The organism is Bradyrhizobium sp. UFLA05-108, from assembly GCF_059803455.1.
Map to the genome: position 1 here is coordinate 57,672 of NZ_JBANAZ010000032.1, position 42,998 is coordinate 100,669.

General features: G+C 63.3%; 40 protein-coding genes and 1 pseudogene (1 of these 41 only partly in view). 13 read left to right on the forward strand and 28 right to left on the reverse strand.

Annotation, left to right across the window (positions count from 1 at the left end):
* A pseudogene (locus SO140_RS23325) lies at positions 1-423 on the forward strand (MFS transporter) (it extends 742 nt beyond the left edge of the window).
* A gap of 94 nt (positions 424-517) precedes the next feature.
* On the opposite strand, the gene SO140_RS23330 reads toward SO140_RS23325, so the two are convergent.
* The 4 genes from SO140_RS23330 to SO140_RS23345 all read right to left on the reverse strand — a co-directional run bounded on the left by SO140_RS23330 (position 518) and on the right by SO140_RS23345 (position 6,124).
* Positions 518-2,557 (reverse strand): molybdopterin-containing oxidoreductase family protein, encoded by a 2,040-nt coding sequence (locus SO140_RS23330; protein ID WP_449382280.1) that lies wholly within the window; start codon positions 2,555-2,557, stop codon positions 518-520.
* A 234-nt stretch (positions 2,558-2,791) separates the two neighbouring features.
* Entirely contained in the window at positions 2,792-4,186 is a 1,395-nt protein-coding gene (locus tag SO140_RS23335; RefSeq protein WP_449382281.1) for a carbohydrate porin, read from the reverse strand.
* Between the two features lie 35 nt (positions 4,187-4,221).
* Positions 4,222-5,238, reverse strand: coding sequence for a transporter (locus tag SO140_RS23340; protein WP_449382282.1), 1,017 nt, complete (start codon positions 5,236-5,238; stop codon positions 4,222-4,224).
* A 109-nt stretch (positions 5,239-5,347) separates the two neighbouring features.
* On the reverse strand, positions 5,348-6,124 hold the full coding sequence (locus SO140_RS23345; RefSeq protein WP_449382283.1) for an acetoacetate decarboxylase: 777 nt from the start codon (positions 6,122-6,124) through the stop codon (positions 5,348-5,350).
* Positions 6,125-6,404: 280 nt separating this feature from the next.
* Between SO140_RS23345 and SO140_RS23350 the strand changes: the two genes are divergently transcribed.
* A complete protein-coding gene (locus tag SO140_RS23350; protein WP_474797062.1) occupies positions 6,405-7,580 on the forward strand; it encodes a patatin-like phospholipase family protein in 1,176 nt (391 codons plus the stop codon).
* A 213-nt stretch (positions 7,581-7,793) separates the two neighbouring features.
* Here the strand turns inward: SO140_RS23350 and SO140_RS23355 are convergent, their stop codons facing one another.
* Both SO140_RS23355 and SO140_RS23360 read right to left on the reverse strand, forming a co-directional pair.
* Positions 7,794-9,749 carry a M48 family metalloprotease gene (locus SO140_RS23355; RefSeq protein WP_449382284.1) on the reverse strand — a complete coding sequence of 652 codons (1,956 nt, stop codon included), beginning with the start codon at positions 9,747-9,749 and terminating at the stop codon, positions 7,794-7,796.
* 20 nt (positions 9,750-9,769) lie between these two features.
* Positions 9,770-10,306, reverse strand: a complete 537-nt coding sequence (locus SO140_RS23360) for a LemA family protein (RefSeq protein WP_449382285.1) — start codon at positions 10,304-10,306, stop codon at positions 9,770-9,772.
* A gap of 193 nt (positions 10,307-10,499) precedes the next feature.
* Between SO140_RS23360 and SO140_RS23365 the strand changes: the two genes are divergently transcribed.
* Complete coding sequence (locus SO140_RS23365) at positions 10,500-11,171, forward strand: PspA/IM30 family protein (RefSeq protein ID WP_449382286.1); 672 nt, start codon at positions 10,500-10,502, stop codon at positions 11,169-11,171.
* Positions 11,171-11,455 (forward strand): hypothetical protein, encoded by a 285-nt coding sequence (locus SO140_RS23370; RefSeq protein WP_449382287.1) that lies wholly within the window; start codon positions 11,171-11,173, stop codon positions 11,453-11,455. Before SO140_RS23365 ends, SO140_RS23370 begins: the two co-directional genes overlap by 1 nt.
* Before the next feature lie 51 nt (positions 11,456-11,506).
* Here the strand turns inward: SO140_RS23370 and SO140_RS23375 are convergent, their stop codons facing one another.
* Together SO140_RS23375 and SO140_RS23380 are read right to left on the reverse strand one after the other, a co-directional pair.
* Complete coding sequence (locus SO140_RS23375) at positions 11,507-13,066, reverse strand: acyl-CoA carboxylase subunit beta (RefSeq protein WP_449382288.1); 1,560 nt, start codon at positions 13,064-13,066, stop codon at positions 11,507-11,509.
* Entirely contained in the window at positions 12,996-13,970 is a 975-nt protein-coding gene (locus tag SO140_RS23380) for an IclR family transcriptional regulator (protein ID WP_449382289.1), read from the reverse strand. Before SO140_RS23380 ends, SO140_RS23375 begins: the two co-directional genes overlap by 71 nt.
* 90 nt (positions 13,971-14,060) lie before the next feature.
* Here SO140_RS23380 and SO140_RS23385 point away from each other — a divergent pair, with 90 nt between their 5' ends.
* Both SO140_RS23385 and glsA read left to right on the forward strand, forming a co-directional pair.
* Positions 14,061-14,288, forward strand: coding sequence for an acyl-CoA carboxylase biotin carboxyl carrier protein subunit (locus tag SO140_RS23385; RefSeq protein ID WP_449382297.1), 228 nt, complete (start codon positions 14,061-14,063; stop codon positions 14,286-14,288).
* 145 nt (positions 14,289-14,433) lie between these two features.
* The gene (gene glsA / locus SO140_RS23390) at positions 14,434-16,281 is read left to right on the forward strand and encodes a glutaminase A (RefSeq protein ID WP_449382290.1); all 1,848 of its coding nucleotides are present in this window, start codon (positions 14,434-14,436) and stop codon (positions 16,279-16,281) included.
* A gap of 115 nt (positions 16,282-16,396) precedes the next feature.
* Here the strand turns inward: glsA and SO140_RS23395 are convergent, their stop codons facing one another.
* The 14 genes from SO140_RS23395 to SO140_RS23460 form a co-directional block, all read right to left on the reverse strand.
* On the reverse strand, positions 16,397-16,699 hold the full coding sequence (locus SO140_RS23395) for a nucleoside triphosphate pyrophosphohydrolase family protein (RefSeq protein WP_449382291.1): 303 nt from the start codon (positions 16,697-16,699) through the stop codon (positions 16,397-16,399).
* Positions 16,700-16,725: 26 nt separating this feature from the next.
* Positions 16,726-17,253, reverse strand: a complete 528-nt coding sequence (locus SO140_RS23400) for a carboxymuconolactone decarboxylase family protein (RefSeq protein WP_449382292.1) — start codon at positions 17,251-17,253, stop codon at positions 16,726-16,728.
* Positions 17,254-17,737: 484 nt separating this feature from the next.
* A complete protein-coding gene (locus SO140_RS23405) occupies positions 17,738-18,094 on the reverse strand; it encodes a Zn-ribbon domain-containing OB-fold protein (RefSeq protein ID WP_449382293.1) in 357 nt (118 codons plus the stop codon).
* Positions 18,091-19,227, reverse strand: coding sequence for a thiolase family protein (locus SO140_RS23410; protein WP_474797061.1), 1,137 nt, complete (start codon positions 19,225-19,227; stop codon positions 18,091-18,093). The genes SO140_RS23405 and SO140_RS23410 overlap by 4 nt, the downstream gene beginning before the upstream one ends.
* 12 nt (positions 19,228-19,239) lie before the next feature.
* A complete protein-coding gene (locus tag SO140_RS23415; RefSeq protein ID WP_449383520.1) occupies positions 19,240-20,439 on the reverse strand; it encodes a CaiB/BaiF CoA transferase family protein in 1,200 nt (399 codons plus the stop codon).
* Between the two features lie 130 nt (positions 20,440-20,569).
* Entirely contained in the window at positions 20,570-20,770 is a 201-nt protein-coding gene (locus tag SO140_RS23420; RefSeq protein ID WP_027523764.1) for a hypothetical protein, read from the reverse strand.
* 120 nt (positions 20,771-20,890) lie between these two features.
* Positions 20,891-22,060, reverse strand: a complete 1,170-nt coding sequence (locus SO140_RS23425) for an acetyl-CoA acetyltransferase (RefSeq protein ID WP_449383521.1) — start codon at positions 22,058-22,060, stop codon at positions 20,891-20,893.
* 77 nt (positions 22,061-22,137) lie between these two features.
* A complete protein-coding gene (eda, locus tag SO140_RS23430; protein WP_449383522.1) occupies positions 22,138-22,788 on the reverse strand; it encodes a bifunctional 4-hydroxy-2-oxoglutarate aldolase/2-dehydro-3-deoxy-phosphogluconate aldolase in 651 nt (216 codons plus the stop codon).
* Positions 22,789-22,801: 13 nt separating this feature from the next.
* Complete coding sequence (locus SO140_RS23435; RefSeq protein WP_449383523.1) at positions 22,802-23,779, reverse strand: sugar kinase; 978 nt, start codon at positions 23,777-23,779, stop codon at positions 22,802-22,804.
* Positions 23,780-23,808: 29 nt separating this feature from the next.
* Positions 23,809-24,795, reverse strand: coding sequence for a D-erythronate dehydrogenase (gene denD / locus SO140_RS23440; protein ID WP_449383524.1), 987 nt, complete (start codon positions 24,793-24,795; stop codon positions 23,809-23,811).
* A 66-nt stretch (positions 24,796-24,861) separates the two neighbouring features.
* Positions 24,862-25,785, reverse strand: coding sequence for a carbohydrate ABC transporter permease (locus tag SO140_RS23445; protein WP_449383525.1), 924 nt, complete (start codon positions 25,783-25,785; stop codon positions 24,862-24,864).
* Positions 25,778-26,734 (reverse strand): carbohydrate ABC transporter permease, encoded by a 957-nt coding sequence (locus SO140_RS23450; RefSeq protein ID WP_449383526.1) that lies wholly within the window; start codon positions 26,732-26,734, stop codon positions 25,778-25,780. The genes SO140_RS23445 and SO140_RS23450 overlap by 8 nt, the downstream gene beginning before the upstream one ends.
* Before the next feature lie 63 nt (positions 26,735-26,797).
* Positions 26,798-28,117 (reverse strand): ABC transporter substrate-binding protein, encoded by a 1,320-nt coding sequence (locus tag SO140_RS23455; protein ID WP_498543172.1) that lies wholly within the window; start codon positions 28,115-28,117, stop codon positions 26,798-26,800.
* Positions 28,118-28,161: 44 nt separating this feature from the next.
* Entirely contained in the window at positions 28,162-29,229 is a 1,068-nt protein-coding gene (locus tag SO140_RS23460; RefSeq protein WP_027523756.1) for an ABC transporter ATP-binding protein, read from the reverse strand.
* A 203-nt stretch (positions 29,230-29,432) separates the two neighbouring features.
* On the opposite strand from SO140_RS23460, the gene gntR reads away from it, so the two are divergent.
* From gntR to SO140_RS23495, 7 genes are all read left to right on the forward strand, one after another.
* Positions 29,433-30,509 carry an HTH-type transcriptional regulator GntR gene (gene gntR, locus SO140_RS23465; RefSeq protein WP_498543173.1) on the forward strand — a complete coding sequence of 359 codons (1,077 nt, stop codon included), beginning with the start codon at positions 29,433-29,435 and terminating at the stop codon, positions 30,507-30,509.
* 147 nt (positions 30,510-30,656) lie between these two features.
* The gene (locus SO140_RS23470; RefSeq protein WP_449383529.1) at positions 30,657-32,486 is read left to right on the forward strand and encodes an IlvD/Edd family dehydratase; all 1,830 of its coding nucleotides are present in this window, start codon (positions 30,657-30,659) and stop codon (positions 32,484-32,486) included.
* A 157-nt stretch (positions 32,487-32,643) separates the two neighbouring features.
* The gene (locus SO140_RS23475) at positions 32,644-33,375 is read left to right on the forward strand and encodes an SDR family oxidoreductase (protein WP_449383530.1); all 732 of its coding nucleotides are present in this window, start codon (positions 32,644-32,646) and stop codon (positions 33,373-33,375) included.
* 33 nt (positions 33,376-33,408) lie between these two features.
* The gene (locus tag SO140_RS23480) at positions 33,409-34,155 is read left to right on the forward strand and encodes an SDR family NAD(P)-dependent oxidoreductase (RefSeq protein WP_449383531.1); all 747 of its coding nucleotides are present in this window, start codon (positions 33,409-33,411) and stop codon (positions 34,153-34,155) included.
* Positions 34,156-34,162: 7 nt separating this feature from the next.
* Entirely contained in the window at positions 34,163-34,555 is a 393-nt protein-coding gene (locus SO140_RS23485; RefSeq protein ID WP_449383532.1) for a GFA family protein, read from the forward strand.
* Between the two features lie 81 nt (positions 34,556-34,636).
* Positions 34,637-35,317, forward strand: a complete 681-nt coding sequence (locus SO140_RS23490) for a site-2 protease family protein (protein ID WP_449383533.1) — start codon at positions 34,637-34,639, stop codon at positions 35,315-35,317.
* Between the two features lie 63 nt (positions 35,318-35,380).
* Positions 35,381-35,803: a hypothetical protein gene (locus SO140_RS23495; protein WP_449383543.1), complete on the forward strand. Its 423-nt coding sequence runs from the start codon at positions 35,381-35,383 to the stop codon at positions 35,801-35,803.
* Here SO140_RS23495 and SO140_RS23500 read toward each other — a convergent pair.
* The 6 genes from SO140_RS23500 to SO140_RS23525 form a co-directional block, all read right to left on the reverse strand.
* Positions 35,791-36,609 (reverse strand): TonB family protein, encoded by an 819-nt coding sequence (locus tag SO140_RS23500; protein WP_449383534.1) that lies wholly within the window; start codon positions 36,607-36,609, stop codon positions 35,791-35,793. The genes SO140_RS23495 and SO140_RS23500 overlap by 13 nt on opposite strands.
* Positions 36,610-36,620: 11 nt before the next feature.
* Positions 36,621-37,091, reverse strand: coding sequence for a TonB system transport protein ExbD (exbD, locus tag SO140_RS23505; protein ID WP_449383535.1), 471 nt, complete (start codon positions 37,089-37,091; stop codon positions 36,621-36,623).
* Between the two features lie 3 nt (positions 37,092-37,094).
* A complete protein-coding gene (gene exbB / locus SO140_RS23510; protein ID WP_449383536.1) occupies positions 37,095-38,027 on the reverse strand; it encodes a tonB-system energizer ExbB in 933 nt (310 codons plus the stop codon).
* Positions 38,024-38,713, reverse strand: a complete 690-nt coding sequence (locus SO140_RS23515; protein WP_449383537.1) for a Fe2+-dependent dioxygenase — start codon at positions 38,711-38,713, stop codon at positions 38,024-38,026. Before SO140_RS23515 ends, exbB begins: the two co-directional genes overlap by 4 nt.
* Before the next feature lie 19 nt (positions 38,714-38,732).
* Entirely contained in the window at positions 38,733-41,282 is a 2,550-nt protein-coding gene (locus SO140_RS23520; protein WP_449383538.1) for a TonB-dependent receptor, read from the reverse strand.
* A 332-nt stretch (positions 41,283-41,614) separates the two neighbouring features.
* The coding region (locus SO140_RS23525) for a TonB-dependent receptor (RefSeq protein ID WP_498543174.1) at positions 41,615-42,998 on the reverse strand (1,384 nt) is incomplete at its 5' end.

Sequence of the window (42,998 nt, forward strand, 5' to 3'; positions counted from 1 at the left end):
CGACCTTCTTCGTCTGCGGCGCCTCGACCAACGGCCTCGTCCAGGTCCACCTGATCCCGATGTGCCTGGATTTCGGCATCCCGCAGGTGCAGGCGGCGGGCCTGTTAGCTGCGATGGGCATCTTCGACTTCTTCGGCACCATCATGTCCGGCTGGCTGTCCGACCGCTACGACAATCGCTGGCTGCTGTTCTGGTATTACGGCCTGCGCGGGCTCTCACTGGTGTTCCTGCCGTTCAGCGACTTCTCCTTCTACGGCCTGTCGCTGTTTGCGATGTTCTACGGCCTCGACTGGATCGCCACCGTGCCGCCGACGGTGCGTTTGACTGTGTATAAGAGACAGCTTCATCGCCGGCGCACTCTGCGTGTTCGCCGCGCTGATCGTGCTGGCGCTCGCGCGGCATCCAAAGCCCGTGGTGGCGTAAAGGGCCGCCATGCCGCGCTGTCGAAAGTGGCCCATGCAGGGATGACAGCGCGAAAGAGGGCATCGCTCATGGTCGCGGGAGAGAGACGCGAGACCTAGGATCCAACAGCCCGATTTGGCGCTACCTCCACTCTGGCGCTGTAATCCGCCTGCCCAACGGAAAATGGAAAAAGACTGAGGGCGTCTCCGGCGAGAACCGCTTCTCCGGATGTCAGATGATTCAGGCCCACCCATCCATCGCGCATCCAGACCACACCCGGCTGTACGTCGCTGGTGATGCAGGCCTTTGCCGCAAACTCACCCCGGTCGTTGAAGATCCTGATCGCATCGCCGTTGGCGAGCTGGCGCGCCTCTGCATCCGCCGGAGATATCCACAGCTGCGGAGCGACGTTGTGCTTTGCCAGGGACGAAAGCGCTTTGCCCTCGTCGTAGAACGAATGGAAATGTGTAAGCGTTCTTCCGAAGCTCAACGCCAGCGGATAGCGTGAACTTTGGCTAACCTCGTGCACCGGAAGTGCCGGCAGTCCGAGCATTGCTGCTTGTGATGAGTAGAGTTCGATCTTGCCGGACGGCGAATCAAACTTTCGCTCAGCATAGGCGATTGCGGGTACTTGCAGAGGCACAATGCCACCCGCAGCGCGCAGGGAAGCGACCGTCGCGTGGCCGGTCGTCGGATCATTCAGGAGCAGATCGATCACCTCTTCTATCGACGCCCACGGAAAGAAGTCGACGACCCCCAGAGACGTCGCCAGAGATCTCAGGATTTCGTGGATCGGACGGGCCTCTCCCTCGCGATCAAGCGCACGCTCCATCAAATAGAGATGCGTGTTCGTCACCTTGAATCCCAATTCCTCAAGCCAGGCGGTTCCCGGCAACACGACATCCGCGTAGCGCCGCGCGGTCTCGTTCATGAACAGATCGACGCAGACGATCATCTCTGTGTTGTCGAGGCCGCGTGAGATTTCTCCGGCATCGGCGAAAGATGACAGCATGTTCGTGCCCAGGAGCAGCAGAACCTTGAGCTGCCCATTGGACAAGGCCTTTGCAATGTCGGGCATCTGGTTGGGAATGTAGTTGCCCGGCGGGCGCGTCAGACCCGCGCTCAGATGGCGCAGGCTCGCGCTCTGGGCGCCGTGACGTGGCCCAAGACCGCCGCCCGGGACCCCAAATTGGCCGGTCAAAGCCGGCAGGCAGCTGATCGCACGCGCTGCGTGCCAACCGTTGGTACTCTTGTGCATGGAACTGCCGCCGAGCAGGATCATGGCGGGACGCGTGGAAGCGTATGCTCTGGCGAACGCAACTATTTGGCCTTCCTCAAGACCCGTTTCTCCTGCTGCCCATGCGGGGGTGAAGGGCAGCACGTGTGACGAGAGCTCCTCAAATCCAACGGTGTGGGCTCCGACAAACGCGGGGTCATGGAGCTTTTCCGTCACGATGACGTGCATGACGGCCAGTGCGAGGGCGGCGTCCGACCCGGGTCGGATCAGGAGAACCTCATCCGATTGCGCCGCGGCTTCCGTTCTTCTCACATCGATGGTGACAACTTTGGCACCGCGACGCCGCGCCGCGACGATATGGCGGGCCGTATTGGGCTGGCTCGAAATGTTTGAGCCCCAAAGGACGATCATGTTCGAGTTCTCGGCCATGTCCTCCTTGGTATTGACCTTGAGTGCGCCGGACAGGCCAACGCCAAACCCGCCAAGGCCCCAGCAGATCATTGCGGGATGCCAATTCTGACATCCGTACATATTCGCGAACCGCTGCATCAACTGGACTGTTATGGCGCCGCCCGCAGTGAAGCCGCCATGGCCTGCCCACAGGCCGACCGCCTCGGGTCCGACTGACCGCATCCGCTTCGCCATGAAATCCAGCGCCTCGTCCCAACTGACGCGGCGCCAAGTGTCTGTACCGCGGTCATCGCGAATCTGCGGATAAAGAAGACGTTTCGAATTGCCGAATATCTCACTCGTGGCGCGGCCGCGCACGCAGAGAAACCCGGAACTGTCGGGATTATCCTTGTCTCCGCTCAGCGTCTTGAGCCGGCCGCTCTCGACCTCGACCAGCATTCCGCAGAAAGTCGGATGACAATTCATCGGACACATGGTGCGGACAGTCTTCGAATCGACAGCCGACATCACCGGATCCTCCTGGTCCTGCTCTAAAGCGCGATGAGGTAGGCATGAATCGTCATCGCGCTTTAGGTTATTGTTTGAGCATGATCTTTTCGGAAAACCGCTTCACATCATGCTGTAGACTCATCCTATCAGAAGCGGCATGGGCCGGCAGCCCCCAAGCCGGCTTCCCGCGGCAGCCGAAGCCATAGCCGGCCACCCGCGTGAGAGCATGCAGGAACGTCGGCGCTGCCAGGCCTAGTACTTGATCGTCGTGGTCAGCCCGAACACCGCGGCATCGCCGATACGCGAGAGACCGCTCGGATCGTTCGGATTCGGGATGCCACCGGACGGCCGCCACACGTATTGGAAATAGGGCGCGAGCAGCCAGCCCGGCTTGATGTGCGCCTCGTAGATCACCTCGAGCAGGGTCTCATTGCTGCGAACGGGGCTCTGGATGCCGTTGAAAAACTGGGTGTCGACATCGAGGCTACGGGCAGAGCCCGAAATCCGCATATAGGCCATCCCGATTCCGAACCGGTCGAGGGGACGGCCGGGGGTAAAGCCGACGAAGCCGACGCCGCCGTCGAGATAGAGGTCGATCAGGTTGCGGTCCGGCGGGCTGTAGGCGATCCGGCCGAACGCGGTGACACCCGGCAGCGACGCCGAAACCGTCTTCTCGGTCACGCCTGGCGGCCGCCAGAGCGCCTGCTCTACGACCGCGTAGATTCCATAATTGCCGCGCAGCTTTGCCGGAATGCCGCTTCCGGTAGGATCGGCGATAGAAAGGCCCTCGGCTGTTAAGCGCTGACTGTCGAAATCGCCGAAATGATACCAGCCTCCGGGCGTGAAATTGCCGGCGAGCGAGTTTCCACCGACATCGAGACGATAGTCGAAGTGAACCTGCCCGATGACCCATGACGGATCATTGACGCGAAACGCCAGGCCGTGATTGTCACGCAACTGCGGATCGCCGTCGCCGGGCCGCGCCGGATTGCCATTGAACACGGCACCGAAGACGGTGACGTTGTCCGAAACCGCGGCCTTGACGCGAATCCCGGGCACCGCGATCGGCGGCGCCGGCCCGCCGGCCGGCAGGTTGGTGGCCTTGATAGCCGGCCAGCCGAAGGTGCCGTTGATGAAGAGGTCGTCGGTCTCGCTGTCAAAGAATTCGACGTCCGCGGCCTGCTGGCCGGCCCTGATGTTCAACCTGCCATCGAAAAGGCTCTGCTCGAAATAGGCGTTGTAAAGCCTGGTGTCGGGCAGCGCCTCGATCTCGCTGATGGTGGCGAGATTGTAGATGTAGTTGCGCGTCAGCCCGCGCCCGTAGATCTCGAAGGCGTTGGCGTAGAAGCGGCCACCCGTCCAGCCGACGAGCTTGTCGAGGTCGGCGTCAACAGAGAAATCGAAGCGACCGAAATGGATGGCGCCCCGCGCGACGCCTCCGGACACATTGCCGATGTTGTCGCCGATATAAGTGAGGCCGAAATTCAGGCCCTTGTTGGCGAGCCCATCGTGCCAGTCGTTGAACCATTTTGGCGTCAACCATTCGGCCACGGTCTCATCCTTGGCACCGGCGAGCGCGCCCGTGCTTGCCAGCGCGCTGGCAAGACACGCCACCACGATTGCGACCCGACTTCGCAGCGGAGGCATGACTCTGCACATATGGCTGATACCGGCTGGGCGCCCTATTTGAAAATGCCCATGCGCCGCATGAAGACGTAGGCAAGACCGACCGACGCAGCCATCAGGCCCATGGCGTAAAGAAACCCCGTCTCGACGTCGGTGAGCGGCAACCCCTTCGTGTTCATGCCGAACACGCCGGTGATCAGCGTCGGCGGCAGCAGCAGCGTCGTCACGATGGACAGGGTGTGGAGATGGCGGTTGCTCTCCTCCTCGGTCTTGAAGTGCAGCTCTTCCTCGAGGAGACGGCTGCGCTCACGCAGCTCGACGATGTCGTGGTCAAGGCCATCGAGGCGCTGAGCGAGCTTGGCGGCGTGAAGCCGTAGACCCGGCGGGATATTCTCCGGGCTCTTCAGGTCGAGGCGGTGAAACAGGATGCGCAGGCCCGTGAGCTGCCGATGCAGCCGGACGCAGGTGCGACGAAGCCGGCTCAGGCTGCGGCGCATCTCCGGCTTGGCCTCATCGGCGGCGATACGCTCCTCGATGCCGTCGATGTCCTGGCCGATCTTGTCGGCCATGCGGTCCATGGTGTCGGCGACCTCGTCGACGATCTTCTCCAGAAGCGCCGCGACATTCTCGACGCGGTAGCCGCCCTCCAGCACCCGCCGCGCCGCGTCCGCCGAACACAGCGCCTGATGGCGGCCGCTGACAAGAAGCCGCTCCGTCATCGCAAAGCGCAGGAACGCAGTTTCCTCGGTCGGGCTCTCGATGTCGCGCACGAGGTCGGAAAACACGCCGTAGACGCAGTCATCGATGACATGGAGCTGCTGAAACGTGTCCTTGGACAGGAGCAGATCGCGCGCAAGCTGCGGCAGGCTGGACTCGGCGACCCAGGGCCGCGACCGCGCATCAGTCAGATTGAAATGCAGCCAGAGGCGGCCGTCATGCGTGAACTCGATCGGTTTGTCGATCGGCAGAGCCTCCGCGCTGCCGTCGCCGTGGAGGCGAAAGGCCCATACCAATCCCGGAATAGCGGATGCGGCATCCGAGAACGCGCTGACGATCTTTGCCGGCTCAGCCATGGCCAACCCCACGGTCAAACGATGTGATTTCTCCCGGCTGGCCAATGCCGCCCGCCGGGACCCGCGGGTACTCAAATACGTGTGTGTTACAGCTTGATGATGGGCCGCCCTACTCCGCCGCGAGACCCGTCGCGGCCGCGGCTTCCTTGACATAATCATGCACGACGCGGCCGAACGGCAGGGTCAGGTCGGCGATGTAGTGATGCGCGCCGACCACGCGTCGGACCGGGAAGTCCGCAACCGGCGCATTGACGTGGGGCACGAGGTGCAGCCGACCGGGCCCCATCCAGGAGCCCTTCGGAACGATGTCGGTGAGGTTGATCGCGACGAGCTGGCAGACCTCAAGATGGCCATCGACGCCCGGGATCATCTTCAGATTGATTTGCGTCTTCGACAGTGTCGCACGGGTGAGATCGCCGTTGCCGGCCATGCTCTCGTGCTTGTAACCCATCGTGCCCATGGCGACGAGCTGACCGGCATATTCCAGCGTGCCGGTCAGCGTGTCCTTGACGATCTCGAGCTTGGGATGGGCGTACTTCTTGGGAAAGCCCCAGATTTCGCGGCCCGCGGCGATCGGCGGATCGTCGTCGAGATACATCTGCGAGACGAAGTTGACCTCTTCGCCATGCAGGCGCGCCGGGATCACCAGGCCGGACTCGGTGTAGCTGCCGAAGCCGGAGGAATCCGGCATCCTGATCCACTCATAATGCACGATCGGCTGGTCGATCGGCTCCAGCGGCTCAGGCAGGCCACCGCGGATCAGATCCGGATCGGTCTCGTAGGTGATGACGAGAAATTCGCGGTTGATGAAGCTATACGGACCGGCGGGATAGCTGGGTCCGGCGGCCGGCATGGACGGGAGTCTCAGAACGTCTTCCCTGCGCATCGCTGATCTCCTGTGTGACGCTAATGTGATGTCCGCCTGGCAGCTACAAGCCTAACGCGAATTGCTAGCCGTCGTCATTGACTGCGGTGTGATGGATTTCCGTCAGGCGCGTGACCCTCCTGTCATGTCAGGCGCGACTGACCTGCATGCCCACGACGCATCGGCACCGCAACTGTCATCACGCCGTCACTGCCGGGCGCAATTGCTTGTTGTTCAAGCATGATCTTGTCGGAAGACCGCTGCGCACTTTTCCGGATCATGCTTGCCAGGAGACAGCGCCATGGACGCCCGCACGTCGCAACCGACTTATCAGACACATCAGCCTGCCTCGCGGGGCTGGCGGCCCGAGCGCTGCGATCGCGTCGCGCTGGTGCTGCAAGGCGGCGGCGCGCTCGGCGCCTATCAGGCTGGCGTCTATCAGGCGCTGCACGAGGCCGGCATCGAGCCGGACTGGGTCTGTGGCGTCTCGATCGGCGCGATCAACTCCGCCATCATCGCGGGCAACAAGCCGGAGAAGCGGCTCGATCAGCTCCGCATTTTCTGGGAGCGCATCACCAACCGCAAGATCTGGCACTACACACCGGATGGCGACGTCTTCCGCCAGTGGCGCAACCTCACCAGCGCGTGGATGACCTCGGCGATGGGGCAGCCCGGCTTCTTCACTCCGCACCAGGTCAATCCCTGGTTCAGCCCGGTCGGCGCCAGGACGGCGACCAGCTATTACGACACGACGCCTTTGCGCGACAGCCTGCGCGAGCTCGTCGACTTCGACCTGATCAACGAAAAAAGGATCCGCTTCGCGGTCGGCGCCGTGAACGTGCTGTCCGGCAACTTCATCTATTTCGACAATGCCCACGACGAGATCGAGCCCGAGCACATCATGGCCTCCGGCGCGCTGCCGCCGGCGCTGCCCATGGTCAGGATCGGCACCGATCATTTCTGGGACGGCGGCATCGTCTCCAACACGCCGCTCCAGCACCTGCTCGACCAGGAAGACGATCTCAACTCGCTGGTGTTCCAGGTCGACCTGTTCAGCGCGCGCGGCGTGCTGCCGCGCTCGATCCAGGACGTGATGGCCCGCCACAAGGACATCATGTATTCCTCGCGCACGCGCCACAACACCGACGTCTATCGCCGGACGCACAATCTGAAGGCCATGCTCTACAAGGCGCTGGCGAAGCTTCCCGACGAGCAATTGTCCGAGGATGAGCGCAAGCTCAAGGCGAACCTGCGTAACATGCCCGAGATCGCGATCCTGCATTTGATCTATCAGCAGAAGGCCTATGAGGGCGACGCCAAGGACCACGAATTCTCAGGTACCTCGATGCGCGAGCACTGGACGAGCGGCTACGAGGACACCAAGCGCACGCTGAAGCGCCGCGACTGGATCAAGATGCCCGAGGAAGGCATGGGTCTCGTCGTCCACGACGTGCACCGGGAGACGGAGAGCGCGTAAGGCCTGAAACTGCCTTCGCGCGTGCAGGAGCGCGCCCCCTTCGGGGACGCTCCGACCAAAAGTGTGAAAACAACCCCATGCACAGTAGCCGACGGCCGGCGGGGACGACTTTCGTATTTTACGAAATCAAGTGACACGTCGGGCAAATCAGGGGTATTATGGCATCATAGGGCATTGCGCATGACGCTCTTGCCCTAGGGCCCCACTTCCACATCAAGCGTCCTTGCCTGGGCGTCCGCGACGGGCGGTGCACGACACGAAGTCCAGCGGGTCGCTGGCGAGCACCTCGATTTCCGCCCGCTCCAAAGGCGTCAGCGCGGATCCGAAGCCGGGATCGGCCAGGCGCTGGCGCAAGACGGCGATGGCGGCCTGGTGGTCCGAGTTGGCATACGCCGTTGTTGCAACCATCAGACCAGGTTCGCCGAAGAAGCGATGAATGACCTCGCCCATACTTTTTCGATTCTTGAAATATTGCAGGATCATGGCATCCCGGCCGGCAGGAGACGACGCTCCGTTCACGAGTCGGGCGGTCGAGACGCTCACATCCAGATAGCGCGGCAGCGAGATCGTTTCGCCGGCCTTTGGCACCTCCGTGACGTAATGGAGGCCACGATCGCCAACCGTATAGCTGTCGGTCTGAAAGCACCGTGCCCGCCGGACTTCGGCGATCTGCTCATCCGCGGTCGGAACATTGCTGAACGTGCCGTTCGGCCGTCTCTTGACCCCGCTCTCCTGGGGGCCAAAGGGGATATCCGGCTGCAATTTCTTCATCAGCGTTACGAGAATGCCGGCATCGGAACTGCGGGCCGCGAGCATGTTCTCGATCGCTTCCTGGTCGCATCCAGCCGGCGGCGCACTCCTGAGCCCCAAGGCCCCGCCGATTCCCTGTCTCTGGCAACGCGCCCCCTCGCCTACCGCCGCGAAAAAGGTTCGCAGCGACCCGGGGTCGAGGGCCCGCACGAGCGCGGAGGGCCTGGTGAGGTCGGCGCTGTGGGCCCACAGAAACAGGCAGATCGCGGCGACTGCGCCAACCGTCATCTCGCGCGTCAGCCCGAGCCGATTGAAATTGGCATCGAATGATGCCGGCGAGGTCGCGAGACTGGCCTCGCGCAGTGAACCGCGCAGACCCGTGACGTCGAAAGCGGATGCCGACCTGCGACCGAAGCTGGCCGCGGCACGAATTTCCTGCGGCCTTGTGTCGCGCCGCGCAGGCGCGATCAGGGCCATCGAACCTGTGACGGAGACGATCGCCGCGATCCGCTCGGCGATCGTGGGATGCGTGGCGAAAGCTCCCTTGTGCGCGCCATCGATCATCATGGCGTCCTGGCCGGCCGCGAGGCCCGGTATTGCACTGCGCCCCTCGATGCGTTGCAGCGCCGAGACGAGCGCGGCAGGATTCTGGGTCAGCCGGACGGCTTCTGCATCGGCGATGAATTCGCGTGCCGACGCTATCAGCAGCCGCACGAGGTGACTTCCGTCATGCGCCAGACGGTGCAGGAACCAGAAGATGAGAATGAGCACAACCATTATCGGAAATACCAGAGCCAAAACCGGCAGTGCGAGAGCCTGCGAGATCCGGTTGGCCTGCATCCAATTGCTGCGAGGCTGCAACAGGCTCAGCGTATCGAGGCAGACGTTCGTAGCCGCGATCAGCCGGATGTCTCCGTTGACCACGTGCATGATTTCATGCGCAGCGACCGCCGCGAGCTCATCGTCGTCAAGTGCGTCGATCAGGCCCTTGGTGAAGACCAGCACGGCATCCTTCTGCCGGATGCCGCAGGCAAACGCGTTCAGCGCCGGACTGTCGATGACGGCGACATAGGGGGTCGGCAGGCCGGCCGCGATCGTCAGCGGTTCGACGATACGGCAGAGCCGCGGCTCGTCCTGATCGTCCACGAAGCGAAATTCCGTTCTTCGCCTGATGGTGCGGACGTGCCATGCCATCTGCACCGCAAACAGCAAGGCGCCGACGATCGTGACGACCGGCACCCAGCGGATGAAATAGCCGGTCCATCCATAGAGCGGCGCATGCTCCGGATCGTGCATGGCCAACGGCAACAGCAGCGCCAGCATGGCAAGCAGGTGAAACGCCAGCACAAAGCCCGCGAAGAGCAACAGCGAGCGCGCGTCATTGCGACTGACGTGGCCGTAGAGCCCGTTCACCGGCATGGCGAATCCCCGTATTTCGATCAGAATTTGACCGCGAGAGGTTCGTCGATCAGAACGCGTTCGATACCGAGATCGTAGGGCGTGCGCGCGTCCATCTTGAACAGACGGCCGATATAGCTGCCGGGAAACTGGCGCAGCGTGGTGGCGTATTCTTCGACGGCGAGGTTGTAGAAGCGGCGCGAGGCGGTGATGCGGTTTTCGGCGTCGACGAACTCGCGCCGCAGCTCGGCGAAGTGGGTGGACGCCTTGAGCTCTGGAAAGTGCTCGGCCATGCCGATCAGGGCGTTGATGTTTTGCGTCAGATTGTTCTCGGCGCTGAGCCGCACGTCCGGGCCGGCTGCAGAGAGCGCTTCGGCGCGGGCCTTCGTAACGCCGAGCAGAATGTCGCTTTCATGTTTGACGAAACCGCGCACCGTCTCGACCAATGGCGGGATCAGATTGTGGCGATGCTTGAGATGAACGTCGATGTCGCCGAACGCAGTTTCGCAGCGCTGATCGAGCGCGACCAGACGATTATGCGTCGCATAGGCGACGTAGGCAGGTATCGCAATCGTCATCAATAATGTCGCCAGGCAAATAAAAATGACCGTCAATAGCATGACCCGCTCTCCCTTGGGGTGCATCCCAAGGTAGCGTCAGGCGGTTGCGGAAACGTTGCAAAGAACAGCTAAAATTTGCTGAAAAGCATAAGGCCACCTTAAATGGATCGGGTGTCTACTCGACGCGGATTTTCACACAGGGGTTTTGTCCATGGCTGAATCGATTTTCGCGCGTGTGTCCCGTCTGCTCTCGGCGACCGTCGAGGACACTGTCGACCGTATGGAGCAGGCCGGCAGCGATGCCGTGATGCGCGAGGCGATCCGCGAGGCGGATCGTGCGATCGATCAGGTGAAAGCGGAGCTCGAATCCACGATGGCGCGCCGGCTGCAGGCCGCCCGTCAGCAGAAGATGCTCGGCGAGCGTGTCGAGGAGCTCACCGCCAAGGCCCAGTTCGCCGTGAACCAGCAGAGGGATGATCTGGCCGAAGCCGCGTTGTCCCGCCAGATCGATTTCGAAGCACAGGCCAAGAAGCTGGACGCCGTGCAGGAACAGGCGCGTGAGCTGGAGAAGCGTCTGGAAGACAGTCTCGCCGCGCTGCACGCCCGCAAGCGTCAGATGGAGGACACCCTGCAGGCCTTCCTGATTTCGCGGCAGCAGGCTGCGCTTGGCGGCGATGGCCCGGCTCAGCCCAACCGCTCCGCAGAGAAGAAGCTCGATGCGGCCGAACAGGCCTTTGATCGCGCCATGGTCGGGGCCGGCGGCGTAGGTTTCACTCGCACCGACGCCAGCACGATCAACCGCGTCGCCGAGATTGATGGCATGCAGAAGAGCGCGACGGTGGCCGAGCGGCTGGCCGCGCTGAAAGCCGGTCAGGCCGCCTGATGATCCGCAAACCGCCAGCATCATGGGATCGGATCGACGAAGGCGCAGCCGTCAGAACGATCCGCACAGCTTCCGCCGTCGCGACCACGGGCGTCGGCGTCGCGCGTCGCAGCGGACAGGCCGTCATTGGCCTGATCTGTTTCTTCTTTGCAATCATGTGGGGCTTTGCCGCGATTGGCTCCGGCCTCGGGGGCAGTTTTCCAAGCCTGATCGGCATTGGAGCGATGGCTGCCTTCATGTTCTGGCGGGGCCGTCGCGCTTTCGCGAAAGCGCGGGGCGAGTAAAGTTCAATCGCCGTCAGAACGAAGTTTTCCGTGGCGCAACAGCCTTTTGCGTCACGGCCTGATCGTCATGTTCGCCGGCGGGCCCGGCGTCCTCAGCGGCTCCGCCAGCCGCGCGAACTCGCACAGCAGGGACCGCGTCTTGCGGGGGTCGATGATCTCCTCGACCCAGAACTTTTCGGCGGAGCGGAACGGCGAGCGCAGCTTGTTGAGGCGGTCCTCGATCTCCTTCAGCTTCGCCACTTTGTCCTCGGCCGCGTCGATGTCGGCGCGATAGGCCGCCTCGATGCCGCCTTCGAGCGGCAGCGAGCCCCAATAGGCCGACGGCCATGCATAGCGGATCGAGAAGCGATCGGCCGGCTGATGCACGACGCCGGCTACGCCAAAGGCGTTGCGCAGGATCACCGTGCACCAGGGAACCGTGGTCTGATTGACCGCGGCCATGGCGCGCACGCCGTGGCGGATCGTGGCCGCTTTCTCGGCGTCCAGCCCGATCATGAAGCCCGGGCAATCCATGAGATAGACGATCGGCAGATGGAAGGTTTCCGCAAAATCGACCCAGCGCACCACCTTCTGGCAGGCATCCGCGGTCCACGAGCCGCCATAGTGGAAGGGATCGCTGGCGAGCAGCATCACCGCCCTGCCCTCGAGCCGCGCGAGGCCAACGATGACCGGCTTGCCGAAATTGCTGGCGACCTCGAAGAACGAGCCCTTGTCGACGACGGACTCGATGATGGGACGCATCTTGTAGACCTGCCGCCGACTCCGCGGCACGGCCTTCGTCAAGCCTTCGTCAGTACGTTCCGGGTCATCATGGCAAGGCAGCGTCGGCGGCAATTCGTAGACCGACGCCGGCAGATAGGACAGGAAGCGCCGCGCGCAGGCGAACGCCTCAGCCGCAGTCTCGACGGCATGATCGACCGCGCCAGCGCGGGTCTGGATTTCGGCGCCGCCGAGATCCTGCTTGGACAAATCCTGCCCGAGCCGCTTCACCACCGGCGGGCCCGCGACGAACATCGCGGACGCTTTGGTCATGATGGAGTAGTGGCTGGCGGCAAGCCGCGCGGCGCCGAGGCCTGCGACCGAACCGAGCCCCAGCGCCACGACCGGCACGCGCGCAAGGTTCTCCGTCGTGAAGCGGTACCAGCGCGTGCCGCCGATACCGCCCGGCAGGTTTGCCGCGCCCTTGGTCTCGATCGTCTTGACCGAGCCGCCGCCGCCGGAGCCTTCGATGATGCGGATGATGGGCAGACGGAAGTCGTGCGCCATCTCCTCCGCCATCAGTGGCTTGGCGGAGATCGACGCATCCGCCGAGCCGCCGCGCACGGTGAAATCGTCGCCGACCACCACAACGGTGCGGCCGTCGACCCTGGCGCGGCCGAACACGCAGTTGGCCGGCGTCACATGCTTGAGCTCGCCATGCGCATCGTATTCACCGATGCCGGAGACGGCACCGATTTCGTGAAAGCTGCCTTTGTCGATCAGCCCGTCGATACGCTCCCGAACAGTCAGCCGGCCCTGGTCATGCTGTCGCTTGACCTTGTCAACGCCGCCCATCTCCCGCGCGAAGGCTTCGCGCCGGGCGAGCTCGTCGAGTTCCGGCTTCCAGTTCATTCAGTCCCTCCGGCGCGATCGGCTTGTTATTGTTTCGCACGGCCATCGCGATCGGCTTGCGCTCGAGACGGTTGTTGAGGAAGTCGCCCTCGGCGCCTTCGAGCAGGTCGCCGACCGCCTTGCCGAGCTTGACCATCAGCGGCGCGACCTCGCTGTGCAGCCGCTCCTCGTCATACATCGCCGCCAGGAGGCCGATCGTGACCACCACGACGGTCTGATATTGCGGCGACCACATCGGTACCGCGACGCCATTGATGTGCGGGCTCCACAGGCCGCAGGTCACGACATAACCGTGCTCGCGCAGGAACTGGCGATTGGCCTCGATGCGCGGTTTCAGCAGCCGGGCCGCCTCCGGCGCCTCCCGCTCCATTTCCGCAACCAGGGCATCGCCGATCTCCGGCTGCAGCGCCGCCGTATAAGCGGCGCCCGCGGCGGTCGAGGCCATCGCGATCCGGCTGCCGGTTCCTTCGTGCAAACCGAGCGCGCTCGCCGAGCGGGCAAACTCGAGATAGACCAGATGGAACCGATCGGGGATGACGAAGCCCACCGTTCCCGGCAATTGCTCGGCGACATCCTCTAGCCGCAGGCGAATGAGGTTGCGCAGCTGCGCGCCCTTCATCATCGAGGCGCCCATCGCGACCGCGCTCGGCCCAATCCGGTATTTCTGATCGCGCGGCAGGTACACGAGCTGCCCCATGCGCGTCAGCGTGTGCGTGAGCCGCGACACCGTCGAGCGCGGCAGGCCGCAGCGGTTGGAGATTTCGAGATTGCCGAGCCGCGCCTCGTGGCCCTCGAAGCATCGCAACACATCGAATGCGCGCGATACCACCTGGATGACATCACTTTCGCCAGCTTCGCCAGCGAGCACGCCTTGCCTACTCAACCGCTCAGAACGTCGTCCCATGTTCCCTACCACTGTGTTTCGCTCTGCGGAATTAAATTCCGCTTGAAGGACACGCTACCTCAGGCATCTTGCGACGACAACAAAAAGGCGATTGGCATGCCAGAAATTAAGATCGTCACGGAAGTCGCAGGACGCATCTGCGCGATTCCCGTCGAAGTTGGGAAAAGCGTCGCGGATGGCGACGACGTTGCATTCGTCGAAGCCATGAAGATGGAGATCCCGGTGCCCTCACCTTCGGCAGGCACGATCACATCGCTCCTCGTCAAGCTTGACGACGTCGTCGCCGAAGGCCAGGCGATCGCGATCATCGCGAGCTGAGGCCACGATCAGCATCGCGATCGCGGCAATCTGCTCGAACTGAAGGACGAAATCTTTCGTCGAGTCGCTAGTGACCGAATTTCCGGCGGCTCAGCGCACTTCCGGACGGGTTGCATGCGCCCTGATGGCGTTGCACAAGGAGGGTATGACACCGCTATCATCGCCAGCCAGCGCCTGGACACAATCGAAGCCGCCTCTGCTGCGGTTCCTCGACACTTGCCACGCCGAATTCGCCGCGGAGCCCTCCGGCGCGGTCGCCGACTACATCCCCGAACTCAGCAAGGCCGATCCTGCCCATTTCGGCATCAGTCTCGCGACGCTGGATGGCCATGTCTACGAAGTCGGCGACAGCCGGGTGCCCTTCACCATCCAGTCGATGTCAAAGCCGTTCGTGTTCGCACTGGCGCTCGACATGCTGGGCGCGGCGCGGGTCGAGAGCGCGATCGGCGTCGAGCCCTCCGGCGATCCCTTCAACTCGATCCGGCTCAATGCCGAGAACCACCCGTTCAACCCGATGGTCAATGCCGGCGCGATCGCCTGCACCGGGCTGATCCACGAGGGCAAGAGCGAGGCAGCGTTCGAGGAGATCCGAAGGGCGCTCGGCCGCTTTGCCGGCCGCGAGCTTGATGTCGACGAGTCCGTCTACACGTCCGAAAGCCAGACCGGCGACCGTAACCGTGCCATTGCCTATCTTCTCAAGACCAATGCGGTCATCACGGATAATGTCGCTGAAGTGCTCGACGTCTATTTCAGGCAATGCGCCGTGCTCGTCACGGCGCGCGACATCGCAGTGATGGCGGCGACGCTCGCCAATCGCGGCGTCAATCCGGTCACCGGCGAGCAGGTGATGACACCTTACGCGATCTCGCGGACGCTGTCCGTGATGACGTCGTCGGGGATGTACGATTATGCCGGCGAATGGATCTACCGGATCGGCATCCCCGCCAAGAGTGGCGTCGGTGGAGGCATCCTCGCGGCCCTCCCCGCTCGGCTCGGCCTCGGTAGCTATTCGCCGAAGCTCGACAAGCACGGCAACAGCGTGCGCGGCATCAAGGTCTGCGAGGCACTGTCTTCTCACTATGACCTGCACATGCTCAACCGTAGCGACGACGCACGCAACGCGATCATCGCGGACTATCACATCGGTCAGAGCCCATCCCGCCGCGTCCGTCGCCTCGGGGAACGCGAGATCCTCGCAGCGCACGAGGACGAGGTCCGGGTCATCGAGCTCGTCGGCACCTTGTCGCTCTCGGCCGTCGATTACGTCTCGCGGCGGCTCGCCGCGCAGCCGCGGCCGCAGCTCGTGATCTTCGACCTGCACCGCGTCACCTCGACGACGCGCGCTGGCGCGCGGCTCGTGGCGGAGGCCTTCGAAGATCTCGCGGCGCTGAACGTCACCGTGGTCCTCTCCGGCGTCCAGCGCAGCTCGCGGGAATGGACCGCACTTCGCGAATGGACGGCAACGCTGAAGAACGTTCGCGACTTCTACCTGCTCGACACCGCGATCGAATGGGCTGAAGACCAGATCGTCTATCGCTATGGCGGAGCGATCGATTTTCACGAGACCACGGAACTGGTCGAGCAGCCGCTGCTTGCGGGCCTCGATGAGGAAGAGTTAGCCGACCTCGGCTCGCTCTGCACGATCCGCACCTATCAGACCGGCGCGAAGATCGTCGCGGCCGGCGATCCCGCCGATTCCCTGTTCTTCCTGCGCAGCGGCGCCGTGCACGTCACGCTGCCCGACGGCGTTCGCCTGGCAACGCTGACGGCCGGGATGGCCTTCGGCGAGATGGCGCTGCTGGAATCGACCCGCTCCGCCGATGTACTGGCCGACATGGCGGCGACCGCCTTCGAGGTGCCGCTGAAGGATTTCGAGCGTTTTCGTCAGCAGCATCCGCACGCCAGCGAGCGCATCATGCGTAACCTCGCACAGCTCCTCGCCGACCGGCTGATCGTCGCCAACACCAAGGTGGATATCCTGACGTCGACGTAAGGCTGCTCAGGATTGTCGGGCACGTGTTTCTCGGCCGCCATCCATCGGCCTCACCCGCTTCCAGAGGGGCCCCTCAGGAAGAGGTCCGTCTGATTGGTCGCACGGAAGCAATCGTCTAGCGGCTCGCCGCCTCACGCAGGCGCCGGTTGACCTTGGCTGCGCTTGCTTCAAGCAATTCGGATGGCTTCTGGCCAGTCGCCGCGCACAGGCATGCCCAGTAATAGATGACGTCGCCGAGCTCATCGACGAGACCCGCCTGATCGAGCCAACTATCGCGCAGCAGCTTCTTGATGTGCTCGGCGACTTCGCCGGATTCGCCGGCGAGACCAAGACCGAGATAGGACAACCGCTCGTTCGACGGATGTTCATCGACTTTCGCAACCGTTGCGGCCCAGGCCGCATATTCATCGATTGTCATCGGCAATCCTCAACGGTTCTTTCGGATCAGCCTACGACCTCCGTCACCGGCTGGAGGTCGATCTCGAACGTCTCAAGAAATTTCGACGTCATGATGTAGAAGCCGACCGCAAGCTGCAACTCGACCAGCGCACCCGGTGTGAGCTTTGCGGCGATTGCCCTGAAGGTCGCGTTCGTCGGCTTGTTCAGCTTGACGATCTCGTCCGTAAAGGCGAGCGCCGCGCGCTGCGTCTCGGTAAAGCATGTCGCCGCCTGCCAGTCGGAGAGCGCCTCATTCTGCTCGTCGGTGACGCCGACATTCTTGCCGATGCGCCTGTGCGCGATGACTTCGTACGGCGCGTCGCAGAGAATTCCGGTCCGTGTGATCGCAAGCTCCCGCACGATCGGGTCAAGCTCGCCCCGGCTCCGGATCGCGCCGCCCAGCCGGCAGTACTGCACGAAATAATCGGGCGAATGCGACATCATGCGAAAGATATTGGCGTTGCGATTCTTGGCCAGGATATCGCGCGTGCGCTCGGACGCCTTGGAAGGATCGGCGTAGTCGATACGGGCCATCAGCCACCTTGCGTATTGGTCTTGTTGCGGTTTTTGCCGGCAGTTTCTCGAGACTATTCTTGCACCGACGCAAGAGCAACATCATCGAGTCAAATTGCCGCCGTATTGCTGAACGACCTTGCAACCGTCGATATTCGCCGCGTGGGGACAAATCGCAGCGAATACTCGAGGTGGGGTGTTCCGAGTAAAAAATATGACCGTCGTTTGCGCAGCGCGCGCAACGATGAGTCACGCCCAAGTCTAGGGAGTAAACCGCATGAAGGTAGCCACCAGGAGGGCGGCCTCGGAAGCGTTCGCGCATATGCTGGCGGTGACGGCGATGCTCGTCATCGCCAGCATATTGTTCTACGGGCGCTGAAAGAAATTTCGTCGTTCCGGGGTGGTGCGTACGGGACTGCGCGAAGCGCGCGGCCCGGTAACCAGACCCAGAATTCCGTTCCAGGTTCGGTCCGTTCGACCGCCCCCGAATGACGAAAACCAGTAGCTAAACTTTGGTGAAAAACGGCACGAGCTTCCCGGCAAACGAAGCGAACTGCGCGGTGACCTCGTCGCCGATCGCAAGATCCTTCCCACCGTGAGCCATCATGCGAAAGCCCTCGACACAGTCGACGAGCAGGATGTTGTAGGGCACATGCACGCGCGACTCCGGCGTGGCCGCGCGGCAGACGAGCGTCGTTGCATAGACCCTGCCCAAGCCGCTCGCGCGATGCTCCCGCGGATCAGGCGCACCACACGCCGCACAGAAGGCGCGATGGAAATACTGCACGCCGCCGCACGATCCGCAGCATTGATAGACGATCGCCGCCTCGCCCTTGGTCCAGTCCGCAATTCGCGCGCTCATCGCACCCGCTCCAGGAACATGCTGACATGCGAGGACAACACGCCGCCATCTCCATGCAGCAGCGCGATCGAGGCGTCGCGGACCTGACGATTGCCTGCTCGCCCGGTCATCTGGAGATGCGTTTCGACCAGATGCGCCATCGCGCCGCCGACGCCGCAATGGCCGTAGCTGAGGAGTCCGCCATGGGTGTTGAGCGGCATGCGTCCGTCGCGGCTGAAATATCCGGACCGCACGCGCGCGGCGGCTTCGCCGCGTCCGGCAAGTCCGAGGTCTTCGAGCAGCATCGCAAGTGTGATGGTGAAGCTGTCATAGACTGCGGCATACCGCACATCCGATATCGCAAAGCCTGAGGCCTGTTTCGCGCGCGCAATCGAAATCTCGGCGCCGAGCTCACTGAGCGCCGGAGCTGCAGTGACATGCTGATGGGTATGCGCCTGGGCGCAGCCGCGGATCCGCACGCCGGCTTCGCCTGTCCGCTCGCGGCTGATCACGAACGCGGCGCCGCCGTCGGACACCGGGCAGCAATCGAGGAGTTTTAACGGCAGCGCCACGGGCTTGGATGCCATCACGTCGGCAACCGTGACCGGCTCATGGAATTGCGCGCCGGGATGGGTGCAGGCGTGCGCGCGCATCAGCACGGCGAACTCCGCAAGATCCTCCTCGGTCACACCGTACTCGTGCATATAACGGGACGCGACGAGGCCGTAATAGGCGGGGATGGTCGGGCCGAGCGGCACCTCGTAATCGGGATGACCGACCTGCGCCAAGGCCCGGATCGAGGCATCGCGGCTCTGTCCGGTCAGACGGTTCTCCCCGGCGACAACGAGCACATGCCGAACCACGCCGGCCTCGACCAGGTGATGGGCGAGCATGGTCATCGCGAGCCCGGTCGCGCCGCCGACCTGCACGGCGTGGGCGTAGCTCGGACGGATGCCGAAATGCTCGGCGAAGACGGTTGCCAGCATGATGTGCGGCGACACCGTCGAATAGCCGCAGAGGACGCCGTCGATCTCAGGTCGTACCAGCCCGGCATCGTCGAGTGCAAGCTGGGCCGCGCGGCTCATCAGGTCGAGCGAGGATGAGCCTTCGTGCTTGCCGTAAGGCGTAAGCCCGACGCCGGTGACGAAGCTCATGGCGCTCTCTCCCTACTCCGGCGGCGAGCGGGTCACGCCGTCGCGTATCAGGGCCGCGATCTCATCCGCGGAATAGCCGATCTCCCTCAAGATCTCAGCACCGTGCTCGTTGAGGCGCGGTGCGAACCGTGACGGTTCGGCGTCGGTGTCCGACCAGGTCGCGGTGACCTTCATGCTGCGGATGGGCCCCTCGGTCGGATGGGTGACCACCGGGAAGAAGCCGGTCGCCTCCAGATGCGGGTCATGCAGGATCGTTTGCAAATCGTGCATCGGCATGACCGGCACGTCGGCCTTGGTCAAAAGCTCGATCCATTCGGCGGTCGTGCGTGTCTCGAAGATGCGCGCGAGCTCGGCATAGACGAAATCGATATTCGCGGCGCGGCCGGCAAAGGTCGCAAACCTCTTGTCGGCGCGCAGATCGTCGCGGCCGGTCGCCTCGAAAAAATTCTGCCACTGCTTGTCGTTGTAGACGATCACGCTGAGGTAGCCGTCCGCGGTCTTGTAAGGCCTGCGGTCGCGCGACAGATGACGTGCGTAGCCACCCTTGTCGAGCGGCGGCTCGAACGTGAGTCCCCCCATGTGATCGCCCATGACGAAGCCGGCCATGGTCTCGAACATCGGGACGTCGACGCGCTGGCCGCGCCCGGTGCGGTCGCGGTGCACGAGGCTGGCGCAGATCGCGCCGACCGCGGTGAGGCCCACGATGCGATCGACCAGCGCGTTCGGCACGTAGCGCGGCACGCCGTCGCCGGTCTGTGCCATCAACGCGGGCAGCGCGGTGGCACCCTGGATCAGATCGTCATAAGCGGGCTTTGCGGCATAGGGCCCGTCCTGGCCGAAGCCGAACACGCCGGCATAGACGAGGCGCGGGTTGATCGCGGAGACCACGTCATAGCCGAGCTGAAGGCGCGCCATGGCCTGCGGACGGACGTTGTAGACGAGAACGTCGGCATCCTTGATGAGCCGCAGCACGGCGTCGCGGCCCGCGGGCTTCTTCAGGTCGAGGCAGATCGAGCGCTTGCTGCGATTGGTGTTGAGAAACACCGGGCCCATGCCGGCATGACGCATCGGGCCGATCAGGCGAGTGACGTCGCCTTCGAGCGACTCCACCTTGATGATGTCGGCACCGTAGTCACCGAGCATCTGGGTCGCATACGGCCCCATCAGCACGGTCGTCATGTCGATGACCTTGATGCCCTTTAGCGGCCCCATCGTTCACTCCCGATTGCGCGGGGGCCAAGATGTGGCCCGCGATTTCGGTCCAGCTAACGGCAGCGGCGGGACCCGAGCAAGTGCGGCCGGCGTATGGCCGCATGCGCCGCGTGCGAGCGCGGCGCGGCGCTTATTTCTTCTGGCGGGCTTCGCGGATCTTGAGCAGCCGGTCGAGCTCGTCGTTCTGCTGGTTGATGCGATCGGCGATACGCGCCTCGCTCTGCTCGCCGGATGCGGCGGCGGCCTGCTCGATGAGTTGCCTGATATTGCCCTCGAGGATCGCGATACGATCGTTGAGTTCGTCTAGTGATAGCGAGCTGTCATTGCTCATGATGCATTCCCCGGAAATCAATCAAGAGCAGGAGGGTGAGCGAAGCGAAACGTGGCTACCTTGACATAGCGCAAGGAAGGGTGGGTGCGGCGCATTCGCGCCTTTGCCCACCCTTGCGGGTTACTTCAACGGCTCCAGGACGGAAACGTAGTTGGCAACGGCAGCGCCGCCCATGTTGAAGATGCCGCCGAGCCTGGCGTTCTTGATCTGCATGCCCTCGGGCGCTTGCCCGGCAAGCTGCATCGCGGTCATCACATGCATGGAGACGCCGGTGGCGCCGATCGGGTGGCCCTTCGCCTTCAGCCCGCCGGACGGATTGACCGGCAGCTTGCCGTCCTTCAGCGTCCAGCCCTCCTTGATGGCGCGGGCGCCCTGCCCCTTCGGCGTCAGGCCCATTGCTTCATATTCGATCAGCTCGGCGACCGTGAAGCAGTCGTGGGTCTCGACGAAGGAGAGGTCGGCGAGCGACACGCGCGCCTTCTCCAGCGCGCGCTGCCAGGCAACAGTGCAGCCTTCGAACTGGAGAATGTCGCGCTTGCTCATCGGCAGGAAGTCCTGGGCGTGCGCGGTGGCGCGGAAGCCGATCGACTTGCCCATGCCCTTGGCGGTCTCGGCATCAGCCAGCACCAGCGCCGCGGCGCCGTCGGAGACCAGCGAGCAGTCGGTGCGCTTCAGCGGGCCGGCGACGCAAGGGTTCTTCTCGCTCTCGGCGCGGCAGAACTCGAAGCCAAAATCCTTGCGCATCTGGGCGAAGGGGTTGGCGACGCCGTTCTTGTGGTTCTTGGCCGCGATCAGCGCCAGCGCATCCGACTGGTCGCCGTACTTCTGGAAATACGAGCTGGCGATCTTGCCGAACACGCCGGCGAAGCCGCCGACGGTGTCGCCGTCTTCCGGCAGGTAAGAGGCTTTGAGCAGATTCTTGCCGATCTCCGGACCCGGCGTGCGCGTCATCTGCTCGACGCCGACGACCAGCACGATCCTGGCAGCACCGGCCGCGATCGCGCGCAGGCCCTGATGCACGGCGGCCGAACCGGTGGCGCAGGCGTTCTCGACGCGGGTCGCCGGCTTGAAGCGCAGGTGCGGATCAGCCTGGAGCACCAGCGAGGCGGTAAAATCCTGCGGCGAGAAGCCGGCGTTGAAATGACCGAGCACGATCTCATCGACGTCGCTAGCCGAGATGCCGGCATCCGCAATCGCCTCATTGGCGACGCGCGTGACGAGGCTTTCGACGGTCTCGGTGTCGAACTTACCGAACGGCGTATGTGCCCATCCGACGATGCTGGCGGTCATGGTCACTCTCCTCAGATCTTCTCTTGTCTTCCCTTGCCCGATTCTTAGCCCATCGGGCCCAAGAGTTCATCAAGACTTCACGCGGCTTTGAGGCCTTTGAGGGTTCGCTGGCAGATGGCAGTTATGCCGGCCCAGTTCCCGGCCCTGATCTCCGCCGCCGGGCATAGCCAGGAACCGCCGACCGCAAGCACGTTGGGCTCGGCGAGCCAGGTCGCCGCATTGGCCTCGCCAACGCCGCCGGTGGGGCAAAAGCGCGCATTGGGGAACGGACCGCCCAGCGCACGCAGGCCCTTGATGCCGCCGGCCTGCTCCGCGGGGAAGAATTTTGCGAGATCGAAGCCGAACGCCAGGGCCTGCATCAGCTCGGACGCGGTCGCTATTCCCGGCGCAAAGGGCAACGCGCTGTCGGCGGCAGCCTTCAAAAGATCGGGCGTGCCGCCCGGGCTGATGCCGAACTTGACGCCGAGTTTCTCGGCTCGCGCGAGGTCGGCCGGGTTGAGGATGGTGCCAATGCCGACGATCGCCTCCGGCACCTCCGATATCATCGCTTTCGCGGCCTCGATCGCCACGGAGGTGCGCAGCGTCACCTCCAGCGTCTTGACGCCACCCGCAACGAGAGCGCGCGCCAGGGGCACGGCATCCTCGACACGCTCGATGGTGAGGACGGGGATGACGGTCGCGGCCTTGAACAGCGCGGCGAGCTTTTCCTGTTTGGCAGTCGTGGTCATTGCGTTTCGATTTTCACTTTGTCGCTTGGCGTGAGGTCGTCGGCCGGGGCCGCTTCTTCGGCGGCATGGCATAGGCCGGAATGATGGCACCGGGATAGCAGATCACGAGGCTCGCGAGGCGATGGCCGGCCTGCGCGGCCTCGACCGGATCGGAACCTGCGAGCCTTGCGGCAATGTAAGCCGCAGCAAAGCTGTCGCCGGCCGCGGTGGTGTCGATCACCGGCTTGGTCAGCGGCTCGGCACGCACCTCGCTTGTGCCGCCCGGAAAGCGCAGCAGGCTGACGGGTTCGGCGAGACGGAACACCAGCTCGGGAGTGGGGATGCGCGCCATCAGCTCGGCATGGCTCTCGCCGGGATACAGCGCGAGCAGGTCCTCCGTCGAGGTGAGCACGATGTCGGCGGCCTCGAATGCGGCGGCAAACACCGCGCGGGCGACGTCGCGATCGGGCCAGGCGCGGGCGCGAAAATTGGTATCGAATACGAAGCGGGTGCCGAGCAGGCGCGCGCGCTTGATCGCCGCGAACAGACGCTCGCGCCCGGCCTGATCGTAGATCGAGAGCGTGATCGCGGAGAGATAGACGATGTCATAGCTCATCAGCGAGTTGAGGAGCTCGTCCGTCTCCGGCAGATCCATCAGCCGGCGCGCGGCCGCGCTGTCGCGCCAGTGAAAGAACTGCCGCTCGCCCTTGGCATCAAGCTGGATCATGTAGAGACCGGGCAGCTTGCCGGACAGACGCATGACGCGCCTGGTGCCGACGCCCTCGGCAGCCCAGGCCGTCACCATCTCGTCACTCAGCGCGTCATCGCCGAGCGCGGTGAGATAGTCGACCTTGACCTCGAGCCGCGCGAGATAGACGGCGGTGTTGAGGGTGTCGCCGCCGAAGCCGCGCGCGTAGAGTCCGCCGCCCTGCCCCTGGCCGCCGGACTGTCCGCCTCCCTGGGCCTGCCGGAGCTCGACCATGCATTCACCGATGCAAGCAACGCTCGCCATTACTCGACCCACACTGTTCACCGGTTGCGTCAGGCGACGAAATTGCCGCCGAGCTCGTCTTCGATGTGAATGCGGATGATATCATCGAAGCTCTTCTCGGCGGTCGTGAAGCCGAGCTCGCGCGAGCGACGCGCGTCGAAATTGCGCGGCCAGCCGCCGACGATGCCCACGATGAAGGGATCCGGCTCCCGCTTGATGCGCGCGGCGACCTTCTCGCCCGCGACCCGCTTCAAGGCCGCAATCTGCTCGCCGACGGTCGCCGACAGGCCGGGCATGGTGAGATTGCGGCGCGGGCCGACCGCAGCGAGGTCCATTGTGCCGGCATGGAGCAAGAAGCCGACCGCGGAGCGTGGCGTCGCGTGCCAGTGGCGGACGTCCTCGGAAACCGGCAGGATCGCTTCCTTGCCGGCCAGCGGCTCGCGCAGGATGTTGGAGAAGAAGCCGGATGCCGCTTTGTTGGGCAGGCCGGGGCGGATGCAGATGGTCGGCAGACGGATGCCGATGCCATCGAGGAAGCCGCGGCGGGAATAGTCGGCGAGCAGCAGCTCGCCGATCGCCTTCTGGGTGCCGTAGCTGAGCAGCGGCGTGTGGAAGAACTCGTCGCCGATCGCATCCGGGAACGGCGCGCCGAATACCGCGATCGAGGAGGTGAAGACCACCCGCGGCTTGTAGCCGCCGCCTGCGAGGCGGATGGCGTCGAGCAGCATCCGCGTGCCGTCGAGGTTGATGCGATAGCCCTTGTCGAAATCGAGTTCGGCCTCGCCGGAGACGATGGCGGCCAGATGGAAGATCACGTCGGGGCGCCCCGCGACCAGCTTCTCGGCGGCTCCGGGAACGGCAAAATCGCCGGACACCGTCTCGACAGCAAAGCCGGCCTTCTCGGGCTTCTTCGGCTCGACCACGTCATGCATGGTCAGCTTGGTGATGTCGCTTTTGCCGAGCCGGCCGTCGCGTAGCAGCCGTTCGCACAATTTGCGGCCGACCATGCCGGCGGCGCCGAGAACCAGAATGTGCAAGAGCCTACTCCTTCTTATTGATCTTCAACGCGCCCGTTCGGACGCGTTCCTACGGCGGGCCCGCAATCATTCCTTCACCGCGCCGGTCATCGCCGACACATAATGCTCCACGAAGAAGGCGTAAAGGATAACCAGCGGCAGCGACCCTGCGAGCGCCCCCGCCATCAACGACCCCCAGCGGTAGATGTCGCCGTCCACGAACTCGTTGACGATCGCGACCGGCACCGTCTTGTTGCTGGTCGATTGCAGGAAGGTCAGCGCGTAGATGAACTCGTTCCAGCACAGCGTGAAGCAGAAGATGAAGGCCGAGATCAGGCCGGGAATTGCCAGCGGCAGCACGATCTTGATCAGAATCTGCCAGCGGCTCGCCCCATCGATCAGCGCGCATTCCTCGAGCTCGAACGGGATGGTCTTGAAATAGCCCATCAACAGCCAGGTCGAGAACGGGATCAGGATGGTCGGATAGGTCAGGATCAACGCCAACGGCGAGTCGAACAGGCCGTACTGGAACACGACGGTGGCCAGTGGGATGAACAGGATCGACGGCGGCACCAGGTAGGCGAGGAAGATCAGGCCGCCGACGAGATTGGCGCCCTTGTAGCGCAAGCGCACGATGGCATAGGCCGCCAGCACCGATGCGATGATCGAGAGCACGGTGGCGCAGACCGCCACGTACATCGTGTTCCAGAGCCAGTGTGGGTAGTAGCTCTCGAACAGCAGCTTGTGGAAGTGCTTGAAGGTTGGATTCCAGGTCCAGAACGGGTTGTACTTGTCGAGATCGAGCAACTGCTCGTCCGGCTTCACCGAGGTCAGCGCCATCCAGTAGAACGGAAACAGCAGGACCACGACGATGATCGTGAGCGGCAGATACAGCGTCACGATCCGCCGCGGCACCGACTGGAGATAGCTCATGCCTTCGCTGTGATCGGCGCGCGCCGGCGTTGACAGCACCGTCTTGAGATCGACTTTCGATGCAGGAAGATCAGTCATTGCTCTCTCCCTGTTGCCACTTCCTACGCTGCAGGCCGAACCAGGAGATCATGATTGCGGCAAGCAAGAATGGAATCATCGCACTGGAGATCGCCGCGCCCTCGCCGAGCTGCCCAGCGATGATCGCGCGCTGATACGACAGCGTCGCCATCAGATGGGTGGCATTGACCGGGCCGCCGCGGGTCATCGCCCAGATCAACTGGAAGTCGGTGAAGGTGAACAGCACCGAGAAGGTCATCACGACCGCGATGATCGGCGTCAGCAGCGGATAGGTAATGTATCGGAAATTCTGCCAGCGCGTTGCGCCGTCCAGCGTTGCGGCTTCGTAGAGCGAGGGCGACACCGTCTGCAGGCCGGCGAGCAGCGTGATCGCCACGAACGGCACGCCGCGCCAGATGTTTGCAAAGATCACGCAGATCCGCGCCCAGGTCGTATCGCCGAGGAAATTGATGTTCTGGCTGATCAGCCCGAGATTCTTCAGCGACCACGAAATGATCGAGAACTGGGAATCGAAGATCCACCAGAACGCGAGCGCCGAGAGCACGGTCGGCACGATGAACGGGATCAGGACGAGTGCCCGCAGCATCGCCTTGAACGGCATATTCTCATTCAGGAGAAGCGCGAGATAGAGCCCGATCGCGAATTTGAAGGCGCTGGCCACGAACGTGTACAGCAGCGTGTTGGTCACCGACAGCCAGAAGATCGAGTCGTCCCACAGCCACTGATAATTCTCGATACCGATGAATTGCCCGACTCGGCCGATGCGGGTGTCGGTGAAGGACAGCCAGATGCCGAGCCCCAGCGGATAGGCCAGGAAGAAGATCAGGAAGGCCATGGCCGGCACCATGAACCAGAAGCCGAGCCAATTGCGATTGTGCTTGAGCAGGTCCCAGGCGCTGGCCTCGCGAAACTGAGGCTTGGCTTGGGAAGCAACTACGACATCAGCCATGCCCGATATCCCTGATCAGAGTGCGAAGAGCGGGCGGCCAGACAGCCGCCCGCGTCGAGATCATCAGCGATAGATGCGCTTCAATTGCCGTTCGGCTTCCGCAATCGCACCCTTTGCGTCCTTCGTGCCGGTGCAGTAGTTGGCAAACATGTCAACGACGATGAAGTCGGCGATTGCGGTTGCCGCCTTCTCGCCCACCGTACCGATGCCGGACGCCGGCAAGGTTCGCTTGGATGCCTGCGCGAACACGGCGTTCTTTGGATCGGCCGTCCAGACCGGCGCGTTTTCATACGCATTCAGAGTCTGCGTCAGGTAACCCTGCGCCCCATCCAGCCACTTCTCGTAGTTTTCCTTCTCCAGCATGAAGGCAATGAACGCCTTCGCCGCGTTCGGGTATTTGGTGAAGTTGAAGGCGAGGATCGGCAGAGCGAGCTGCAATTCGGTCGGCTTGCCGATGGGCCCGACGGGGTGCAGCGCGTGATAGGTGTCTTCGGCGAGTTCCTTCTTGGTGGGGTCGGTCTTGGCCGCGACATAGATCGAAATGCCGTTGAGGGTACAATAAAGCTCGCCGGCCAGGTACGCCTTGTTGTTGGAGGAGTCGTTCCAGGATGGGATCCCGGGGATGAAGGTCTCGGAGAGCGCCTTGCAATACTCCAGTGCCTTCATGGTCTCGGGCGAATTGATGACGATCTTGTCGTTCTGGTCGACGGTGTAGGCGCCGTGTCCCCACAGCACCCAGTGCAACCAACCATTGGCGTCACCGCTGGCATGCCCGAGCGCGTAGCCCGCGGGCGTGTTGTTCGCCTTGAGCGCCTTGCACATCTCGAGGAAGCCGGGGAAGTCCTTCGGAAACTCCTTGAAGCCCGCCTTGTCGGTCGCCGACTTGCGGTAGGTCATGTACCCGCCGTTGGTCGCCACCGGAATGCCCAGCCAGTCGTCGCCAAGCTTGCAGGTCTTGGCCGCCGCATCCGTCCAGCCACCATACTTCTTGCCGAGGTAATCGGCGACGTCGTTCATCTTCAGCACTTTGGTCGGGAAGAGTTGGGGCAGCGTGTGGAGGCCCCAGGCTAGATCGAGACCCGAGCCGGTATTGGCCGCAACGGATGCCTTCGGCTGCACGTCCTCAAAGGACTCGCTGAACACGTTCATTTCGGTGCCGGTCGCCGCCTTGAACGCCGCGACCATCGCGTTGAATGCATCGTCTTCCGCCGGCACGAAGCGCTTCCAGCGCATCACGGTCAGCTTGGCGCCCGGCTCGGCCTTCCACGGCGAGTCCGCCGCCCAGGCTTTCGCGAATTCGAACAGTGCAGGTCCCGTCAGTGCGCCGGTTGCAGCCAGTGCCGTTCCGCCTTGAAGCAATGCCCGGCGGGTAAAGTCTTGCATGTCGTCCTCCCAATGAAACTTTTTTTAGTTTGTTGAAGTCTGTCTCACGCGTTCAGCCGTTTTCCTGTCCCCTCGTCGAACAGATGAACCAGCGACGGATCCGGCTTCAGCCGGACCTTGTCACCAGGATTGAACTGGTGCCGCTCGCGGAACACGGCGACAACCTGCTCGCCGCCGAGCTTTGCGAACACCTGCGTCTCCGAGCCCGTCGGCTCGACGACGACGATCTCGGCTTCCGCCCCGTCGTCGGCGATCGTGAAATGCTCGGGCCGCACGCCATAGACCGCGGGCTGTCCGTCGGACGCGGTCGGCGCGGTCTTGAGCGGCAACTTGACGCCGTTCGGTCCCTCGAAGGTCGCCACCCCGTTCGAGCGCACATGGCCCTTGAGGAAGTTCATCGCCGGCGAGCCGATGAAGCCCGCGACGAACTGATTTTCGGGCTTGTCGTAGAGCTCGAGCGGCGTACCCATCTGCTCGACGATGCCGTCATGCATGACGACGATCTTGTCGGCCATGGTCATGGCCTCGATCTGGTCGTGGGTGACGTAGACGGTCGTGGTCTTGAGCCGCTGGTGCAGCTCCTTGATCTCGGTGCGCATCGCGACGCGCAGCTTGGCATCGAGGTTCGACAAGGGCTCGTCGAACAGGAACACCTGCGGATCGCGCACGATGGCGCGGCCCATGGCGACGCGCTGGCGCTGGCCGCCGGAGAGCTGGCGGGGATAGCGATCGAGCAGCGGCGTGAGCGCGAGGATCTCGGCGGCGCGCTTGACGCGCTTGTTGATCTCGTCAGAGCCTGCGCTGCGCAGCTTGAGCGAGAAGCCCATGTTGTCGGCGACGGTCATGTGCGGATAGAGCGCGTAGTTCTGGAACACCATCGCAATGTCCCGCTCCTTGGGCTGGACATTGTTGACGACGCGCTCACCGATCGAGATCGTGCCTGAGGTGATGTTCTCGAGCCCTGCGAGCATGCGCAGCAGCGTCGACTTGCCGCAACCGGAGGGGCCAACCAGAACGACGAATTGACCGTCCTCGATCGGAATCGTCACGCCGTGCAGGACTTCAAAATTGCCGAACGATTTCCGCACGTCGCGGATGTGCACAGACGACATCTAGCTCCCTCCTCACTGGTCCGCAGCGCCCATCGAGCACCGCTACCGCCTTTTCTTCTGAGGCCCCACCCAACGAGGCCCCATTGTACAGGCAGCATTGTCCGCAGTTTGCGCCATTTTGGCAATTTGTCTTTGGTTAGTCGGAGCTGGTAGCGCTGTCAACGTTCCTTTGTTTGCAGGAAGGGCTGTGCTATGAGCAACAAATGGGACGAAAACGCACCAAATCGGGCAAGATCCGGCTGGCGGAGGTCGCCGAGCTCGCCGGAGTGAGCCCGATCACCGCGTCCCGCTTTTTCAGGAATCCGGAGGCGCTGTCGGTTGCCAAGCGGGCGCGAGTCGAGAGCGCCGCACGTGAGCTTGGCTATGTGCCCAATCTCGCGGCACGTGCACTGGCCTCGCAGCGCACGGAGGTGATTGCCGTTCTGATCCCCTCCCTCACCAACAACGTGTTCTCCGACGTGCTGCGCGGCATCTACGACGCGTCCGAAGGCAGCCGCTACTCGATCCAGCTCTCCAACACGCGCTACAGCATCCTTCAGGAGGAGAAGCTGCTCCGCCTGTTCCTGGCGCAGAAACCGGCCGGGCTGATCGTCACCGGCATCGACCAGACAGCCGAATCGCGTGCGATGCTGGAGGCGGCCGATTGCCCGATCGTGCAGATCATGGAGCTCGGGCCCGCCCCCGTCGACATGATGATCGGCTTTTCGCACTATGATGCGGCACGCGCGGCGGTCGCGCACCTGTTTGCGCAAGGTTGCCGCCGGGTCGGCTTCGTCGGGGCGCGGATGGATCCGCGGGTGCAGCGGCGGCTTGACGGCTATGTCTCGGCGACGAAGGACGCCGGGCTGTTCGACCAGCGCCTCGTCGTCACGACGGCGACGCCGACCTCGGTGACGCTGGGGGGAACGCTGTTTGCCGACCTGCTCGCGCGGGAGCCGAACATCGATGCGGTGTTCTGCGCCAATGACGACATCGCACTCGGCGTGCTCTTCGAATGCCGGCGCCGGGAGATCACTGTCCCTGATCAGATCGCCATCATCGGCTTCAACGACCTTGAATTCATGGCGAGCGCGGTCCCAACCCTCACCAGTGTGCGGACCAACCGCTACGAGATGGGCCGGGCTGCCGCAACGATGCTGATCGAAGCCATCGAAGGCCGCCGCCCGGAACAGCCGGTGCTCGATCTCGGTTTCAAGGTGATCGAGCGGCAAAGCTCGCTGGCGCAGCGCGCCGCCAGCCAGCCCGCACTTTCGGGAATGGTGGCGGGTCGAACACAATGATAGCGTTACCAAGGACCCATGGCTAGTATCGCACTTGTGAGGAAACGACCGCCAGGCGAGCTGCGGAATGCAGCCTTGCGCTGTCGGGCATCGCACAAGCCGACACGACAGACCGACGCCTGTGCGTTCGCATTCTAGGAGATATCAATGACAAAAAAACCAACCAACGGGCATGCACCCGCAACCAATGGCAGCCGCCGGCGCCTTCGCTCCCAGGAATGGTTCGACAACCCGCATAATCCCGGCATGACCGCGCTCTATATGGAGCGCTATCTGAATTTCGGCCTCACCCGCGAGGAACTTCAGTCCGGCAAGCCGATCATCGGCATCGCCCAGACCGGCAACGACCTCTCCCCCTGCAACCGCCACCACATCGAGCTCGCGCACCGCGTCCGCGAAGGCATTCGCATGGCCGGCGGCATCGCGCTGGAGTTTCCGACCCATCCGATCCAGGAAACCGGCAAGCGGCCGACCGCGGCGCTCGACCGCAACCTCGCCTATCTCGGCCTCGTCGAGGTGCTGTATGGCTATCCCCTCGACGGCGTGGTTCTGACTACCGGCTGCGACAAGACGACGCCTGCCTGCATGATGGCGGCGGCGACCGTCAACCTGCCGGCGATCGTGCTGTCGGGCGGCCCGATGCTGAACGGCTGGCATGACGGCGAGCGCACCGGCTCGGGCACCATCGTCTGGAAGTCGCGCGAACGTCTTGCCGCCGGCGAGATCGACTACGAAGAGTTCATGGAGATCGTCGCCTCGTCCGCGCCCTCGGTCGGCCATTGCAACACCATGGGCACGGCCTCGACGATGAATTCGCTCGCTGAGGCACTCGGCTTCTCGCTGCCGGGCTGCGCGGCGATCCCGGCGCCCTATCGCGAGCGCGGCCAGATCGCCTACGAGACGGGCAAGCGCATCGTCGAGATGGTCTGGGAGGATCTGAAACCCTCCGACTTCCTGACCCGCAAGGCGTTCGAGAACTGCATCGTGGTGAATTCGGCGATCGGCGGCTCGACCAATGCGCCGATCCACATCAACGCACTCGCCCGCCACATCGGCGTCGAACTCTCGATCGACGACTGGCAGAAGTACGGCCACGACGTGCCGCTGCTGGTGAACCTGCAGCCGGCCGGCTTCTATCTCGGCGAAGAATTCCATCGCTCCGGCGGCGTGCCCACCGTGGTGCGCGAGCTGATGAAGCACAAGCGCATCCACGAGGACGCGCTCACCGTCAACGGCCGCGGCATCGGCGAGAACTGCGCCAATGCACCGAAGCCCGATCAGGACGTGATCTGGGCCTACGACAAGCCCATGGTGAAGGACGCCGGCTTCCTGGTGCTGCGCGGCAATCTTTTCGATTCCGCGATCATGAAGACCTCTGTGATCTCCAAGGAGTTCCGTGATCGCTACCTCAGCAACCCGAAGGACCTGAACGCGTTCGAGGGACGCGCCATCGTGTTCGAGGGACCGGAGGACTATCACGAGCGGATCGACGATCCCTCGCTCGACATCGACGAGCGCTGCGTGTTGTTCATCCGCGGCACCGGACCGATCGGCTATCCCGGCGGCGCGGAAGTCGTGAACATGCAGCCGCCGGCGGCGCTGATCAAACGCGGCATCCATTCCCTGCCCTGCATCGGCGATGGCCGGCAGTCCGGCACGTCGGGATCGCCCTCGATCCTCAACGCTTCGCCGGAAGCGGCCGCAGACGGCGGCCTCGCGATCCTGAGGACCGGCGACAAGGTGCGCATCGACCTCAACAAGGGGAGCGCCAACATCCTGATTTCGGATGAGGAAGTTAAGAAGCGCCATGCCGAGCTGAAGGCCAATGGCGGCTTCAAGCATCCGCCGAACCAGACGCCGTGGCAGGAGATCTATCGCAACACCGTCGGCCAGCAGTCGACCGGCGCCTGCATGGAGCTCGCCACGCGCTACCAGAACGTCGCCGGCACGTTCGGCGTGGCGCGGGATAACCACTAGCCTCCGTCATTGCGAGCGCAGCGAAGCAATCCAGAATCCTCAGGGCGGCAGACCGGATTGCTTCGTCGCTACAGTGCAAAATTGCTACGCAATCTTGTCACGAGCTCCCTCGCAATGACGAGCCGATAGACAAGTTGAAGGTGAGGAGAAAAACAAAATGGCAGACCGCCTCAAGGGGAAGCGCGCTGTTGTCACCGCCGCAGCGGCAGGCATCGGGCGCGCATGTGCAACAGCATTCGCGCGTGAAGGCGCAACCGTCATCGCCACCGACATCAATGAAGGCGGCATCGCCACCTTAAGCAAGGACGGCGTCGCCGAGACGGCAAAGCTCGACGTTCGCAACACCGCCGACGTCAACGCCTTCGCCAAGCGCATCGGCAAAATCGACATCCTGCTCAATGCGGCAGGTTTCGTGCATAACGGGACGATTTTGGACTGTTCGGAAGAGGACTGGGATTTCTCGTTCGACCTCAACGTCAAATCCATGCACCGGACGATCAAGGCGTTTCTGCCGGCGATGCTTGCGGGCGGCGGCGGCAGCATCGTCAACATCTCGTCTTGCGCGGCGCTGAGGCCGCCGGCCAATCGTTATGTCTACAGCGCGTCCAAGGCGGCGGTGTCGTTGCTGACGCGCGCGGTTGCGCTCGACTTCATCACGCAAGGAATCCGCTGCAACAGCATTTGCCCCGGCACCGTCGAGACGCCCTCGATGCTCGACCGCGCCGCCGCCGTTGGCCCACAGGGCAAGGAGATGTTCATCGCCCGCCAGAAGATGGGCCGGCTCGGCACCGCTGAGGAAATCGCGGCCATGGCAGTCTATCTTGGCAGCGACGAAAGCGCGTTCACCACCGGCGTCGACCTCGTCGTCGACGGCGGCTTCATGCTCTGATTGATCCTCGTCACGAGAGGAAGGAATTCTTGCATGAACAAGATCGACCTCAACGGCCGCTGCGCGATCGTCACGGGCGGAGCGCAGGGTTTTGGCCGCGCCATCACCGAGCGTTTCGTCGCATCCGGCGCCAAGGTCGCGATCTGGGATTTTGACGCGGCCCTGGCCGAGAAGACCGCCAAGGAAATCGGCGGCGACGTTCGCGTCTTCAAGGTCGACGTCGCCGACGCGGCCGCGGTCGACCAGGCCCGCGATGCGACCCTCGCCGCCTTCGGCAGGATCGACATCCTCGTCAACAATGCCGGCATCGCCGGCATCAACAAGACGGTCTGGGAGACCGATCTCGAGGAATGGCGCAAGGTGCTGCGCATCAACCTCGACGGCCCCTTCATCTGCTGCAAGGCGATCGTGCCGACGATGCTCAAGCAGAAATATGGGCGCATCGTGAACATCGCCTCGATCGCCGGCAAGGAGGGCAATCCGAACGCGGCGCACTACTCGGCCTCCAAGGCCGGCCTGATCGCGCTGACGAAGTCGCTCGGCAAGGAGCTTGCCGCGCACGACATCCTGGTGAACGCCGTGACGCCGGCGGCCGCGAAGACCGCCATCTTCGACCAGCTGACGCAGCAGCACATCGATTTCATGCTGTCGAAGATCCCGAAGGGCCGCTTCGTCCTGGTGGAGGAGCTCGCTGCGATGGTGGCCTGGCTTGCATCGGAAGACTGCGGGTTTTCGACCGGCGCGGTGTTCGATATCTCCGGCGGCCGCGCCACCTATTGAGGGCGTCATGATCAGGGAAGGCGGATGCCTCTGTGGTGCGGTGCGGTTCAAGGCGGAGGGCGATCCGCTCAACGTCCGCGTCTGCCATTGCCGCAACTGCCAAAAGGCCATGGGCTCGCCCTTCTTCGCCCGCGCGCTCTTTCCGCAGGCTGCGCTGACCGTCGAAGGCGAGACCGGCCGTTTTCCAATATCGGAGCGCATCGATCGCGTCTTCTGCAAGCAATGCGGCACGCGACTCTTCTCGTGGCGGCGTGACGGCTCGGCGGCGGGCGTTGCGCTGGCGACTTTCGACGACCGTAACGCCTTCGTGCCCACCGAGCACATCTGGGTACGGGAAAAGCTCAACTGGCTGACGTTCGGCGACGGCCTGCCGCAATATCCGACCACCATCCCGTCCTGATGGGGCCGAACGGCGCCCGTCTTCGCCGGGACGATGAATCGTGATAGTTCGGCCATATCGGGCACGAACCGGGGCAACCGCTTGAACGTCTCCCTCTACGACCTCTCCGTCTGGGTGCTGCCGCTGCTGATCGCCATCACCTTCCACGAGGCCGCGCACGGCTTCGTGGCGCACCGTCTCGGCGACGATACCGCCTGGCAGCTCGGCCGGGTCAGCTTCAACCCGCTCCGGCATATCGATCCGTTCGGCACCCTGATCCTGCCGGCGATGCTGCTGTTTGCGCATTCGCCGTTCCTGTTCGGCTATGCCAAGCCGGTGCCGGTGAACTTCCGCAAGCTCAACAACCCGAAGCTCGACATGGTCTGGGTGGCGCTGGCCGGCCCCGCGACCAACATCCTGCTGGCTCTGCTGGCGGCCCTGGCACTCCACGCCCTGCCTCTTGCGCCGGCAAGCTCGGCGCAATGGATATTCGACAACCTGAGGAATTCGCTTCTGATCAACGCGGTGCTGGCCGTCTTCAACATGATGCCGATACCGCCGCTCGACGGCGGGCGGGTCGCGGTCGGCCTGTTGCCTCGGCCCCTCGCCCTGCCGCTGGCCCGGCTCGAGCCGTTCGGGATGCTGATCCTGATCGCCATCCTGATCCTGCTCCCCCTTGCGGGTTCGCAGTTCGGTCTAAATCTTGATGTTATCTCGGCAATACTGCGAACGTTGACCGGATATGTGATTAAGGCCGTTCTCTTCCTGACCGGCAACGCGTAGTTGAACCAGGACGAACCCAGAGAACCCGAAGGGCCCGAGGCCAACTTGGTCAAAGCTGCCGACATGCTGATCGCGCGCCGAGCCGACACCCGCGCCCGCGCCGATTTCGCCACCTGGAAGATGATGGCCAAGCTCAACGGGTTGTCCGCGCTGCCTCCAGAGGCCCAGGAGTTCCTGGCGAGCTATAAGAAGCTCTTGGAGCAGACGAGCGAGGACGACGCCACCGAGGCGACCATCGCCTCGGTCTACAAGGCCTACTATGCCGAAATGGGCGGCGCCGGTACGCCGCCCGATGTTCGTCCCCGGGCCAGCGAGCCCGTGAAGGACAATGTTACCGCCTTCCGCCGCCCGTCGCCCAAGCCGAAGAAAGCCGGCACGTTCGGGGTGACCGCGTTCGGCGGAACCGAGAAGCGGCCGCTTCCGGTGGCGCTGATCTTCGCCTGCCTGGTCGTGGTCTACGTCGCGATCCGCTACTACTGGCGCTGAGCCGACTTCTTCTTCGTCTCTCGCGGCGGGAAGGTCACGTCGAGCGTCCGCTCGAACTTTTCATCCGTCAGTCCGGCCGGCGGTTGCGGCACGGGATCCGAGCGACGGATCATCGAGACCGCCGCCGCATCGAAGGCTGCGTCGCCAGAGGACTCCACCACGTCGACCGAAAGCACGTTGCCTTTGCGGTTGAGGACGAGAGTCACCTTGACCTTCTGCGACTTCGGCTCCTTGCCCTCAGGGTAGACCTGGTGCAGCTTGAAATGGGCACTGATCTTGCGGTTCCAGTCGGCAGTCAGCTTCAGGATGTCCTTCCCGATGCCGAGCACCGGTGCCATGGCCTTCTCAGCCTCGCGCGCAGCGTCATCGAGCTTCTGCCGCGCCGATGCGACCGACAGCGGCGATGCCTCGACAGCCGGGGTCTCGACGGCCGCGACCTTTTGACTCTCCTCGTCCGGCTTTTTCGCGTTGTTGTCGGCGACGACCCGGTCGGCATCGTCGACGTCCTGGTGCTGGTCCTTGGGAAGCTCCGTTTCCTTCACCTCAGCCTTTTGTTCGGGTATCGCCCGCTGTTCCTGCATGGCCTCGCTGTCAGGTCCGGGTGGAAGCTCGGACTCGGGAGCATCCGGCGAGGCCATTTCGACGGCGAATTCCGCACCGGCCACACCCAGACCGTCGTCTCCACCATCCGTCTGCAAATGCGCGAGCGCCAGCGCCGCGCCTCCCAGATGCAGCGCGAGCGCCGCCACTGCGGCCAAAACCCACAGCCGCCTGGATGGTCTCGGTTCGATCTCGAGATCGGACATGACAAGAGCCTCTAGGGCTTCGCAGGGTCTGCCGCGGAAGATGTCGGAGAAGCCGGGACACCTTCCAGCGTCACCAGCTTCACCTTGGAGTATCCACCCGAACGCAACAGCTCCATCACGCCCATCAGTTCGCCATATGGCACTGTGCGATCGGCGCGCAGGAAGACGTACTTGTCCTTGCTCATGTCCGACAAGCCGTCGAGCGAGGCGGCCAGGTTGGCACGCGTGACCGGGTTCTCCCCGATCGCAAGCGTCAAATCGGACCTGATGCTGACATAGGTCGGCTTGTCCGGCTTCTTCTGCGGTGTGGCGGTGGAGGTCGGCAAATCGACAGGCAGGTCAACCGTCGACAGCGGCGCGGCGACCATGAAGATGATCAGCAGCACCAGCATGACGTCGATGAATGGCGTGACGTTGATCTCATGCGTCTCGGAAAAGTCCGCATCATCGTCGAGATCGTTGTCTGCGATCGAAGCTCCCATCGCCTACTCCGCCGCTGCGCGCGAATGAACGCTGCCATGGCTACGGTCGAGGTCGCGCGAGAGCAGCCGCGCCGCCGCACCCGAGGCGCGGCTGACGAGCTCGAGATAGCCCTTCGTCATGCGCGCGAAATGATTGTAGATGATGACGGCGGGGATCGCCGCGACGAGGCCGATCGCAGTCGCAAGCAGCGCTTCGGCGATGCCCGGCGCGACGACTGCAAGGTTCGTCGTCTGCGACTTCGAGATGCCGATGAAGCTGTTCATGATGCCCCAGACGGTGCCGAACAGGCCGACGAAGGGCGACGTGGCGCCGATGGTCGCAAGCACGCCCATGCCGATCCGAATCCGTCGCGACTCCGCGCGGGCGATCTCGGCGAAGCTCGAGGCGGCGCGTTCCTTGATGCCGGCGTCGCTGGAGATTCCTGCTGACGCCCGCGCCTCGCGCAGCGCGGCCGCAAGGAATGACGGCAAGATGCCTTCCTTGGCACCGAGCGCGAACTGCGCCTCTGCCAGCGAGCGAGCGTCGGCGACCTTCTTCAGGGCCGAACGCAGCCTGCCCTGTGCCAGCGTCAGCTCGATCGATTTCGCGATGAAGATGGTCCAGGTGACGAGAGACGCGAAGGCAAGCCCGATCATCACCGCCTTCACGATGATGTCCGCCGACATGAACATCACCCAGGGCGACAGCTCCTTCATCACAGGCGCGGTCGATTTCAGCACACGGCCGGCATCGGCCGACGCCGCATCGGACGCGGCACCCGCGGGGGCAACCGTCGCCGCAGGCGCGGCTGCTGATGGCGCCGCCGGAGCGCCGACCGGCTGCGATGCGGCCGGCGGCGTTGCCGTCTGTTGCTGTGCCGAAACAGGCACTGCGAGCGCGATCACCGCGATCATCACGGTTGCGGCAAAGCTTGCTCGGAAGGGTGTCATCTTCATACTTCGGCCCAGTAGCGAATGAGGTTGTGATAGATACCCGTCAATTTGACCGTTTCGGGGTCGTCGCGCCCAAGCCGCTGCGCCAGCGCCTGAACGGCAGTATCGAGGTCAAAGATCAGGCTGCGGGCTCGATCATCCCGTACCATGCTCTGCAGCCAGAAAAAAGACGCCACCCGCGCGCCCCGCGTCACCGGCGTGACCAGATGCAGGCTGGTCGAGGGATACAGCACGCAGTCGCCGGCCGGCAACTTAACTTCGTGCGAACCGTAGGTGTCCTCGATCACGAGTTCGCCACCGTCGTATTCCTCCGGCTCGGAGAGGAACAGCGTGACCGACAGGTCGGTGCGGATGCGAAGGCCGGTCAGGCGATCGCCGCGGATCGCATTGTCGACGTGCAGACCAAAATGGTGTCCACTGCTCGCCGCATAGCGGTTGAACAGCGGCGGGAAGATCTGGAGCGGGATCGCAGCCGCCAGGAAGCGCGGGTTCGCCGTCAGCGCCGAGATGACGCGGTTGCCGAGCCTGCGTGCGACCTCGCTGTCCGGCGGCAATTGCTCGTTGCGCTTGACCATCGCCGACTGCGCACCCGCGGTGGAACGCCCGTCTTCCCAATCGCTGGCGTCCATGATGCGGCGGAAATCCGCCACATCATCCTTGCTCAGGACGCCTTCTATGCATGTCAGCATGGCACCTCGTGTCGTCTCCTCAGTAACGGGCCGATAGCACCAGATAGGCGGCGCGTCCTGGTGCCTCCAGCACGAACGGCGCAGCGCTCTGGTACAGCGCGTCGTAGTAGCGCTTGTCGAAGATGTTGTTGACGAACAGCTTGACCTGCCAGTTCTTGTTGATCTTGGCTTCCGCGAACGCGTCAAAACGCCAGTAGCTGGGGATCGATGTACCCTGGTTGGCCGCGAGGAACGTGCCACCATAGATCTTCGAGCGATAGACGGCCTGGCCACCCAGCTCCCAGATGTCGGTGAGCTGGTACTTGGTGAGCATGCTGAAGGACTGATGCGCGACGTTGGAGAGCGGCAAGCCGACGTTCGTCGTATACAGTGTCGTGTTGGCCGGCGGGATCAGCGACTTGGTTACCTCCGACTGCATCAATACAAGGCCGCCGAAAATGCTCCATTTGTCGGTGATCTTACCACCCACGCCAAGGTCGATGCCGCGGATGCGATAGGCTGCTCCGGCAGTGATGCAGGAGACGGTCCCGGTCGTACCGGCAGGATAGGGACAGGTTGCGGTCGCAGTAGCGGCGGTGACGTTGCGGGACTCGCGCGCATTCTCCTTCTCGGTCTGGAAAAGTGCAGCCGTCAGCAACAGGTGTCTATCGAACAGCTCCCACTTGGTACCGAGCTCGATGGCTTTGTTCTTTTCCGGACCGAAGATCTGAGGAACGCCCCCGTTGAGCACCGGCGCGAGGCCGCCGTACTGGACGCTCGTCCCGTCGAATTCCGCGCCCACCGGATTAGATGAGGTCGCGTAAGCTGCATAGACGCTTCCATTCGGCAATGGCTTCAGGGTAAGGCCGAGGTTGAAGTTCGGCATCCCGTAGTCCTGCTGTTGCTGACCGAAGACATTGGCGACGCCGTTGACTGTCCCGTAACCGTTCACCTTGATGTTGTAGTCGTCATAGCGGACGCCACCGTTGAGGATCAGCAAATCATTGTAGTTCGCCGAATCCAGCAGGTAGACCGACTTGGTGTCGATCTTGATGTTCGTTGGCAATCCTGAAAGACCTCCTGGTATTCCAAAGGGGAGGTTCGTGAACTGCGGATTGAAAACGCTCACGCCGGTCAACGACCCAGCCCCGGTGAATCCTCCAGGAAGGGCTTCGGAGCTCAGGCCAACATATTTGTCGATCGACGACGTCTCGTGATCATATTCGAAGCCAGCAAGGGCAGTGTGCCTGAAGCCGGCGCCGTCGTTGAACTTGTAGGTCGCCTCGGTCTGATTGGCGATCACGTCCGTGGCCTGGTAGCGGCTCTGCGGATTGGCGCTGAGGGTCGAGGCCGATAGCGGGGTTGCGATGACCGGCGCTTCAGGCAGCGTTCCGATGTAGTTCTGGGTGGAATGCGAATCCCGGAATTTGTTGGTGATCAACAGATCGGGCGTGACCTGCACTTCGGCATTGAGCGTCCCGATGTCCTGGCCAACCCGATAGAAGTCTCGATTGACGAAGCCATACCAGTTGTTGCGGTTCGAGCCGAAATCCGGAAAAGGGCCGCCGGCAGTGCTGGCCGTGCTCGGCCGGTAGTAGGGCACGCCGAAATCCGGGAGACCGGTCAGTTCGGTATGAATATAGCCGGCGGTGATTTTGACCGCATCCACCGGCTTCCAGGTCGTGGCAACAAACGCGCCATCGCGATTGTCCTTCACGTAGTCGCGGCCGGCGACGCCCGCATCCTGAAACAGGCCGCCTGCGCGAACCGCGAGGGTCGGGCTGATCACCTGGTTGACATCAAGCACCACACGCTTGGTCTGGTCGGTGCCAAACGTGGTGTCCATGTTGTAGAAGCTCTTCTCCGTCGTCGCCTGCTTGGTCACGATGTTGATCGCGCCGCCCGTGGTGCCGCGACCCGCGAAGGACGAGCCTGGGCCGCGCAGGATTTCGACCTGCTCCGTGAAGAAGTTTTCGCGCACGCTGACGCCGGAATCTCGCACGCCATCGATGAAGACGTCATTGCGAGCGTCGAAGCCGCGGATGAAGAAGCGATCGCCGAAGGCATTACCACCCTCGCCCGTCCCCAGCGTCACGCCAGCAGTGCTGAGGATGGCCTGCTTCAGCGTGGTGGCGTTCTTGTCCTCGAGCACTTCCTTACTAAGCACCGTTACTGATTTCGGCGTGTCGACCAGCTTCTCGGGGAATTTGCCCCCGGCCTGCACGTGATCGACCTTGTAGGGTGCGGCCGGATCCGCATACGGATTGCGGTCCGCCGCGGGAGCGGGTGTGTTAGCGACTGGTGCCTGCGCCGCCTGCTGACGCTGTGCCGCGCGCCGCAACGCGGTGCGCGCGCGGACCTGCTCCGGCGACGGTTTTGAGGCAGCGGGGCGAGGACGCTCGACGGGCGCATCGACGGTCACGGGCGGCAGGTTCGACTGCTGCGCCTGCGCGCCGCTCGAAACCGACGCGACCGCGATCAGGCTTGCGACCGCCGAGACGGTCTTGCCAGATGCGACTTCGAGATTGTCGTCGAATGATTTCCGTACCGCGTTCGAACGCAACGACCGCGGAGCCCTTGCCGTGCCCATCCTACGCCCCACTTTGTTTCTGCAGTGTGTCGCCTTGCGACAAGTGTGTCGCCTTGCGACAACGCGACGCAGCGTTGGTATCGAGCGGAGTAAAGTGGGTCAACGCGATCACGGCCGGGATATCTTTGAATCAATCCAGATCAAAACGATTCTAAACTTCAGTTTGAAACGATTCTAAATTGGAGCTTGTAAGCGTTCTAAATTGACTCACGAAATGTCTGCCGAATTCTCCTTCGCATCGGTCGATCGTTGATGGCCGCGCGATATCCGCGACCATCTGGCCGCGGATATCGTAACGACGAGAGCGGGTCAGGCTGCTCTCCATCGGAGCCTCAGAACTTGGCCGAGGTGACGACGTAGAACGCCCGGCCTGGTGCGACCGCCACGAACGGTACAGCGCTGCGATAGAGCGTGTCGTAGTACAGCTTGTTGGTCAGGTTCTGCGCGTAGAGCTTCATCGTCCAGTTCTTGTCGATCTTCTTCTCGACGAACGCGTCGAAGCGCCAGTAGCTCGGCAGCTCATTGCCGGTGTTGGCCGCAAACGTGCCGCCATAGACCTTCGAGCGATACACCGCCTGCCCGCCGAGCTCCCAACCATCGTCGAGCTTGTACTTGGTGAGCATGCTGAACGACTGGTGGGCGACGTTGGCCAGCTGGAGGCCGATGTTGGAGGCGATGCCGCTTTGCGTGACCTTCGACTGCATCAGCACCAGGCCGCCGAAGATGCTCCAGCGGTCCGTGATCTTGCCCTCGGCCTCGATGTCGATGCCCTGGATTCTGTAGGCCGCGCCCGAAGTCAGCAGGTTGTTGACGGTCTCGCGCGCATTGTCCTTGGTGGTTTGGAACAGTGCGCCCGTCACGAGCAGATGGCGGTCGGCGAGTTCCCATTTGGTGCCGATTTCGGCCGCCTTGTTGCGCTCGGGGCCGAGCAGAATGGCCGTGTTCGCCGGAACGCCACCGTAATCGGTGCCGGTTGCGTCAAGCTCCGACCCGAACGGATTGGCCGAGGTCGCATAGGCCGCGTAGATGCTGCCGATCGACATCGGCTTGTAGACCAGGCCGACGTTGTAATTGACGAGATTGGCATTCTGCTTGAGATAAGCCGAGTTTGTCGAAGAGCTTTGGCTGTAGCCATCATAGCGGACACCGCCATTGACGATGATGGTGTCCTGCCAGTTCGCGGTGTCCATGACGTAGACGCTGCTGGTGTTGACCCCATAACGCGTCGGGTTTCCAACCAGCGACGGCGTGCCGAAGCCAGAGAGATAAGTGTACTGAGGGGAATAGAGATTGACGTTCTGGACGGCGCCGTTGCTCGTTGAGCCGCCGCCGAACAGTTCCGAGGAGAGACCGGTGTAACGGTCGATCGAGATGTCCTCGTTCGTATATTCGACGCCGAACACCGCGGTGTGCTTGACCCCGCCGGTGTCGAGCTTGAACGTGGCCTCGTTCTGGTTGGCCCACACGTCCACGTTCTGGTAACGGCTCTGCGCGCTGGCCGTGGTCGTCCAGAGCAGCGGATTGACGTTGGTCGTATTCGGGTTCTGCGGCAGCGTGCCGATATAGTTCAGTAGCGAGTGCTCGCCGCGCACCTTGCTGGTCAGGGTGACGGCCTCGTTGACCCTGTACTCGGCCGTGGCGGTGCCGAAGTCCTGCCGCGCAGTCTGGAAGTCGCGGTTGACGAAGCCGTACCAGTTCTGGCGCGGGATCCCGGCC

What these genes read in the sequence shown, in the direction of transcription:
- SO140_RS23330 (WP_449382280.1), bottom strand. Translation starts at nt 2,557, where the DNA reads ATGTCGGCTGTCGATTCGAAGACTGTCCGCACCATGTGTCCGATGAAT.
- SO140_RS23335 (WP_449382281.1), bottom strand. Translation starts at nt 4,186, where the DNA reads ATGCCTCCGCTGCGAAGTCGGGTCGCAATCGTGGTGGCGTGTCTTGCC.
- SO140_RS23340 (WP_449382282.1), bottom strand. Translation starts at nt 5,238, where the DNA reads ATGGCTGAGCCGGCAAAGATCGTCAGCGCGTTCTCGGATGCCGCATCC.
- SO140_RS23345 (WP_449382283.1), bottom strand. Translation starts at nt 6,124, where the DNA reads ATGCGCAGGGAAGACGTTCTGAGACTCCCGTCCATGCCGGCCGCCGGA.
- SO140_RS23350 (WP_474797062.1), top strand. Translation starts at nt 6,405, where the DNA reads ATGGACGCCCGCACGTCGCAACCGACTTATCAGACACATCAGCCTGCC.
- SO140_RS23355 (WP_449382284.1), bottom strand. Translation starts at nt 9,749, where the DNA reads ATGCCGGTGAACGGGCTCTACGGCCACGTCAGTCGCAATGACGCGCGC.
- SO140_RS23360 (WP_449382285.1), bottom strand. Translation starts at nt 10,306, where the DNA reads ATGACGATTGCGATACCTGCCTACGTCGCCTATGCGACGCATAATCGT.
- SO140_RS23365 (WP_449382286.1), top strand. Translation starts at nt 10,500, where the DNA reads ATGGCTGAATCGATTTTCGCGCGTGTGTCCCGTCTGCTCTCGGCGACC.
- SO140_RS23370 (WP_449382287.1), top strand. Translation starts at nt 11,171, where the DNA reads ATGATCCGCAAACCGCCAGCATCATGGGATCGGATCGACGAAGGCGCA.
- SO140_RS23375 (WP_449382288.1), bottom strand. Translation starts at nt 13,066, where the DNA reads ATGAACTGGAAGCCGGAACTCGACGAGCTCGCCCGGCGCGAAGCCTTC.
- SO140_RS23380 (WP_449382289.1), bottom strand. Translation starts at nt 13,970, where the DNA reads ATGGGACGACGTTCTGAGCGGTTGAGTAGGCAAGGCGTGCTCGCTGGC.
- glsA (WP_449382290.1), top strand. Translation starts at nt 14,434, where the DNA reads ATGACACCGCTATCATCGCCAGCCAGCGCCTGGACACAATCGAAGCCG.
- SO140_RS23395 (WP_449382291.1), bottom strand. Translation starts at nt 16,699, where the DNA reads ATGACAATCGATGAATATGCGGCCTGGGCCGCAACGGTTGCGAAAGTC.
- SO140_RS23400 (WP_449382292.1), bottom strand. Translation starts at nt 17,253, where the DNA reads ATGGCCCGTATCGACTACGCCGATCCTTCCAAGGCGTCCGAGCGCACG.
- SO140_RS23405 (WP_449382293.1), bottom strand. Translation starts at nt 18,094, where the DNA reads ATGAGCGCGCGAATTGCGGACTGGACCAAGGGCGAGGCGGCGATCGTC.
- SO140_RS23410 (WP_474797061.1), bottom strand. Translation starts at nt 19,227, where the DNA reads ATGAGCTTCGTCACCGGCGTCGGGCTTACGCCTTACGGCAAGCACGAA.
- SO140_RS23415 (WP_449383520.1), bottom strand. Translation starts at nt 20,439, where the DNA reads ATGGGGCCGCTAAAGGGCATCAAGGTCATCGACATGACGACCGTGCTG.
- SO140_RS23420 (WP_027523764.1), bottom strand. Translation starts at nt 20,770, where the DNA reads ATGAGCAATGACAGCTCGCTATCACTAGACGAACTCAACGATCGTATC.
- SO140_RS23425 (WP_449383521.1), bottom strand. Translation starts at nt 22,060, where the DNA reads ATGACCGCCAGCATCGTCGGATGGGCACATACGCCGTTCGGTAAGTTC.
- eda (WP_449383522.1), bottom strand. Translation starts at nt 22,788, where the DNA reads ATGACCACGACTGCCAAACAGGAAAAGCTCGCCGCGCTGTTCAAGGCC.
- SO140_RS23435 (WP_449383523.1), bottom strand. Translation starts at nt 23,779, where the DNA reads ATGGCGAGCGTTGCTTGCATCGGTGAATGCATGGTCGAGCTCCGGCAG.
- SO140_RS23445 (WP_449383525.1), bottom strand. Translation starts at nt 25,785, where the DNA reads ATGACTGATCTTCCTGCATCGAAAGTCGATCTCAAGACGGTGCTGTCA.
- SO140_RS23450 (WP_449383526.1), bottom strand. Translation starts at nt 26,734, where the DNA reads ATGGCTGATGTCGTAGTTGCTTCCCAAGCCAAGCCTCAGTTTCGCGAG.
- SO140_RS23455 (WP_498543172.1), bottom strand. Translation starts at nt 28,117, where the DNA reads ATGCAAGACTTTACCCGCCGGGCATTGCTTCAAGGCGGAACGGCACTG.
- SO140_RS23460 (WP_027523756.1), bottom strand. Translation starts at nt 29,229, where the DNA reads ATGTCGTCTGTGCACATCCGCGACGTGCGGAAATCGTTCGGCAATTTT.
- gntR (WP_498543173.1), top strand. Translation starts at nt 29,433, where the DNA reads ATGGGACGAAAACGCACCAAATCGGGCAAGATCCGGCTGGCGGAGGTC.
- SO140_RS23470 (WP_449383529.1), top strand. Translation starts at nt 30,657, where the DNA reads ATGACAAAAAAACCAACCAACGGGCATGCACCCGCAACCAATGGCAGC.
- SO140_RS23475 (WP_449383530.1), top strand. Translation starts at nt 32,644, where the DNA reads ATGGCAGACCGCCTCAAGGGGAAGCGCGCTGTTGTCACCGCCGCAGCG.
- SO140_RS23480 (WP_449383531.1), top strand. Translation starts at nt 33,409, where the DNA reads ATGAACAAGATCGACCTCAACGGCCGCTGCGCGATCGTCACGGGCGGA.
- SO140_RS23485 (WP_449383532.1), top strand. Translation starts at nt 34,163, where the DNA reads ATGATCAGGGAAGGCGGATGCCTCTGTGGTGCGGTGCGGTTCAAGGCG.
- SO140_RS23495 (WP_449383543.1), top strand. Translation starts at nt 35,381, where the DNA reads ATGCTGATCGCGCGCCGAGCCGACACCCGCGCCCGCGCCGATTTCGCC.
- SO140_RS23500 (WP_449383534.1), bottom strand. Translation starts at nt 36,609, where the DNA reads ATGTCCGATCTCGAGATCGAACCGAGACCATCCAGGCGGCTGTGGGTT.
- exbD (WP_449383535.1), bottom strand. Translation starts at nt 37,091, where the DNA reads ATGGGAGCTTCGATCGCAGACAACGATCTCGACGATGATGCGGACTTT.
- exbB (WP_449383536.1), bottom strand. Translation starts at nt 38,027, where the DNA reads ATGAAGATGACACCCTTCCGAGCAAGCTTTGCCGCAACCGTGATGATC.
- SO140_RS23515 (WP_449383537.1), bottom strand. Translation starts at nt 38,713, where the DNA reads ATGCTGACATGCATAGAAGGCGTCCTGAGCAAGGATGATGTGGCGGAT.
- SO140_RS23520 (WP_449383538.1), bottom strand. Translation starts at nt 41,282, where the DNA reads ATGGGCACGGCAAGGGCTCCGCGGTCGTTGCGTTCGAACGCGGTACGG.